The sequence below is a fragment of the Pseudoflavonifractor sp. MCC625 genome, from assembly GCF_018784545.1.
Lineage (GTDB): Bacteria > Bacillota > Clostridia > Oscillospirales > Oscillospiraceae > Pseudoflavonifractor_A > Pseudoflavonifractor_A gallinarum.
Genome location: NZ_WQOJ01000043.1, coordinates 1 through 49,652, shown reverse-complemented (window position 1 = coordinate 49,652; position 49,652 = coordinate 1). Strand labels below are relative to the sequence as shown.

At 54.1% G+C, this 49,652-nt stretch carries 56 protein-coding genes, 1 tRNA gene and 3 pseudogenes; 57 read left to right on the top strand and 3 right to left on the bottom strand.

Annotation, left to right across the window (positions count from 1 at the left end; translation table 11 throughout):
* The 8 genes and pseudogenes from GPK94_RS13920 to GPK94_RS13885 all read left to right on the top strand — a co-directional run.
* Positions 1-942 (top strand): annotated as a pseudogene (locus tag GPK94_RS13920) (helicase); the annotation flags it as partial.
* A 1-nt stretch (position 943) separates the two neighbouring features.
* Positions 944-1,762: a DUF3849 domain-containing protein gene (locus GPK94_RS13915; RefSeq protein WP_050005928.1), complete on the top strand. Its 819-nt coding sequence runs from the start codon at positions 944-946 to the stop codon at positions 1,760-1,762.
* A gap of 2 nt (positions 1,763-1,764) precedes the next feature.
* Positions 1,765-2,103 (top strand): plasmid mobilization relaxosome protein MobC, encoded by a 339-nt coding sequence (mobC, locus tag GPK94_RS13910; protein WP_006773030.1) that lies wholly within the window; start codon positions 1,765-1,767, stop codon positions 2,101-2,103.
* Positions 2,104-2,258: 155 nt separating this feature from the next.
* Positions 2,259-2,558: a CD1845 family protein gene (locus GPK94_RS13905; protein ID WP_071698956.1), complete on the top strand. Its 300-nt coding sequence runs from the start codon at positions 2,259-2,261 to the stop codon at positions 2,556-2,558.
* Between the two features lie 121 nt (positions 2,559-2,679).
* On the top strand, positions 2,680-3,276 hold the full coding sequence (locus tag GPK94_RS13900) for a type IV toxin-antitoxin system AbiEi family antitoxin domain-containing protein (protein ID WP_002595843.1): 597 nt from the start codon (positions 2,680-2,682) through the stop codon (positions 3,274-3,276).
* Positions 3,273-4,127 (top strand): nucleotidyl transferase AbiEii/AbiGii toxin family protein, encoded by an 855-nt coding sequence (locus GPK94_RS13895; protein ID WP_002595844.1) that lies wholly within the window; start codon positions 3,273-3,275, stop codon positions 4,125-4,127. Before GPK94_RS13900 ends, GPK94_RS13895 begins: the two co-directional genes overlap by 4 nt.
* Positions 4,124-4,450 carry a hypothetical protein gene (locus GPK94_RS13890; RefSeq protein ID WP_006059593.1) on the top strand — a complete coding sequence of 109 codons (327 nt, stop codon included), beginning with the start codon at positions 4,124-4,126 and terminating at the stop codon, positions 4,448-4,450. Before GPK94_RS13895 ends, GPK94_RS13890 begins: the two co-directional genes overlap by 4 nt.
* A 54-nt stretch (positions 4,451-4,504) precedes the next feature.
* Positions 4,505-5,917: a relaxase/mobilization nuclease domain-containing protein gene (locus tag GPK94_RS13885; RefSeq protein ID WP_117504936.1), complete on the top strand. Its 1,413-nt coding sequence runs from the start codon at positions 4,505-4,507 to the stop codon at positions 5,915-5,917.
* Between the two features lie 188 nt (positions 5,918-6,105).
* Here the strand turns inward: GPK94_RS13885 and GPK94_RS13880 are convergent, their stop codons facing one another.
* Entirely contained in the window at positions 6,106-6,420 is a 315-nt protein-coding gene (locus GPK94_RS13880) for a helix-turn-helix transcriptional regulator (RefSeq protein WP_002576937.1), read from the bottom strand.
* A 157-nt stretch (positions 6,421-6,577) separates the two neighbouring features.
* Between GPK94_RS13880 and GPK94_RS13875 the strand changes: the two are divergent.
* From GPK94_RS13875 to GPK94_RS13730, 30 genes and pseudogenes are all read left to right on the top strand, one after another.
* Positions 6,578-7,120: pseudogene (locus tag GPK94_RS13875) on the top strand (SLOG family protein).
* A 107-nt stretch (positions 7,121-7,227) separates the two neighbouring features.
* A complete protein-coding gene (locus tag GPK94_RS13870; protein ID WP_215656093.1) occupies positions 7,228-7,398 on the top strand; it encodes a hypothetical protein in 171 nt (56 codons plus the stop codon).
* 16 nt (positions 7,399-7,414) lie between these two features.
* Positions 7,415-8,797, top strand: a complete 1,383-nt coding sequence (locus GPK94_RS13865; RefSeq protein WP_117548301.1) for a DUF6138 family protein — start codon at positions 7,415-7,417, stop codon at positions 8,795-8,797.
* Positions 8,798-8,809: 12 nt separating this feature from the next.
* Positions 8,810-9,088 (top strand): hypothetical protein, encoded by a 279-nt coding sequence (locus tag GPK94_RS13860; protein WP_008816751.1) that lies wholly within the window; start codon positions 8,810-8,812, stop codon positions 9,086-9,088.
* Between the two features lie 21 nt (positions 9,089-9,109).
* A complete protein-coding gene (locus GPK94_RS13855; RefSeq protein ID WP_117548300.1) occupies positions 9,110-9,619 on the top strand; it encodes a hypothetical protein in 510 nt (169 codons plus the stop codon).
* Entirely contained in the window at positions 9,616-9,849 is a 234-nt protein-coding gene (locus GPK94_RS13850; RefSeq protein ID WP_015563522.1) for an immunity 17 family protein, read from the top strand. Before GPK94_RS13855 ends, GPK94_RS13850 begins: the two co-directional genes overlap by 4 nt.
* An 11-nt stretch (positions 9,850-9,860) precedes the next feature.
* Complete coding sequence (locus GPK94_RS13845) at positions 9,861-10,364, top strand: DUF2004 domain-containing protein (protein WP_002588985.1); 504 nt, start codon at positions 9,861-9,863, stop codon at positions 10,362-10,364.
* A 36-nt stretch (positions 10,365-10,400) separates the two neighbouring features.
* Positions 10,401-10,727, top strand: coding sequence for a DUF5713 family protein (locus GPK94_RS13840; protein WP_002588986.1), 327 nt, complete (start codon positions 10,401-10,403; stop codon positions 10,725-10,727).
* A gap of 5 nt (positions 10,728-10,732) precedes the next feature.
* Positions 10,733-11,679 (top strand): annotated as a pseudogene (locus GPK94_RS13830) (DUF4241 domain-containing protein).
* A 27-nt stretch (positions 11,680-11,706) separates the two neighbouring features.
* Complete coding sequence (locus tag GPK94_RS13825) at positions 11,707-12,147, top strand: Imm51 family immunity protein (protein ID WP_006773011.1); 441 nt, start codon at positions 11,707-11,709, stop codon at positions 12,145-12,147.
* On the top strand, positions 12,144-12,407 hold the full coding sequence (locus GPK94_RS13820) for a hypothetical protein (protein ID WP_006773010.1): 264 nt from the start codon (positions 12,144-12,146) through the stop codon (positions 12,405-12,407). Before GPK94_RS13825 ends, GPK94_RS13820 begins: the two co-directional genes overlap by 4 nt.
* A gap of 10 nt (positions 12,408-12,417) precedes the next feature.
* Positions 12,418-12,717, top strand: coding sequence for a hypothetical protein (locus tag GPK94_RS13815; protein ID WP_006773009.1), 300 nt, complete (start codon positions 12,418-12,420; stop codon positions 12,715-12,717).
* 15 nt (positions 12,718-12,732) lie between these two features.
* Positions 12,733-13,683, top strand: a complete 951-nt coding sequence (locus GPK94_RS13810) for a hypothetical protein (protein ID WP_215630487.1) — start codon at positions 12,733-12,735, stop codon at positions 13,681-13,683.
* Positions 13,680-14,090 (top strand): hypothetical protein, encoded by a 411-nt coding sequence (locus GPK94_RS13805; RefSeq protein ID WP_158361362.1) that lies wholly within the window; start codon positions 13,680-13,682, stop codon positions 14,088-14,090. The genes GPK94_RS13810 and GPK94_RS13805 overlap by 4 nt, the downstream gene beginning before the upstream one ends.
* Positions 14,091-14,101: 11 nt before the next feature.
* Positions 14,102-15,079, top strand: coding sequence for a hypothetical protein (locus GPK94_RS13800; RefSeq protein ID WP_158361364.1), 978 nt, complete (start codon positions 14,102-14,104; stop codon positions 15,077-15,079).
* Positions 15,080-15,121: 42 nt separating this feature from the next.
* Positions 15,122-15,592, top strand: coding sequence for a DUF4259 domain-containing protein (locus GPK94_RS16180; RefSeq protein ID WP_003524816.1), 471 nt, complete (start codon positions 15,122-15,124; stop codon positions 15,590-15,592).
* 3 nt (positions 15,593-15,595) lie between these two features.
* Positions 15,596-21,778, top strand: a complete 6,183-nt coding sequence (locus GPK94_RS13795) for a DUF2185 domain-containing protein (RefSeq protein WP_215697066.1) — start codon at positions 15,596-15,598, stop codon at positions 21,776-21,778.
* 15 nt (positions 21,779-21,793) lie between these two features.
* Positions 21,794-22,657 carry a CbrC family protein gene (locus GPK94_RS13790; protein ID WP_003524820.1) on the top strand — a complete coding sequence of 288 codons (864 nt, stop codon included), beginning with the start codon at positions 21,794-21,796 and terminating at the stop codon, positions 22,655-22,657.
* Between the two features lie 15 nt (positions 22,658-22,672).
* Entirely contained in the window at positions 22,673-23,452 is a 780-nt protein-coding gene (locus GPK94_RS13785; protein ID WP_024724967.1) for a hypothetical protein, read from the top strand.
* A 12-nt stretch (positions 23,453-23,464) separates the two neighbouring features.
* On the top strand, positions 23,465-24,343 hold the full coding sequence (locus GPK94_RS13780) for a DUF4261 domain-containing protein (RefSeq protein WP_008723407.1): 879 nt from the start codon (positions 23,465-23,467) through the stop codon (positions 24,341-24,343).
* A complete protein-coding gene (locus GPK94_RS13775) occupies positions 24,344-24,484 on the top strand; it encodes a hypothetical protein (protein ID WP_006059618.1) in 141 nt (46 codons plus the stop codon).
* Positions 24,485-24,512: 28 nt separating this feature from the next.
* Positions 24,513-25,475 (top strand): WYL domain-containing protein, encoded by a 963-nt coding sequence (locus GPK94_RS13770; RefSeq protein WP_006773000.1) that lies wholly within the window; start codon positions 24,513-24,515, stop codon positions 25,473-25,475.
* 131 nt (positions 25,476-25,606) lie between these two features.
* Positions 25,607-25,975 (top strand): helix-turn-helix transcriptional regulator, encoded by a 369-nt coding sequence (locus tag GPK94_RS13765; RefSeq protein ID WP_002569119.1) that lies wholly within the window; start codon positions 25,607-25,609, stop codon positions 25,973-25,975.
* Positions 25,976-25,986: 11 nt separating this feature from the next.
* Positions 25,987-26,601 (top strand): ImmA/IrrE family metallo-endopeptidase, encoded by a 615-nt coding sequence (locus tag GPK94_RS13760; RefSeq protein ID WP_002592912.1) that lies wholly within the window; start codon positions 25,987-25,989, stop codon positions 26,599-26,601.
* A 104-nt stretch (positions 26,602-26,705) separates the two neighbouring features.
* Positions 26,706-27,242 (top strand): hypothetical protein, encoded by a 537-nt coding sequence (locus GPK94_RS13755; RefSeq protein WP_002592913.1) that lies wholly within the window; start codon positions 26,706-26,708, stop codon positions 27,240-27,242.
* A 300-nt stretch (positions 27,243-27,542) separates the two neighbouring features.
* On the top strand, positions 27,543-28,091 hold the full coding sequence (locus GPK94_RS13750) for a sigma-70 family RNA polymerase sigma factor (RefSeq protein ID WP_006059623.1): 549 nt from the start codon (positions 27,543-27,545) through the stop codon (positions 28,089-28,091).
* A 487-nt stretch (positions 28,092-28,578) separates the two neighbouring features.
* Positions 28,579-28,959, top strand: a complete 381-nt coding sequence (locus tag GPK94_RS13745) for a type II toxin-antitoxin system PemK/MazF family toxin (RefSeq protein WP_002569115.1) — start codon at positions 28,579-28,581, stop codon at positions 28,957-28,959.
* A 30-nt stretch (positions 28,960-28,989) separates the two neighbouring features.
* Positions 28,990-29,217, top strand: coding sequence for a helix-turn-helix domain-containing protein (locus GPK94_RS13740; RefSeq protein ID WP_002569114.1), 228 nt, complete (start codon positions 28,990-28,992; stop codon positions 29,215-29,217).
* 104 nt (positions 29,218-29,321) lie between these two features.
* Positions 29,322-29,759 carry a helix-turn-helix domain-containing protein gene (locus tag GPK94_RS13735; RefSeq protein ID WP_158361367.1) on the top strand — a complete coding sequence of 146 codons (438 nt, stop codon included), beginning with the start codon at positions 29,322-29,324 and terminating at the stop codon, positions 29,757-29,759.
* Complete coding sequence (locus GPK94_RS13730) at positions 29,737-31,128, top strand: tyrosine-type recombinase/integrase (RefSeq protein WP_007862346.1); 1,392 nt, start codon at positions 29,737-29,739, stop codon at positions 31,126-31,128. The genes GPK94_RS13735 and GPK94_RS13730 overlap by 23 nt, the downstream gene beginning before the upstream one ends.
* Before the next feature lie 348 nt (positions 31,129-31,476).
* On the opposite strand, the gene GPK94_RS13725 is transcribed toward GPK94_RS13730, so the two are convergent.
* Positions 31,477-31,553, bottom strand: a tRNA-Arg gene (locus GPK94_RS13725).
* Between the two features lie 525 nt (positions 31,554-32,078).
* Here GPK94_RS13725 and typA point away from each other — a divergent pair.
* From typA to GPK94_RS13650, 15 genes are all read left to right on the top strand, one after another.
* Positions 32,079-33,902, top strand: coding sequence for a translational GTPase TypA (gene typA, locus GPK94_RS13720; RefSeq protein WP_101692319.1), 1,824 nt, complete (start codon positions 32,079-32,081; stop codon positions 33,900-33,902).
* A gap of 100 nt (positions 33,903-34,002) precedes the next feature.
* Positions 34,003-34,491, top strand: coding sequence for a GNAT family N-acetyltransferase (locus GPK94_RS13715; RefSeq protein ID WP_215656092.1), 489 nt, complete (start codon positions 34,003-34,005; stop codon positions 34,489-34,491).
* 195 nt (positions 34,492-34,686) lie between these two features.
* A complete protein-coding gene (gene acpP, locus GPK94_RS13710) occupies positions 34,687-34,911 on the top strand; it encodes an acyl carrier protein (protein WP_101692317.1) in 225 nt (74 codons plus the stop codon).
* A 3-nt stretch (positions 34,912-34,914) separates the two neighbouring features.
* On the top strand, positions 34,915-35,361 hold the full coding sequence (accB, locus tag GPK94_RS13705) for an acetyl-CoA carboxylase biotin carboxyl carrier protein (RefSeq protein ID WP_215656091.1): 447 nt from the start codon (positions 34,915-34,917) through the stop codon (positions 35,359-35,361).
* A 10-nt stretch (positions 35,362-35,371) separates the two neighbouring features.
* Complete coding sequence (gene accC, locus GPK94_RS13700) at positions 35,372-36,748, top strand: acetyl-CoA carboxylase biotin carboxylase subunit (protein ID WP_195279507.1); 1,377 nt, start codon at positions 35,372-35,374, stop codon at positions 36,746-36,748.
* Positions 36,749-36,770: 22 nt separating this feature from the next.
* Positions 36,771-37,652, top strand: coding sequence for an acetyl-CoA carboxylase, carboxyltransferase subunit beta (gene accD / locus GPK94_RS13695; protein WP_235964118.1), 882 nt, complete (start codon positions 36,771-36,773; stop codon positions 37,650-37,652).
* The gene (locus tag GPK94_RS13690) at positions 37,645-38,586 is read left to right on the top strand and encodes an acetyl-CoA carboxylase carboxyltransferase subunit alpha (RefSeq protein ID WP_215656090.1); all 942 of its coding nucleotides are present in this window, start codon (positions 37,645-37,647) and stop codon (positions 38,584-38,586) included. The genes accD and GPK94_RS13690 overlap by 8 nt, the downstream gene beginning before the upstream one ends.
* Positions 38,583-39,521, top strand: a complete 939-nt coding sequence (locus GPK94_RS13685; RefSeq protein ID WP_215656089.1) for a beta-ketoacyl-ACP synthase III — start codon at positions 38,583-38,585, stop codon at positions 39,519-39,521. The genes GPK94_RS13690 and GPK94_RS13685 overlap by 4 nt, the downstream gene beginning before the upstream one ends.
* Positions 39,522-39,555: 34 nt before the next feature.
* The gene (locus GPK94_RS13680; RefSeq protein ID WP_101692312.1) at positions 39,556-40,488 is read left to right on the top strand and encodes a nitronate monooxygenase; all 933 of its coding nucleotides are present in this window, start codon (positions 39,556-39,558) and stop codon (positions 40,486-40,488) included.
* Positions 40,489-40,531: 43 nt separating this feature from the next.
* The gene (gene fabD, locus GPK94_RS13675) at positions 40,532-41,461 is read left to right on the top strand and encodes an ACP S-malonyltransferase (RefSeq protein ID WP_215656088.1); all 930 of its coding nucleotides are present in this window, start codon (positions 40,532-40,534) and stop codon (positions 41,459-41,461) included.
* 2 nt (positions 41,462-41,463) lie between these two features.
* A complete protein-coding gene (fabG, locus tag GPK94_RS13670; protein WP_215656087.1) occupies positions 41,464-42,207 on the top strand; it encodes a 3-oxoacyl-[acyl-carrier-protein] reductase in 744 nt (247 codons plus the stop codon).
* 23 nt (positions 42,208-42,230) lie between these two features.
* Complete coding sequence (gene fabF, locus GPK94_RS13665; RefSeq protein ID WP_215656086.1) at positions 42,231-43,472, top strand: beta-ketoacyl-ACP synthase II; 1,242 nt, start codon at positions 42,231-42,233, stop codon at positions 43,470-43,472.
* Between the two features lie 3 nt (positions 43,473-43,475).
* The gene (gene fabZ / locus GPK94_RS13660) at positions 43,476-43,901 is read left to right on the top strand and encodes a 3-hydroxyacyl-ACP dehydratase FabZ (RefSeq protein ID WP_101692308.1); all 426 of its coding nucleotides are present in this window, start codon (positions 43,476-43,478) and stop codon (positions 43,899-43,901) included.
* A 73-nt stretch (positions 43,902-43,974) separates the two neighbouring features.
* Complete coding sequence (locus GPK94_RS13655; RefSeq protein WP_186963096.1) at positions 43,975-44,433, top strand: MarR family transcriptional regulator; 459 nt, start codon at positions 43,975-43,977, stop codon at positions 44,431-44,433.
* A gap of 119 nt (positions 44,434-44,552) precedes the next feature.
* Positions 44,553-45,638 carry a hypothetical protein gene (locus GPK94_RS13650; protein WP_252192658.1) on the top strand — a complete coding sequence of 362 codons (1,086 nt, stop codon included), beginning with the start codon at positions 44,553-44,555 and terminating at the stop codon, positions 45,636-45,638.
* A 46-nt stretch (positions 45,639-45,684) separates the two neighbouring features.
* Here GPK94_RS13650 and GPK94_RS13645 read toward each other — a convergent pair whose 3' ends face one another.
* Positions 45,685-46,785: a metallophosphoesterase gene (locus GPK94_RS13645; protein WP_215656085.1), complete on the bottom strand. Its 1,101-nt coding sequence runs from the start codon at positions 46,783-46,785 to the stop codon at positions 45,685-45,687.
* Positions 46,786-46,992: 207 nt separating this feature from the next.
* Here GPK94_RS13645 and GPK94_RS13640 point away from each other — a divergent pair, with 207 nt between their 5' ends.
* From GPK94_RS13640 to GPK94_RS13625, 4 genes are all read left to right on the top strand, one after another.
* Positions 46,993-47,538 carry an RNA polymerase sigma factor gene (locus GPK94_RS13640; protein ID WP_193535931.1) on the top strand — a complete coding sequence of 182 codons (546 nt, stop codon included), beginning with the start codon at positions 46,993-46,995 and terminating at the stop codon, positions 47,536-47,538.
* Entirely contained in the window at positions 47,522-48,232 is a 711-nt protein-coding gene (locus GPK94_RS13635) for a DUF4367 domain-containing protein (RefSeq protein ID WP_215656084.1), read from the top strand. Before GPK94_RS13640 ends, GPK94_RS13635 begins: the two co-directional genes overlap by 17 nt.
* Before the next feature lie 308 nt (positions 48,233-48,540).
* On the top strand, positions 48,541-48,939 hold the full coding sequence (locus GPK94_RS13630) for a hypothetical protein (RefSeq protein WP_215656083.1): 399 nt from the start codon (positions 48,541-48,543) through the stop codon (positions 48,937-48,939).
* A 24-nt stretch (positions 48,940-48,963) separates the two neighbouring features.
* On the top strand, positions 48,964-49,587 hold the full coding sequence (locus GPK94_RS13625) for a hypothetical protein (protein ID WP_215656082.1): 624 nt from the start codon (positions 48,964-48,966) through the stop codon (positions 49,585-49,587).
* Positions 49,588-49,652 lie beyond the last annotated feature (65 nt).

The following is a 49,652-nucleotide window of genomic DNA, read 5'->3' as shown; positions in this document are numbered from 1 at the left end:
AATCCTCTTGTCCATGTGTACCGCTATGTGACCGAAGGAACCTTTGACGCATACCTCTGGCAGACGGTGGAGAATAAGCAAAAATTCATTAGTCAGATCATGACTTCTAAATCGCCGGTACGCTCCTGCGATGATGTGGATGAAACCGCCCTCAGTTTTGCAGAGATCAAGGCTCTGTGTGCCGGAGATCCCCGCATCAAGGAGCGCATGGATTTGGATGTGGAGGTATCCCGCCTGAAGCTGATGAAAGCCGACCACCAGAGCAAGCAATATCGTCTGGAGGACCAGCTGCTCAAATACTTCCCGGAGGAGATTGAAAAGCACAAGGGCTTTATCAAGGGCTTTGAATCCGATCTGGAGGTTTTGGCAGCGCACCCGCACCCGGAGGACGGTTTTGCTGGTATGGAAATCCGTGGCGATCTGCTGACCGATAAGGAGAACGCCGGCGCAGCCCTTTTGGATGCCTGCAAGGAGGTTAAAACCTCCGATCCGGTGCAGATCGGCAACTACCGGGGGTATGCCATGTCCGTGGAATTTTCCGCTTGGAAACAGGAGTATACGCTCCTGCTGAAAGGACAGATGACCCACCGGGCAACCCTTGGTACAGACCCTCGCGGAAATCTTACCCGTATCGACAATGCCCTTGCTCAGATGCCCCAGCGTCTGGAGTCGGCAAAGGCACAGCTGGATAACCTCTGTCAGCAGCAAGCTGCGGCAAAGGAGGAAGTCGGAAAGCCATTCCTTTATGAAGAAGAACTGAGATGCAAAAACGCCCGTCTGGTGGAGCTGGATACCCTGCTCAACATCGACGGAAAGGGACAGGCACACACCGAGTCTGTTGTTGCCAAAAGTACACGGCCTTCGGTGCTGGATAACCTAAAACGCCCGGTGCAACCCCGCAGTACAGACAAGAAACCAAAACAGCTTGAGGAGGTGCGATAACATGAATACTAACGATCTGAATACAGCCCTTTATGAAAAGATGGCTGCCGAACAGGACAAGTTCCGGGACTGGCTGAAAAGACAGCCCCCGGAAGAAATCCTGCACCACACCTATGAGTACACGGTTCGTGAGGACATTGTGATGGCGATGGAGGAACTGGAGCTGACTGATGCCCAGGCTCAGGCACTTTTGGAATCTCCCTCTCCGCTGGCGGATGTGTACCGCTATTTTGAAAAGTTGGAGACCGGTTATATGGATGTGATCCGGGACAGCATTGAGAACCGTGCCGATGATGTGTGCAGAGCCAAAGAGGAACTGCGAACAACACCGGTCTATCCCCATTCTGCCGCCTATGCGAGAGAACATGGGGAGTTGGAGCAGTACCGGGCTTCCAACAATGCAAATCTCCAATGCAAGGAGTCCATTGAAGCGGCGGTGCGGGAACACTTCGACGGAATGTATCTCAGTCACGATGCGGCAAAGGGTGTGATCGAGATCTATGGCATGGAGCGTGTGGCTATGGTTCTGGCTAACACCGTCCAGCTTCAGGACTGGGATGGGCGCTACTCCCGACGCAACAAAGAATGGGCTAAGACCATTCCCAACGATAATCCCGAAACTGTCCGTTGTGGTTATGCCTTAAACAGCCACCCTGCTGTGCTGGATGGCTTTATTGATCTGGTGCGTGTAGAACAGCAGCGCAGCCGTACTCAGGGAGAAAAACTGCAACCGTCCCGCCCCTCAGTACGGGATAAGCTCAAACAGGAGCTGCCTGCCCATAAGCCTGCCGCCCCGAAGAAACGGGAGCCGGAGCGATAACTATGGCAAAGCGTAAGCGGGATATGCAATTAAACTTTAGAGTTTCAGCGGAGGAGCTTGCTGTGATTGAGCAAAAAATGTCTCAGTTTGGAACCTCCAACCGTGAAGCCTATCTAAGAAAAATGGCGCTGGATGGGTATGTAGTCAAGCTGGAGCTGCCGGAGTTGAAGGAGCTTGTTTCCCTGATGCGCCGAAGCAGCAACAACTTAAACCAGCTGACCCGTAAAGTGCATGAGACTGGACGGGTTTATGATGCTGACTTGGAGGATATATCCCAGCGGCAGGAACAGTTATGGGAGGGCGTAGAGGAAATTCTTACCCAGCTTTCCAAACTTTTATAACAGGGATAGATACTCCATTTGCGGAGGGAGGAACGGCATTACTTCGCTGCTCCTCTCTCCGCTTTTTCTTTTTATCGGTATCCTTGTCTTTTGCCTGCCCATGCCGGATAATATGATTAGAAAAGATACCAAGAACGCTGCAAGGAGGAAATAACATGAAGATTTTGAAAGGGCTTTTGATGATTATAACTGCACCGGTCACTTTGGTGCTGACGCTTTTTGTCTGGCTCTGCACGGGGCTGATCTACATATCCGGTCTGGTGCTTGGTCTGCTCAGCACTGTAATTGCTCTGCTTGGCGTGGCTGTGCTTATTACCTATTCCCCGCAGAATGGTGTGATTTTGCTGGTTATGGCATTTTTGATTAGCCCGATGGGGCTGCCACTGGCTGCAATCTGGCTACTGGGCAAGGTGCAGAGTTTGAAATTTGCAATTCAGGAGTTGGTTTATGGATAAAAATACGCAAAACCATAAAAATGCCAGACACCGTCTGTTAAATTTGGGAAAAGGAATTTTATATCCACGACTTTACTTTTGAACTAATATTGAATATAATATTAGTACGAAAGGAAGTGACATGATGGGACAATTTGAACAGCTGGATCAGATGCTAACAGCACAAGAAGGAATGCTGCGAACATCGCAGGTCGTATCTTCGGGAATTTCAAAGCCGGTATTTTATGATTATGTGCGTTCACGAGATTTGGATAGAGTCGCACATGGGATTTATCTGTCCAAAGATTCCTGGGTGGATGCCATGTATCTGCTTCATTTGCGATTTGAACAAGCAGTATTTTCACATGAAACAGCTTTATTTTTTCACGATCTGACAGACCGTGAACCAATAGAATATACAGTTACGGTCAAAACTGGATGCAATCCAAGCAAAATGAAAGCAGAAGGCATTCAAGTTTTTACGATTAAAGCAGACTTACATGATGTAGGACTTACAACAGCGAAAACTCCGTTCGGGCATACTGTGCCGGTTTATGATATGGAGCGAACGATCTGTGATTTGCTCAGAAGCCGTAGCAGAATTGAAATTCAGACCTTTCAGGGAGCACTGAAAGCGTATGCCCGTAGAAAAGATAAGAACCTGCGAGCTTTAATGCAATATGCTGGGATGTTCAAGGTGGAAAAAATTTTACGACAGTATTTGGAGGTACTTTTATGATAAAAACAGCAAGGCAGCTTAAAGATTTAATACGAAACCTTTCCAGAGAAAAATCCGCAGATGCTCAGATTTTAATGAGGAACTACATGATGGAGCGTTTTTTGGAGCGTATTTCTCTTTCTGAGTATCGTGATAAGTTTATCTTGAAGGGTGGTATGTTGGTAGCGGCTATGGTTGGATTGGATGCCCGCTCTACGATGGATTTGGATGCAACCATAAAAGGAGCTAATGTTAATGTGGAGGATATTGAGAATCTAATTTCATCAATCGTAACTGTTCCGATTGATGATGGTGTTAAATTTCAGCTGAAAAGTATTTCGGAGATTATGGATGAAGCAGAGTATCCGGGGATTCGTGTCAGCATGAGTACAACATTCGATGGTGTAGTGACCCCTTTGAAAATTGATATTTCTACGGGAGATGCAATCACTCCAAGAGAGGTTCGGTATTCATTCAAACTTATGCTGGAAGATCGCTCCATTGATATTTGGGCTTATAATTTAGAAACTGTGCTGGCAGAAAAACTGGAAACCATTATTACCAGAACCACAACCAATACCCGCATGAGAGATTTCTACGATATTTACATTTTAGAACAGCTGCATGGAACCACGCTGAACCCGAAAATTTTACATGATGCGCTTCTGGCAACTGCTCATAAACGGGGATCGGAGAAGTATCTTAACCAGGCTGAAGAAGTTTTTGACGAAGTGGAAAATGATTCGGTTATGCAAAAACTTTGGGAGGCATACCGTAAAAAGTTTTCTTATGCTTCTGATTTGGAATGGGATGTGATTATGAAAGCAATTCGCAGGTTATATGTTCTTTGCGAGAAGGGCATCAGCTTATGAAAAAGCATGGACACTATTGTAAAGTTTGTGGTGAATACAAAGCCAACGAAAAATTTTCAGGCAAAGGTCATGCATCCCACATTTGTAAATCCTGTGCTTCGCTACCAGCAGAAACGCAGGCTGAACTGATGACACTGAATCGTCTTTTGAATCTTCCATGGAGGCTATCGAAAGAGCAGTTGTCCTGGCTGAAAAATCGACTAAAGGATAGGCGGCCTGATGTCCGTGCATTGGCGCAAGAGCAATATGAAATGAGATTTCCACCAAGACACTTAGAAGATGATGAGTTCAATTTTTTCGATGAAGAAAGTTTTATAGAATAGTGAAAGCGGTCTGCTATGGCAGGCCGTTTTCTTTTCGGGAAGGAGGTCTGACCTATGGCAACCACGAGAATCATGCCGCTTCATGTCGGCAAGGGCCGCACAGAAAGTCGGGCGATCAGTGACATCATCGACTATGTGGCCAACCCAAAGAAAACAGATGACGGCAGACTCATTACCGGCTATGCGTGTGACAGCCGGACTGTGGATGCGGAGTTCCTTCTGGCAAAGCGGCAGTACATTGCCGCTACCGGACGAGTGCGCGGCGCGGATGATGTGATCGCCTATCATGTGCGCCAGTCGTTCCGCCCCGGTGAGATCACTCCGGAAGAAGCGAACCGGCTGGGTGTGGAATTTGCCAAGCGTTTTACCAAGGGCAATCATGCCTTTGTGGTCTGCACTCATATAGACAAATCGCACATTCATAATCACATTATCTGGTCATCGGTCAGCTTAGAATATGACCGGAAATTCCGAAACTTTTGGGGCAGCACCAAGGCAGTCCGACAGTTAAGTGACACCATCTGCATCGAAAACGGACTGTCCATTGTGGAGAATCCGAAACCTCACGGAAAGAGCTATAACAAATGGCTGGGCGATCAGGCAAAGCCCTCTCACCGAGAGCTGCTGCGTGTAGCGATTGACAACGCATTATCACAAAGTCCTGCTAATTTTGAGGAGCTGCTGAGGCTGCTGCAAGAGTCCGGCTGTGAGGTATCAAAGCGCGGGAAATCGTATCGCCTGAAGCTCCCCGGTTGGGAGAAAGCCGCCCGAATGGACAGCCTGGGCGAAGGATATGGATTAGATGATTTGCAGGCGGTTCTCTCCGGGAAGAAAGCGCATACCCCACGAAAGAAAATAGTTACACAGGCAGAGACGCAGAAGGTCAATCTGCTGGTGGACATTCAGGCAAAATTGCAGGCAGGAAAAGGTGCTGGCTATGCGCGATGGGCTAAAGTTTTCAATCTGAAGCAAATGGCGCAGACCATGAACTACCTATCAGAGCATAACCTGCTGGAGTATGCGGTTTTGGAAGAAAAGGCTGCGGCTGCCACGGCACATCACAATGAGCTTTCGGCACAGATCAAAGCAGCTGAAAAGCGCATGGCAGAGATTGCTGTTCTGCGTACTCACATCGTAAATTATGCCAAGACCCGTGAGGTCTATGTGGACTACCGCAAGGCCGGCTACTCTAAGAAATTCCGGGAGGAACATGAGGAAGAAATTCTGCTCCACCAGGCTGCTAAGAATGCCTTTGATGAGATGGGCGTCAAGAAGCTGCCCAAGGTCAAAGAGTTGCAGACGGAGTACGCGAAATTGCTGGAAGAAAAGAAAAAGACCTATGCCGAGTACCGGCGTTCCCGTGAAGAAATGCGGGAGCTTTTAACGGCAAAGGCTAATGTAGACCGAGTGCTGAAAATGGAGGTAGAACAGGATGTTGAAAAAGAAAAAGACCACGGCCAGCGGTAAGCTGGTCCTGGTCAAAAGCGTTCGCAGAACGCGCAGCCACAGAATGAAATTCTGTGTTCAAAGGGGCTTGGGGGCGCTGCCCTCAACAAGCAGCTTGTGGCGAAATGGATAGCCACAAGCATTGCTTGCCACAATATGCTGCGCATAAAATGAAAAACTAACGACGGGACGCTTACTGCCTCCTATCGTTAGTTTTCTGTGTTTAAGCGACTTATAAAACCAATCAGCATAATCAAATCGTCATCTGACATCTTTCTCATTCCGTCCAAAGCCTTCTTGATAAGCTGAGGGTTATTTTCCTGTGCATCAAAAAATTGAAGCGGTGTGATTTCAAAATACTCACAGATGTTGAGGAACTGCTTCATAGACGGCATAGAACGCCCAGAGGAAATCGCCTGAATATAGCTTCTGTTCTGCCCTAACTCCATGCTCATCTGATATTCTGAAACACCTTTTTTCAATCGCAATTCTGTGATCCGATTGCGGATAAATTCTTCGTCCATACGCTCACCTCTCTGCACTTTTAGCATAGCAGAAAGCAATTCTTGATACTTCGTATGTATTGTGTTATAATTTTATAATACAACCTTTATACGCATTATTATTTGCGTTATTTTTGCTTTATATGCGTAATCAAGGCAGTTATCAAGGGTGATTTATATGAATCAGTATGCCTGCGCCATTACCGGCCACCGACCAACAAGATTTTGCTTTTGATATAATGAGGAAGATCCCCTATGCCAAAAATTAAAAGAATGTCTCCTGGAGCAGTTTCGGATACTTCATGACGAGAAATTTGTCCGTACTTTTTTTGTCGGCGGTGCTCTTGGTGTGGATATGTGGGCTGGAGAACAGCTGCTGACATTGAGGGCACAAACGGGATACGAAGATATTAAAATTGTCGTTGTAGTTCCCTTCATCGGTTATGACTCTAAATGGCCGGATCAGAGTAGACATAGATTGAAAAAGCTGATCCAAAACGCAAACGATTCCATTGTTATTTCACATTCTGCGGATGTTTCCAGTTATAAAAAAAGGAATTACTATATGGTCGATCATGCAGAGTACCTTATCGGTGTGTTTGATAATCAGAAAAAGCTGCGCTCAGGTACAGCACAGACAGTCAACTATGCCTTGCATCAGGGAAAAGTAATCACTCTGATCCATCCAGACACTATGGAGATAACAGCCCCTGCGCCTTAACAAATTCACAAAAATTTTTCATTAGCATTTCCAACAAAATATTTTCATTGAAGGGGTGCTGTGATATAATAAGATATAAAACTACGCTCAGAACAAATGGTGCCGCTATGAACAAATATATTGGACAGCAATTTGCTGCTTTAAGATACGAAAAAAATATTTTGGTTGTTGAAGAAACTACATCTGCTGGTGGATGCGGCTCCTTCAACGCGGCTTCTTCATGTCCTGCGTCAGACTGTCTTTATGACAGTGCGGCGTGGGGCTTTTTTATTGTCTGAAAAGAGGTGATCAAGCATGAGTTTGCCAAAACGCGACGGCATAAAAGACCGCTACTATCTGATTCATAAACCGGACACTTCTCCAGAGGTGCTGGCGGAAGCGGATATCTGTATTCAGGATGTGCTGAACGGCACCGCCCGTGAAAATCACTCCGCCTACCCGACCGTGGTGCGAAACCATAATGGAACGCCCTTCCTTCCGGATCAGCTGCTGGAACGCTATCTGATCAGTCTGCCACTGAAGGGATTTCCCAACGAGGATGCTGTTTTTCTCTGCGATGCCATGCGGCGGCTGGTGGGCTGGCAAGAGATCTGCTATGAGTTGGAGAAGTACATAGAAAAACAGGTGCAGGAACGCTATTTCCTTGTGGGAGAGCGTGAAGATGGCTTTACAGTCTTTCCGCCCTGCACGGTGTTGCCGGAATTGCGCCCGGAGGATGTGGACGAAGGTCTGTTGCGCTTTGCCTGCTATGTGGCGATCTGCCATACGGTGTATGGGCAGAGTTTTGAATCCCTCACCACTGAACACATCCTTGGCCTGGTTTCCCAGATTCGTCCTGACATGGTAAAGGAACTGAAAACCAATGGCAGCGGCAAATTGCCGCCTAATATCCAAAAGCGGAAAACAAAGCACCTGACCGCCTCGGCTAACGACGCTTTCGCCACCATCCGCATTACCGCCAGAGACTGCGGCGAGGGGGCCTGTGAGGAGGCTCTCAGCTATCTGATTGAGATTTTGGAGCAGCCGGAGTTCCCCCGCAGCTACTCCATCGAGTTTCGCGGACCGGAGAAGATCTACCTGCCCATCCCCGGCCTGCCCAAGAAGGGTGTCCATCAGCTTTTTGCCTGTGCGGTGCGGTATCCCCGTCTCCATGTCCGGATGGAGAATTATGCTCGGCTGGCCATGCAGGAGGACGAGTGGTACAACAACCTCTCTGATGAGTCCTGCGCCATGCCTGGCACCTTTGCCGTGTTTGCCCTGGGACTGGAAGGGCCGAAGTGGTGGCGGCTGGTGTGCGATTACCTGGATCGCTGTGATGACGAGCACTCCTCTTTGCAAGAAAAGTTTATTCACACCTTTTTTAAGAAGTACGGGTTTACTGCTCAGTCCCTGCCGGTGCTGGTCCACGGTGTCCAGTCCATGCAGAATCTGAAGCCCGCAAAGGAGTTCCGCACCCTGATTGCCAATGAGGAGAGCTTGGATGCTCTGATGGAGATCAAAGGGCATCTGGAATATTACCTGCCGGAAGAATCCGGCAATGACAAAAGGGCGCTGGCCTACCTGTGGCGTGATGTGCTCTGGGCCATCTGGGGCACAGCCTCTGAAAACGGCGGCAGCAAGGTCATCAAGACGGCGCCCAAGGAACTGAAAGAGAAATACCAGCAAGTATTTGCGTAAGGAGGGCTCTGTATGTGCGAGCACTGCCGAAACATTCAAACATGGAGAAAATTTGACGCCCCAAAGGACTATCTGGCCTGTATTGCTTACATTCAGCAGTTGGTGTCGGAGGGGGAATTTGAACTGATGCAAGAGGAATCCACCTGCCCACTGGAGAAGGTAAAGACAGAGGATGGCTGGGCGGATGAAATCATGGCCCACATGATCCGGTGCAAGCACTGCGGCCAGATCTTCACCTGTGTGGTCAACACCTGGCGAGGCAGCGGACACTTCAAAAAAGGCAAAGAATGACACGGAAAAGGCGGTGAAATGATGAATCAGGCAGAAAAAGCAGAGCTGCTGGAGCAGCTTGAGCAATGGAATAAGAAGGACGAGTATTCCCGGTGTATCCGGGCCATCGAAGCCATCCCGGAACAGGAGCGGGGCTATCTGCTGACCGTCAAGCTGAGTCGGGCTTACAGCAATCTGGCGGTGCTGGGAGATCATGGAGAGCATGGGACCGACGGTGAAGTGGACGGGGATCTCATCCGACACGCCATTGAGCTGCTGGAGTCCGTCCGCGCCCAGGGTGAGAACGATCCCTACTGGAACGCCCGGATGGGCTATTCCTGCCTGATGGCATACCGTTCCGCCGCCTCCGCCTATGAATACGCCAAGCACTGGCTGGCCCTGGTCCCGGATGACCCAGCCGCCCAAAAGCTGGTTCGGGACTGCGAGGAATATCTTGAGGAGGAAAAAGCCTTGGAAATAGATTTGAAAGAACGGGAGGAATTTATTCGGCGGGAAACTCCCGATGATGAAAAGGGGGTTATATATAAATGAACAGCGAACAGATCACAGTATTTTTGCAAGAGCATTGGTATATTGCCTCGGTGCTCATCGGGGCCGTGATTTTAATTGGAGCGACCCGCAACTGGAACTGGCTCTGCGACCCCACTGGTACGCGGGATGCCCACCGCCACAGCAGAGGATACCGGCGGGTGGTGTTCTTTCTGTTGGGTGTTCTCCTGATTGTGGTGAGTATCTGGGGATTTGTGCTGAAATTGAAATAAGAGGTATATCTATGAAACTGAATTGTAAACGCATTGATTTTACATATACACCCGGTGAGGAAATCTTCAACTTTCCCGAGGAATCGGGACTACCCTTTATCTTCGATGTAGAGGAAGAACTGACCGGCGATCCTGCTGTCATGGATGCGGTGGGAGAAATGCTGGATGAGGCGGAGAAATTGGCGGAGAAGGCCAAAGCCGCCATCAAAGCGGCGCTGGCAGACGAGGACAGCCGCTACCATAGCGTTGTGACATTTTTCATGGAGTTCCATCGGGACGATGTAGGCCCGGATATTGTGGCGGAACTTTTTCCGGGAACCGACCCAGCCAAACTGTCCTTTGCTGAGATGGTTGACTTTTTGAAGCTCAAGCGGTTCGGCAGTCTGGTGGATAGCGAGATGAACCAGCAAGTTTTCATTCTGGATCTGTCCTTTAACCCGGAGATTACCGACGAACTGATGGTAATCTACTTTGATTTGAACAAGGAGATTTTCTGTATCACACATGAGAGCTGAGCGTGACTGACATACACGAGGAAAGGAGCAATCCCTATGAAAGCATTTGACCCCAATTACAAGCTGCTGGACGAGATGTATCAGGACGATTACTATCCTGCTTTTCTGGTGGACAAGGTAAAGGACGAGCTTCAGAAGGTCATCGCCCTGCTGGAGAGTGGCGAAACCGACACCGAAGTGGTGCAGGAAACGCTGGACGAGGCGGTCTGCGGCATCAATGATCTCCAGGAGGAGTTTGACGAGAACGACAGCGAGATCGAAACGGTGGCGCGGGAATGTATTGCGGCAACCGTGGCCTACATTCTGGAGTGGTTTGGCATCCCCATTGACACCGAGGAGGCCATCCGGGAACGGGACTGGTGAACCCTATGGCAGAAAAAGAACTGGCCCTTTGTGATGAGTGCGGAAGCCTGTTTTTCAAAGGCTCCTCACAGATGATGGGGCTGTGCCAGAATGTGCCCATGTTCTCTATGGCTACCCGAATTGTGACCATCATTTTCAGGATGGCCGGTGTGTGAACTGCTATTGGGACGGCTCAAAGAGTGTGTACATCAAGAAACAGAATCAACAGGAGGAAACTGATATGCCTACAACTGAATGGCTGAACAAATACGAAGCAATCAAGGATAAATTGACCTGTAAAGATGACTTGGAGGCCCATTTCACAGAGAAAGTGATTGGGAACATGGCGGTGGATGTGCTGGACATCGGCACCGTCCATTTCCCCAGCGGGCAGATTTTCGCCTGTGATCCGCTGGTGGAACTGGAGGACACTCTGCCGTTCCTTCAAACGATCCCCGCCGGAACTTATCCCGTAAAAATCTGCGTGGTGCCCAGCGAACAATACGGCGACCGCTATGCCTGCGTCAAGGTGGAGGTTTCTCAGGAAAAGCCTGTCCGCTATGAGCTGGGCATGGTGGGCAACGAGGATCTGGACGAGGAACTGGGAGAGGACGAGTATTTTGGCTTTGGCGTAGACGCCGGGATGGGCTGTGTCGCGGACATCCAGACCCAGGCGGCCTTCAAGGCATACTGGGCCAAGCGTTTAGAAGAAGACCCGGACATCGACCCCTACAACGACCTGTTCTGCGATCTTCTGGAAGAAAACGCCAAAGCCTACCCCAAATATCAGGGGGACTGCGGCGACTGGCTCAACTGGACAGTGCCGGGCACGGACTGCAACCTGCCCATCTTTGCCTCCGGCTGGGGGGATGGTTACTATCCTGTCTACTTCGGGTATGACGCCAAGGGCAAAATCTGCGCCGTGTATGTGCGGTTCATTGACATTGAAGCCAGTTATCGAGAGCAGGATTAAAAATGTGACAGAACAAAGGAGAACACTATGAAAGACCTTTGCCAATACGGAAACCGGCCGGAGGACGAATGGGAAATCTTGCCTTGGATACCTGACCCGCGTCCGCCCTTCAAAATCTGGGTGAAGCCGGAGCAGATTGCGCCATTCTTTCTCATTCCCCACCACCCCTATGCGCTCTCCCTTCTGCTGAAAATCAACAATGGATTCCGGACGGAAGTATTCCGTCGGCTGGGACTGACTGGAAGCAGCGGAGACTGGGAGCGGCTGGTCCGGGGCGTGATCCAGGAGTTCGAGGAAAATAACAGCGGCGTGGATCTGTTTCACTTCGACTCTGACGAGGATGTGTTCTGCGTGTACTCCCAATACATCGACGATTTGATGCTGCTGTCCAAAATGATCCGGGCGGCCTGTGACAATGAAAAAACGATGGGGATGTATCTGAACATGAGCGAGGTTGCGAAAGCATGAAAGATTTGACTACTCAAACAGGGATTATAGTAAAATGCAGTAAAACGGCCATTGAATTTTTCCAAAATGCTCAATCAGTGGATTTCTTCTCTGCACTGGAAATTCCGAAGGAATTCCAAGACATAGCGGTTGAGTTTTATGATTTGATTATGGAAAACGATCATCTCGCGGCCTTGCTGGGCTGTCGCGGCAATTATGATATTGCAATACAGATAGATGAGGTAACCGGCACCATGACGGGGTGGCATTGGTTCAAATGAGGGAAATGGAATGATGGAGTACATCAAGCTTTTTTGGGAGGACGCACCGGAGGGAGAACCGTCGGTGATCCTCTATGAAGTGGATACAGAAAATGAGCGGCTGGCCCTCCACTCCATTGACATCTTTGCAGATGGCCGCACCCGCAATATCCCTGACCTTTACGACGGCGCCATCGAGATCACGCCGATCCCCACCGTGGAGGAATTGAACGCCCATGTCTGGGGTGAGGAGTTCCACGCCTGCGTCATAGAGCAGGCGGAATTTGAGGCCGCCTGGGAAAGCCACACCTATGATGGAGCGTTAAAGTAGCCAGGAGGAGACACTATGAACAAACCTATAAAAGCCAAAAATCTGCCGTTGTTCTCCATCATTGACCTGGACCAGCTGCGCCGGGAAAAACATCTGGAGGGCACAGAAGTGACAGACTTTTTCACGGCAAGGGATGGAAAAGTCTATCTTCTCATGGAACAGCCGTCCGAAACACAGGGTAAGGACTGGCTCAGCACTCCTTCCACCTATACCGCAGTGGAAATCCAGCTGGATTGGGCGGAACAGCGGGTGCTGGAAACGACGCTGTTTCCTCTTGGCCTCTTGAAGTTCCAGTTTCATTATTTGCGGCCCGCAGGTGATCACTTCCTCCTGCTGGGGGCAAGATGCGCCTATCGGGAAAACGGCCCCGACCAGAACGCCTGGATCGTCAGCCGGGACGGAGCTGTGCTGTCCCGTTTCTGCCTGGGGGATGGCATTCAAGACTGTGTGGTAAAAAAAGATGGCACCATCATTACCAGCTACTTTGACGAAGGTGTATTTGGTAATTACGGTTGGGATGAACCTCTGGGTGCTTGCGGCCTGATTGCATGGACATCGGAGGGAACTCCTCTCTGGAAGAATGAGAACTATTCCATCTATGACTGCTACGCCATCAGCCTGGACGAAGAAGAAAACCTGTGGTTTTATTATTACGATGAATTCCGGCTGGTGCGGACGAACTTCAAAGAGGACTTTGTATTTGAACTGCCAATCGAAGGAAGCGGAGCTTTTTCTGTTGCCCCGCCCGGCAATACCTTCCTGTTTCAAGGCGGATACCAGCAACGGGATAAATTCTACTTCCTTACCGCTCATGGTGATCACCTTGGGAAAAAACAGGAGGCTATTCCCACCTGTGACGGAAACAAGGTCGCTGTGGAGCAGTGCAGCCTGCTTCGCAGCCGGATGTTGTTCCTTGGAAAAGATGGTGTGCTTTATGGAGGTATTTGGGGGAGCGATGGCCAATGAAACAGTCTGATATTTATACCGAGGCTCTGACCTGTCTGCGCTCCATCCTTCTGGCAGACCATCCAGAGTTCCAAAACTGGATCGGCTGGCTGGAGCGGGACATTCAGGACTGGAACCAGCAGCGGGAGGTTGCCCACCATCTTCGGGCATACGGAGGTATGGGCTCGTTCAACGACCTGCCCAGTATGCGTGGAAATCACGACTATATTTTCGGCTTTCTCAAGTCCGTGTGCTATGCCTTCGGCCATCTTTATGGCAAACGGGAAGGCATTTCTCCGGAGGCATTGATGGAGGAGTGCCTGCACGATGTAGAGCAGGCAGCCTATCACCCCCATAAGGCACTGAACCAAGCCATTGCCCAGCACTTGATGCAGGGCGATTTACAGGAAAACCTGGATAGGCTGTAGGAGGACTTGTTATGAACGAAAGACTATTCCGCACCCAATTCAATCAAATGGATACAACCGAGAAGCAGACGCTGATGGAAAGCCTGGCTGCCCGTTATGATATGACCTTTCTCGGTCTACATACTTTTGACCGCTGGGGCCAGAGCTGCACCACCGGCATATTCGAAAAAGATGGCCGGAAGTTTGTCTTTGTTCCCGGCGATACCGTCACCCTGGGCTGGGAGCAGTTTGCCGTGGGACTGAATCAGGAGAGCCGGGAGGAATTGGAGTATCTGTTCCGGGAATGGGAAATGGAACCGCAGAACCCGGAGGAGATGATCCGGGAAAGCATGGCTCCCGTCCGGCAAGCGGCCATTGGCCCCATGCTGGTGGGCCGGGAGCTGGAGGAACTCTGCTGGGAGTCAGTCAAGATGGACGATCCCAGGCTGACCGCCCACCCTGACTGGCTGAAGGAGTTCCGTGACTTTGCCTGGAGTGACAGCAGCAGTCTTACCTTGCACCAGTCGGCCCGCATAGAACGGACGGAAGATGGATTTCAGACCTGGATCTATAACCGCACAGACTACGATGAACTTCTTACCGGGCTGGAAAAGCAGGGGCTTTCGCTGCCCACAGCAGATGAGTGGGCCTACCTGTGCGGCGGTGGTTGCCAAACCTTGTTCCCCTGGGGAGATGGGCTGGACTACTCCATGCGCCTGCGCTGGTTTGAGGACATGGATGAGGACGAGAACAGGTCCTACGACATGGAGGAACCCAATTTCTTCGGCCTGTCCATCGCCTATGATCCCTATATGCGGGAAGTGGTGCAGGCTGATAGACTTACCACCTGCGGCGGTGACGGCGGATGCAATATCTGCGGTGGGCTGGGCCCATTTCTCGGTTTCCTACCCTGTTCGCCCCACTGTAAGCCGGAAGTGCAGGAGGACAATGAACTAAACGGAGATTATGACTTTTATCGGCCTATCATTCGGCTGGAGAACTATGATTGACAATAGAAGCTTGATACAAAATAAAGAAAGAGAGGTGCCGACATGGGAGCATGGGGCATAAAAGCATTAGAGCGTGACGAAGGGCTGGATGTACTGGACATCCTCAAAAATGAATATGTACCGGAGCATCCGGTAATGGATCTGGGCGAGATGATCGAACTGATGAAAGAGGAAGTCATGCTGGGATCTGACTTCTCACAAATCGACTTCCTCTTTGACAATACTGCGATGGCTCTGGCGGAGCTGTATTTCCAATGGAAGGATAACGGCAAGCTGGACTACGATCATGAAGAAGCTGTATGGGATAAAGTCACCGGTTTCACAGCATCCAAAGAAGCACTTGCTTTCCTGCTGCGGCAGCTCACCGACATCAAAAACGAGGTGCCGGACGAGGACGGCATCCGTGAGATTGTGGATCTTTGGAAGAACGAGGACAGCGGTGAGATCGCTCCTGCGTGGTTGGAACACTTGAATCAGCTCATTGATCGACTGGATTCAGAACAGGAGGCGTGACAGATGTATATCAAAAAATATTGGGGCAACTTTATTGGCGGTTCAGATGACAGTCTGAACCTTGTGGCATTTTTAGAGGATCAGAAAAAGGAGGAGATCCCCCTCAGCGAGATTTTCGCCAAGATCGGTCTGGACAAGCAGAACTGGGACTTTCGCCAAACCGTGGAGTACCTGGAGTTTACACATTCCGATGGCGTGGAAATGGACTTCCACTTCGCCATTGATGTGGTCACCGACCTGGCCGCCATCCTGCTGGAGTGCAGCGTCAGTGGCAGTGTAAACCTTCAGGATCTGGACGAGTACAACACCCCCGATCGTCGTGTCCGCATCACTGCTACGCCAGAGGAGCACGAGGCCATGGACAAGGCCCTGGCGGACTTTGCCCATGCCCCGCTGGAATACGACATCAGCGAGATGATGGGCGAGGATGAGATCACGGATATGGCTTATCAGGTGGAGATGCTGCGGAAAGAGCTGTACGAAGCCTCCGGCCGTAATCGGAACTACCATGTAAAGGCGGAAGATGTAAAACATCTGCTCCCTGACTGGGCCGGCGCCGATGGCTGTATCGCCACCAACCGTATCACGGTGGAGGACTGCAAGATTGGCTACTGCTACCGGGAGAAGGCGGACGGCGGCTGGGACAGTGGCTGGCGCTTTACCGCCGGTGACGAGAGCGAGGCGTACATGGACGACCCCAACAATGCCGGGATCTACAAGCTGAATACGATCTGCAACGACGATCCCGACATCATTCCTCTGCTGAACACCCCCGCCCCCTGCGCCTTTGCCCGGGACGAAAACGGCGTGTTTCAGCCGGAAGTATTGGAGCCAGAAGAAATGGAGGAACCGGATATGGATATTTTAGAGCAGTGCCAGAAGTGGCATGAAAAAGGCAAATACCAAAAAATCATTGACGCGCTGGAGGCCATCCCCGCCGAGGAGCGTACCCCTGAGATGGACAGCGAGTTGGCCCGCGCCTACAACAACCTGGCTGTTCCAGAGGATCGGGAACTGTATCAGAAGGCGATTTCCTTGCTGAAACCCCATGCAGACTACTTTGCAGAAGACTACCGTTGGAACTTCCGTATGGGCTATTCCTATTACTATCTGGATCAGGAGGGCCGGGCATTGCCCTATTTCCGCAAGGCGTTGGAGAAACTTCCTGGTGATGAAGATACCCAAAAGCTCATTGATGCCTGTGAGAGTCTTATTGCCTTGCCGCAATTCTCGGAGTGCTTCCGGGAGCGGACAGAGAACTGGTGGGAAACCTTTGCCGAGATGGAAGCAGAATTGCGCCAGATGATGGATGAGGACAAAGATCACACCCGCGGCGCAGAACTCGTGGCCCAAATGGAGGAAACTCTGAATCTGGTTTTTGATGAGATCTCTTTCGAGATGGGCTTCAACGGCAAAAAGCATGAGCTGATCCTCACCCCGGAGGGTGACAAGGTCAAGCTGTTTGAGCTGGTCTACTTCCAAAAGCACGCCCCTAAGGAGGTGCTGGAGCACTGGAACATCCTGGTGGGCCGTCAGCCAATCCGAAACATCGGCCTGCGTACTGAGGATGGCTGGGACATCTCCGGGGAGGATGTGCAGATCTGGCTGGAGGAGCAGGGTGAAAACAGCTTCGCCATCTCTGCCTACTGCGAAAAGCTGCTGCCTATGCTCCGGGAGGAGGAAGGCCGGGTCTGGTGGATGCTCACCACCCTCACCGACCAGGTGCTGGGAGAGATCCCCCACATGAGATACATAGATAGCTTTGATGTGCTGGAGGAACCCAAGACAGAGCCGTCCTTCCTCCTGTCCCAGCTTCCCGACGCTCTGAAGGAGCGGGGCCTGGAACTCTCCACCGACCCGGAAGCCTATCTGGAGAGCTATCTTGGCTACAAAATGGAACCCAATGAAGATCCCGACGCCGATTGGCGGCTGGATGTAATGGCCGGTTCCACCTGCTGTGTGCCGCTCATCAACGGCTACTTGAACGCCGACAATGACTTTATGGACGATCTTCATGCCGACGGCGCGGTAGCGGGCTTCTTCTGCTATCCTCTGGATACTCTGCGGGAGGAGGAAGGAACGGATAAGATTTTCGACTTCCGGGACAAGCTGGAAGAAGTGTTCACCACCGGCGACGGCCCGGAGGTTCTCACCCTCACCGGCGGAGCCACCGGCCTCTACTGCGGCTATGTGGACTTCATCGCCTGGGACATCCGAGAGGCGCTGAACATGGCGAAAGAGTTCTTTGAAGGCACGGACATCCCATGGGCCATCTTCCACACCTTCCGCCGTGAAGCAGGTTCTGTACCCCTAAAGCAACAAGATGATGGGACAGAAACTGAGAATCAGGATGACGAGTTGGACGAAACGCTGACGGGCATGGACTATATTCCTTACACCCAACAGAACGCCGAAGCATTCTTCGCTCAGCTGGAGCAGTGGAACGACGAAGACGAGTACACCCGCTGTATCCAGGCACTGAATGCCATCCCGGAGAACTGGAGGAACTACCGCACCGCCTACGCCCTGGCCCGTGCACTGGAGAACTACGCCATCATCGGGGACCATGACGAAGGTACTTTGAAATCCAAGGGAGACAAAGCCCTTCTGAGGGCCATTGAGGTGCTGGAGTCCGTCCGGGAGGAAGGCCAGGACAAGGCGGAGTGGAATATGCGGATGGCCTATGGCTATCAGTATCTCTACGGCCAGGAGGAAAAGGCCATTCCCTACGCCCAGCGGTGGGCAGAGCTGGACCCAGAGGATGAAAATGCCCCGGCGGTAATTCGGGAGTGTAAGGCGGAGATCCGGAAACGCCAGTGCAGCCGGAAAAAGAAGGCCAAATTCGTGCCTGGTGATACTCCATTTGAGGGCTTCGACCTCACCAACTTCTGGGATGATAATTGGTATGCACTGAAAGAATATGTCAGTGATCCGCCTTCCGATGAGCTGATTGCCAGCGTGGAGGAGGAACTGGGCTACAAGCTGCCCGCCGCCTACATCTGGCTGATGAAGCAGCACAACGGCGGCATTCCGGTGAATACCTGCTATCCCTGTGATGAGCCCACCTGTTGGGCAGAGGACCATGTGGCCATCACCGGCATTTTCGGCATCGGACGAGAAAAGAGCTGCTCCCTCTGTGGAGAGCTGGGCAGTCAGTTTATGATCGATGAGTGGGAGTATCCTGCCATCGGTGTGGCCATCTGTGACTGTCCAAGCGCCGGACACGATATGATTTTCCTGGACTACCGGGATTGCGGTCCCCAGGGAGAGCCTGCGGTAGTCCATGTGGATCAGGAAAACGACTATAAGATCACCCATCTGGCAGACAGCTTTGAGGAGTTCATCCGCGGACTGGAGCATGAATCCTTGTATGATCCGGATGAAGACGTAGAGGATCTTGAGGATGACGCCGACGAGGAGGAAACCGACCATAAGGGTTCCTTTGCCGGATCTGTGCTCCTCTCCAAAGCAGAGTGGGACAAGGAGCAGTTGATCCGAGATCTGCGGGAAGAATGGGGCATCGTAGATGAGGAGCCGGATGAGGGCGACGAAGATGTTGAGAACAGCGATGACGCTGTGGTAATGCGGGTCGGCAATATGATGCTGATCGTGACACTCTTCCACGGTCACATCCCGGACAATGAAGCGGAGATCAACGCCGAAAACAACTATATGTGGCCAGAGGCCGTAGAAGTGGCCAAAGCACACAAGGCCCATATCATGGTGGCTGTGTTAGGCGAGGAGGAAAAACTGCTGGAACGAGGTAAGCTGTTCACCAAGGCGATGGCAGTGTGCTGCAAGCAGAAATACGCCACCGGTGTCTATACCAGCGGTGTGGTATTTGAGCCTCGTTTCTATGAGGGCCTTGCATATATGATAAAAGAGGACGAACTGCCCATCTTCAACTGGATCTGGTTCGGCCTGTACCGGAGCGAGGGTGGCCTGAACGGCTACACCTACGGCATGGATGTGTTTGGCAAGGAGGAAATGGAAGTGCTGAACACCGACGCCGAGCCGGAGGAACTGCGAGACTTTTTGGCAAGCCTTGCCTCCTATGTGCTGGCGTGTGATGTGACGCTGCAAGACGGCGAGACTATCGGCTTTTCTGCGGACGATAAGCACACGATCACCCGCAGCCCCGGCGTCTCTCTGCCAGAAGAACAGATGACCCTGAAGATCGGTTACGAGCCTATAAAGGGAGATCCGGAGGATGACAGTTGCGACCACTCAGACAATGAGGACACGCAGGATGAGGAAGAATTCAGTAATCCCGAAGTCTACACCGAGGAGGAGATGGAGGCCGTCGAGGGACACATCCAGCAGTATTTCGGCAAGTTTGAGAATGTATTCCACGAGATCGTTTCCCCGGACATCCATGTGGACATCTGCATGGTGCCGCCCACTGAGGAGCGGGACTATTACACCTTGGTCACCATGGGCATGGGCGCCCACCGGATGAATGTGCCAAAGGAACTGGCGGAGTACAAGCTGGAGCGGGCAGAGCTGGCCATTGCCCTGCCTGCGGACTGGAAGCTGGATCAGGAGTCCATGAAAGACGAAAAGTGGTACTGGCCCATCCGCCTGCTGAAATCCTTGGCTCGTCTGCCCATTGCCAGTGATACCTGGCTGGGCTTCGGTCATACCATGGACAATGAGGAGGACTTTGCAGAAAACACGAAGCTGTGCGCCGCCATTCTGACCGGCCCCCAGGGTACGAAGGACGGCAGCGAGGTCTGCACTCTGCCGGGCGGCGAGGAGGTCAACTTCTATCAGGTCATTCCGCTTTATGAGGACGAGTTGGACTATAAACTGGAACATGATGTAGACGCTCTGCTGGACAAGATGGCGGGGATCAGCTTTGTGGTGAACCCCACCCGCCAGGATGCAATCACCCGTGGCACCCTTTCCAATGATGATTTTGACGGTGAGATGGACGATGCTTCCTATCATATCGAGAGCATTGAGGAGAAGGAACTGCCTATTGACCCCATCAATGCTTATAACCACATGGCCATCTACCTGCGCTGGTGTATGGAGCACGACCTGATGAGCGAGGACTTCTTGAAAGAATACAGCGAAGTGACCAAACAGGTCAAAGCTGATCCTGCCAATGTGGATCTGAGGGAGTTTATCCGGGATGAGCTGGACGGCTGTCTGTTCTCTGTGCTGTTCAATCAGCAAGGCCGTGCCTTTGCAGGCTATTACTACGGAGAGGGCGACAGCCCCTACTATCCTGCCGATGTTGACGACAACGCCCTCCGCTTCTTCGGCCCGGAGCGGTATCACTCTGATGAGTTCCAGGATGAAGCCTACCTGTTCATCCCCTTTGACGAGGACTACTATCAGGCTATGGCAGAGGTGATCGAAGAACGCTTTGAAAACTGGCAGGGACAGGACTTCGACGAGGACACGCTGGAGCCTTCCGAGGTGGCTCATGCCATCATGGAGTATCTGGACTGCGAGTGTACCTATTTCCCGTCCATGGCAGATGATGACCCCATCATGTCAGCATACAGCTACGCCCAGCGGCTGGGGGTACGGGAAGGCTTTGTTCCCGTGCTTATCCAGGCGGATGATGAAACGCTGTTGGAGTGTCTGGTAATGAACGCCGATCCGGAGCATGATGCGGACTTCTATGAATTTGACCTCAAAACGGTAACGGAGTATCGGAAGAAGATGCTCTCCGCTCCCGTCAAAGATGGAAAGGCGGTTTTGGAGGAATTGACCGGCCAGCGTAAGGAAGAAGCCGAGGACGATGATCTGGACTGGGAGGAGGAAGTCCTGGGCGAGATGGAGGGCGGAGAACCCAACGACCGCTTCGCAAACTATTGGAACGATGATACCGGAATGACATATCCGCTCATTCTGGCTAAAATTCCGGTAAAGAACCCCTGGGAGATCTTCGCCTACCTGCCCTTTGGAAATTGGAATGAGTGTCCCGACACACCGGACCTGATGGCAGTGGCGAAATACTGGTTCGAGCAACATGGTGCCATCCCTGCCGCCATGAGCCACGATGAATTGGAGTTTGAACTTCCAACTCCGATTTCCAAGGAAAGAGCTATGGAGGTGGCTGTGGAGCAATATGGTTTCTGCCCAGATCTGGATCAGAATGAGGATGGAAGCATTGGCTCCTTGGCAGCTGTCCTGTGGCAGTCCACCGTCTGGTATTTCTGGTGGGATTGATGGGAGGTGCGACCAATGACAGAATATCAAAAAACCTATATCGAACTAAAAAAACAGTTTGTTGCGACCAATGAAGGTCCGGACAGTGTCCGCGCTCTATATACCTTCAAGGAAGAACTTGAGCAGAGTGAGGATCAGCAGGCCAAAGAAGTGCTGGTGGATGTGTATGATCTACTGGACTTCAAAAAGGATGCCTATGAACTGCTCTGCCAAATCGGAAATCGTTCCGATAAAAAGACCCTCAAGCGGCTGGGCACGCTGAAGGACTATGCGGACAACTGGGGCAATCATTATGCTCTCCCCAAGCCCAAAACGCCGGAGGAAAAGCAGAAAGAGAAGGAACGGCAGGCCCAGCTGGGCCTGCCCGCCTTCCGGTATCACCCAAACCCTCTGGAAACTGGGGCTTTTGAGGAATCCGCAGACGGCGTTGTCTGCGACTGCTGTGGCAAGACGACCCATATTTTCTATACCAATCCGTTCTTTTCAGTGGAGGATATTGCATATCTGTGCCCAGAGTGCATCGCCAACGGCGAAGCAGCCCGGAAATATGACGGTAGTTTTCAAGATGATTTCTCTGTGGACGATGGTGTAGACGATCCGGAGAAGCTGGACGAGTTGATCCACCGCACCCCCGGCTACTCCGGCTGGCAGCAGGAATACTGGCGCGCCCATTGTGGTGACTATTGCGCCTATTTGGGTAATGTGGGAGCCAGAGAACTGCGGGCACTGGGTGTGCTGGAGGAGGTGCTGGACGACCCCATGTGGGACGAGGAGCAGAAGGGAATGATCCGGGAATCCGTCAATGGCGGGCATCTGCAATGCTATCTGTTCCAGTGCCTCCACTGCGGAAAACACCTGGTCTGGATGGATTTTGATTGAAAAGGAGACATTACTATGGGACTTGACATCTACGCCGGGACGCTGACCCGGTACTATTCTCACAACTGGAAAACTGTTGTGCAGCAGTGGGCGGAGGAAAACGGATACTCTTTCAACCGCATCACCCCGGATGGAGAACCCGCCGACAACGAGGAGGAGCTGTCCTCGGCCGAGGTTCAGGCGGCGGTGGAGAACTGGCGGGATCAGATCTTAGCCGCCATTTCCCAGCCGAACCAACCGCCCTACACTCCATGGCCGGAGGACAACGAGCGGCCCTATTACACCGATAAGCCGGATTGGGATGCCTTTGGCGCTATGCTGCTGGTGGCCGCCTGTCGTACATACGAGGAACCGGTGCCTTCCACCGTGGAGAAGGACTGGATCTTCGGGGAGCATCCTCTGGTCGCCCGCCTTGCATCAGATGAGGAGCGGGTGTGGTCCCTGTTTCGTGGGGCTACCTGGTGGCTCCCTCTTTCTGACAGCTTTCTGTTCCAAGGGTCCTTGCCTACCGATGACACCGCCGCTATCGCCACCTTGGGCGGACTGCGGAAGGAGCTGGAAAAGCTGAACCAGCTGGCATGGCAGGCCGATGAGGACACCATCCTTGGCTGGGCAGACACGGAGGGATACCCGGTAGATGGAACCGTAGACTCAGATGGACAGTACAGCAAGGCAGACATCCCGGAACACACCCAGTATGACACCCAATCCCTGGCCAAGTTCGCCTTCTCCATGTTCTGGCGGGCCATGCGGTTTGCCGAGGAACAGCAGGTGCCTATCCTGCTTGATTATTAAGGAGGAAACCAAATGAGCAATAAAGCTTTCCAGCAAAATCTGGACGACAAAAAAGGCCCCCAGCCCGGAGGTCCCTATCTCATTCAGATGCTGTTCAAAGAGCCGGTAGAAATGCCGGATAAAGAAAAAATGACTGCCATAATGGAGAAGCACATCGGATCAACAGAGTGCTTCTGTTATGATAAGAAAATGGCCGGCTTTGCCGCCCTGGATCATGTCGCGGAATTTCAGGACGGCAAGTGCCCGGTACAGCTGATGGTGATGAAATGCGACAAGTTCAAGGGCAAAGGCTTTGATGCCTTTCTGATGAGCCAGATGTGGGACTGCCAGGAGGACCGTGACCGGATCTTCCGGGAGTGCAAATATCAGGTGGTGGCCACCGATATGCTGACTGCGGCGCTTCCAGCGCTGGAGCGTGCCAACCTGGATGCCGACTTTCTGGAGGCTCTGGCAGAGCTGTACCCCACCTGTGAGGCGTTCTATTTCCAGAACTGCGGTAAGCTGTTTCTGGCAGAGGATGTGCGCTCCCATCAGATTGAGGGGCCGGATCGGTTCATCCGCTTTGGCGTCAATGTCCGTTTCTTCAACATCGAGGGCACGGAGGATATGCTCATCGACACGGTGGGCATGAGCACCCTGTTTTTGCCGGATCTCCAGTACCACTTCCACGGCATGGACCCCAACTGGGTGGTAAACCACGCCTATAATGCAGCGTCCTATATTCTGGAGCATGATAACCCCATTGAGGATGGGGAAACCATAGACGGCGTGGCGGATGGCCAGATGTGCCGGGAGATCCAGTGGAAGTGCCAATATGAAGATGCCTTGATCCAGCCGCCCAGAGGGGTGCTGGACATCAACATGGGAAACTATGCTTCGGGAGGACGCTGAATGAATGGCGTTGTGCTCCTGGTAGGCGGACTTCTGCTTGTGGCGGTGATCAAGCTGATTATAGATCGAAATTGGATCGGCCTGCTTCTCTGTGCTGTCGCCCTGCTTCTGGTCTTTGGGGCTGGACACCATACAAAATAGGCCATTTTAAGAATCGAGGAGGTGAAGTATGCAGAATTCAACAAATATGCGGATACTGGAATTACTCCGGTTTCTCTATGAGCGGACCGATGAAAACCATCCCGCCACAGTATCTGACATCATTGCCCATCTGAATGGAAAAGGAATTCAGGCAGTGCGGCAGACTGTTTACGCAGATACCAATGCGCTGATCGATGCGGGGATTGATATTGTGGTGGTTAAGAGTACCCAAAACCAATATTTTATGGGAAACCGCCTGTTTGAGTATCCAGAACTGAAAATGCTGACAGACGCAGTAGCATCCTCGAAGATCATTTCTGCCAAGAAGTCTGAGGAGCTGGTGCAGAAATTATGCCGTCTGACCAGTCTACATCAGGCAAAGCAGCTTCAAAAATTTGCTGCTTTATCCAGCCGTGTCAAACCGCATAATGAAAAGGTTTACTACATCATTGACAATATCCAAACAGCGATTGGAAACCATCAGCAAATTCGGTTCCAATACTATGAATATACTCAAGAAAAAAAGAAAATCTTAAAGCATGATGGATATTATTATGTCGTAAATCCTTATGCGCTTGAATGGAAAAATGACCATTACTATTTGATTGGATTTTCTCTGAAGCATCAGAAAATTGCTCACTTCCGTGTAGATCGGCTAACAAGTGTAGAAAATCTGGAAACTTACTTTATGCCGATAGAGGGATTTGATGTAGCCTCCTATACAAATAAAATGGTTGATATGTTTACATCGGAGTCATCGAAGGAAGTAACCCTTCTATGTGAAAACGAATTGATGAGAGTAATCATAGATCATTATGGAGAAGATGCTGCTGTTGATAGGTATGATGATACACACTTCACAGCCAAAATTGAAGTGAACCCCAGTGGAACTTTTTATGGCTGGATATTCAAATTCAAAGGGAAAATAAAAATTCTCTCTCCCAAAGAGTGCATTACGGAAATGCAGCAAATCGCTCAGGAATTTATATAGCGCAAAAGAGGTGTTATTGATTTTTAACACCTCTTTTCAAATGAAATTTTTATCCTTGAAGTGAACAGATGTTCGATATACAATATAAGCAAGATGTTCGCAGTTCGTCGAACAAATGAGAGGTGAATGCTGTGGGCAATATAACTTTTGGATCATTTATAGCCGAGAAACGCAAGGCGCACAAATTCAATTTACGCGATACAGCCAAGCATTTGAATATTGCTTACGGTTATCTGTGTGATATTGAGCAAAGCCGCCGTCCTGCACCCAATGGAGATTTTGTGGAACGCATCTCTGCCTTTCTGAATTTGGATAAATCAGAACATGAGTTGCTTTTGGATCTGGCTGCAAAATCACGCAATACAGTATCTGCTGATTTGCCAGACTATATCATGGAAAAAGATATTGTTCGGGCAGCCTTGCGTGTGGCAAAAGAAGTAGATGCTACCGATGAAGAATGGCAGACATTTATGAAAATGCTAAAGGAGCGTAAACGATAGGGGGGAGAGCTTTGTCAATTCCACAAATCCGTACAGAAGCAATCGAGGCAGTAGGGCGAAAAATCCTGATGGAATATGATCCCTCTCTGCTATCCGGGCAACCATGTCCTGTGCCAATCGAAACCATTATCGAGACAAAGTTTGATCTAATCCTGGAGTTTCATACACTAAGAAAAAACCCCAAGATATTAGGGGAAACAATTTTCGATGACGGTGCTGTTGTCTTATATGACCAGATACAGAGACAGTATCGAATGATTGCAGTAAGAGCCGGTACAATCTTAATTGATGAACGGCTTTGTGATCCGTCAAAATTAGGGCGGCTCCGTTTTACCTGTGCCCATGAGCTGGCTCATTGGGTACTACATAAGAAGTTGTACTCTGGTACTGGAGATGTTGCTGCTTATAACGGAAATGTTTCTTCCGACGAAAGTCATGGCATAATTGAGCGTCAGGCGGATACTCTGGCTTCTGCTCTGCTGATGCCTTTACCGCAGATCAAAAAATGTTTTTACCGGCTTAAAATAGGCCGGACAGATGAACAGCTCATTGCTGAAATGGCAAATATTTTTGAGGTTTCCAAGCAAGCAATGCAGATTCGTCTAAAATCCAGAAACCTGATATAACCAAATGGGGGAATAGAGAGAGGCACTGCCCTCTCTCACGCTCCTCTGCTATGCTATTTTGTACCTAATATGTTCGCAATATTGCGAACAAGGAGGGATGTTCTATGAGAAAAGAAAGCACAACAATCCAAAAATGTAACAGCAGGCTAACAGCTTTGGGGCTTAACAGCGACGCTGCGTTTCATAGAAGTAAGCTGATTCTAAAGATTTACCGTGATGTAGTCTGGGTTCTGAGTGAACGGGCAGAAGAATTACAAGAAACTGCTTGGATTATGGGAGAACAAGATATAGAGTCTGGCCTCTGCTATCTTGAAAATTTTGCACCAGATATTGAACTGCAAGCCTTTGAAGAAAAAGTTTGCTGCCTTGTTCAAAATCAAATGCTGGTCAATATTATTGACCGTGCACTCCTTCGTCTGAAACGGTATCCGGATCGAGGAGAACTTTACTATGAAATTTTGACTAAGCAATTTATCTATCGGTTCAACAGTACAGAGAAAGAATTGCTGGAAGAACTAAATATAGAGCGCAGTGTCTTTTATGACCGAAAACGAGAAGCCATCTATTTATTTTCTGTTTGCTTGTTTGGATATTCTATTCCAGAAGTCCTGGAGGAGCTGCCCCGACTAAATCCCGACTAAATCCCGACAAATCCCCGACCTAATCCCTACTCCCTTCCGACTTCCGACCTGCTATACTTGTTATAGTGGCAGGAATGCGCTAAATTGAATACATTTCTACATAAGGCCCGGCATTAACCGGGCTTTTTTCATTCCTGCTGCAATATGGCGGCAGGAACATGGCTGGAGGTGAAAACACTTCCGGCCTTTTTCTTTGCCCGGTATTAGGAGGCCGGTATGCGCTGGGAGGCGTACATAGCAAAATATCCATGACACCGTTCAAATTCGCTGACTACCAAGAATTTGAACGGAGGAAAGGATATGACGAGAGTATTCATTTGGAAAAATAACAGCCCACAGGAATGGGAGGAAATCAGTTTTTCAGCGTTCAGTAAGGCACGCCGCAATGGTTGCTTTACTGGGCGCTTTTTTGTTGAAACAGTCAAAATGTTCCGTGATGAAGATGACCGCATTATCATGGAATGTTCTCGCAAAGATTTTGAAAAATACCAACAGGAGGACCGCCACAGCCGCTATCTCCAGGAACATGAGAAAAGTCGCTCTATATTCCCGGCTTCTCATGTGGGAGATCGTGACGGCACAGAGGAAGGTTATCAGGATACAGATTTGTTTGTGGATGAATCTGTTGATACTGCGGAACAAGCTATTCAGAATTTACTTCTTGAGGATTTACACCAAGCTCTATTGAAACTGAGTCCAGCAGAACGAGATTTTATATTGTCCTATTATGAAATGAAAATACCAAATGCAACTTGTTTAGCCCAACGATATGGTATTACTCGGCAAGCCGCAGATAAGCGATTGAAAAAAATTGAAGAAAAAATAAAAAAGTTGGTTGCGATTTTCTAAAAAAGTGGCAGTAGCAAGTGAGAGGGAAATCCTTTCACTTGCACCTTGACAACCTCATATACGAATCATTAAGTTTGATCCTCTTTGGGCGTAATAGCCGCTACATCAGCGGTATATTTTCTGAGAGCTGCCACTCGCATAACAGGCCAACCCATTTTTGCTGTATAGATGAGTTTTCGGTTTATCAGAAATATATCAGGCTGGAATACATCGGATGGCATCCGGTCATGGCATAACAAGGAGGAAAGCTCTCTTACAGCCATAGTCCGAGCGTGATAATAACCGTCGCAGGCCATGGGTAAGACCAAACGAAGTGGAGGTGAAACTCCTGAGAAGCAGGCCAGCCACCTGCGGCTTAATGATTACCCAAATCCCTGGGGTGTCGTGGACAAGTAAGGGATAAAACAGGCGCTAAATTGAAGGAGACTCTGTAATTTGCAGAGCCTCCTTCTTACATAATCAAATCTCAAAACATAGGAGGATGAACATGAAAGAAGATTGGATTTATAAGCGTGGGGATTTATATTATGCCAATTTGAACCCTTATTTTGGATCAGAGCAAGGCGGCACCCGTCCTGTCCTGGTTCTTCAAAACAATGTGGGGAATTTTTTCTGCCCCACTTTGATCGTAGCTCCACTCACCAGTAAATGGATTAAGAAAAAGGAGCTGCCCACACACTATGCACTGGAGAGCGTTCCAGAGCTTGGACTGAAATCTGTTGTTCTGCTGGAGCAAATTAAAACGATTGATAAAAGGCGTGTTTTATCGTACATTGGGCGCGTATCTCGCGAAGAAATGAGAGCGATTGATGATGCTCTGCAAGTTAGTTTAGATATTCATATTCCGGAGGAAATGGAGGCTCCGTAAGGCCACTTACCGGATAAAGGAGGCGTTTTTATGTTTGAAGCAAGAATTGCGGAATTGAACCGCTTTAATGAACAAAATCCTGTCAGCTATGACAAAAGAACCTATACGGTCGATGAGATTCAGGACATTCTGGGTATCAGTCGTCCCACAGCATATAATCTGGTAAAACAGGGTGTATTCCACAGCGTCAGAGTCGGCGGTCATATCCGCATTTCCAAAAAGAGCTTTGATGACTGGCTGGATCACGCAGATGAATGATTTGTCAAGGATGCCGATCTCCAAATCGACATCCTTAACTTTTTTTCTGCTTTCTCTTACAATGAGGCCATAGCAAGAAAAACTTTATAGAGGAGGCAAAAGCCATGCAAAAACAAAGAGTAAAGACCAGTATGTCTGTACCAGAGATGGGCAAAATGCTTGGGCTTGGTAAAGTAGAATCCTACTGGTTGGTTAAAAAGAACTATTTCAAAACAATTCAAGTGGCCGGACGAATGAGAGTTATGCTGGATAGCTTTGAAGATTGGTATGCCGGCCAGTTCCACTATAAAAAAGTGGATGGTACACCGCCCGGAGAGAAATGGAGGCATACTACGATGTCAGTTCCGGAAATGGCGGATCTTTTGGGGCTGAAATCTGGCACAGCTTATGACCTTGTTAAAAGGGGCTATTTTGAGACGACCTTGGTTGATCGAAGAATTCGTATCATTACCAGCAGTTTTGAAGCCTGGTATCAAAAGCAAACTCATTATGTGAAAATCTCAGAAAGGAGCAATGAAAATGGCATCTATCGTGAAGCGTAAAAGCAAATATTCTGTGGTGTATGATTACACAGATGAAAACGGAAAACGCAGACAGCGTTGGGAAACCTTCAGCACAAATGCAGAAGCAAAAAAACGAAAAAAGCAAATTGAGTATGAGCAGGACTCTGGAACCTTCTTTATTCCTACGGCAAAGACCCTGAACGATCTGCTCGATGAATATATGTCCATCTATGGTGTAAATACCTGGGCAATGTCAACATATGAAAGCCGCCGTGGTCTGGCGAGAAACTACATAACTCCTATTATCGGAGATATGTTACTATCCGACATCACTCCAAGGATGATGGATAAGTATTACCGTGATCTGCTCTCTGTGAAAACGGTAAGCGTCAACAACCGCAAACCCACAAGCGAATATCTGACCCCGCATACAGTAAGAGAAATTCACAAGCTACTTCGCAGTGCCTTTAATCAGGCGGTGCGTTGGGAACTAATCAGCCGTAACCCTGTCCTGAATGCGACACTTCCCAAAGAAGAACATAAAGAACGGGATATATGGACTGCCGAAACGCTGAGCAAGGCTATGGAAGTCTGTGATGATCCTATCCTCTCCCTTGCCTTAAATCTGGCGTTCTCCTGCTCTTTACGCATTGGTGAAATGCTGGGCCTTACCTGGGACTGCATTGATATTGCACCACAGAGCATAGAAAATGGTTCAGCTTATATATTCGTCAACAAAGAGCTGCAACGGGTTACACGAGGTGCATTGGACGATTTGAGCGACAAAGGTGTTATTAAGAAGTTTCCACCTTGCATAGCCAGTACCCATACTGCTCTGGTCCTGAAAGAGCCTAAAACCAAAACCAGTATTCGCCGCGTGTACCTGCCGAAAACAGTTGCCTATATGCTGGTAGAGAGAAAAAAAGAAATTGATGAGCTGATGGATCTGTTTGGAGATGAATACATCGACAATAACCTGGTCTTTTGCTCCAGCAATGGCCGTCCGATGGAAAGCCAGGTGATTAACCGTGCTTTCAATAAACTTATCAAAGAAAACGGACTGCCTCATGTTGTATTCCATTCTCTCCGTCACTCCAGTATCACCTACAAGCTGAAACTCAATGGTGGCGATATGAAATCCGTCCAGGGCGACTCTGGTCATGCTCAGGTAAAAATGGTTGCAGATGTCTACTCTCACATCATCGACGAGGATCGCTGCATAAACGCTCAGCGATTGGAGGAAGCATTTTACTCATCCAAGACCCCTGACCCTGTTGAAGATACAGAGCCTAAAACTGCGGATACTGCCGTCACTGAAAGTGATGAAAGTGATGCAGCGAAGATACTGGAACTGCTTAAAAATCCCGAAACTGCCGCACTGCTCAAGCAGCTGGCAAAAGCTTTATAAAGTCCCTCCCTCAGAAGAACGCCTCTCACTTTGTGAGAGGTTTTCTTCGTTTGAACCACTTTGCACAGTGACCAAACACTTTTTTTGTTAGCAAGGTTCTGAAAGCATTTTTGAGCGATGTTAGCAAATTCGCGATTTTGTTTGCAACTTCCTCTAATTTCTGCTAACAAATGTTTGCAAGTTCCTTTGGTAAAAATCGAACCTCTGACTTACCGCCTTTCTTAGCAAAAGGCCAAATCTCGTTAGCAAATGTTAGCAAACCAAGGTTTTTTGCAAAAAAGCCACAAAAGCCGCAGAAATAAGAAAAGCCGAAAACCCTGATAAATCAAAGGTTTTCGGCGTGTTTGCTGGCGTCCCTGGCGGGATTCGAACCCACGGCCTTTCGCTTAGGAGGCGAACGCTCTATCCTGCTGAGCTACAGAGACTTATATTAAATTGAGACTGGCAACGATCACTTTTCCCCGTAAGGCAGCTGGTAGAGCACAACCTTAGGAGGCGGACCCTCTATCCTGGTGAGGTACAGGGGCGAATCGATCGGGATCTACCGATCACGATTTGTATTTTAACCGAAACGTAGGGGCCTGTCAACGGCGAAGCGCCCCGCCGATTTGAGAGGGAATCCTGCTCCAGGACAAAAAGCGCACGTATGAACCCCAGGTTTTGACACACGCATTGGGAAAATAGCTGAAAGAGGGCTTTAAACGTAAAAAAAGTTGCTTTTCCACCGGGCATAGCCTATAATATTCTCTGCTGATTGGGCGGCAGTGCAGAGGAGACCGAAATGTGAGCGGTTGATCCGGCGCTGCCGCAGCCGCCGAACATGGCACGGCCGCAGGAGCTCCCTCCCTGCGGGACGCCGGACCATGTGCCGGAGCGGGCGATCCGGACCGGGCGGCGCTAGTTTTTCGAGGGAGAGGTCATAAACCAACTTGTTTTAAGAGGTGCTTACCGTGCAGAATACCAAACTGAGAAACGTAGCCATTATCGCGCACGTCGACCATGGCAAGACCACCCTGGTGGACGAGATGCTCAAGCAGGGCGGCATTTACCGTGAAAACCAGGCCACGGTGGACCGCGTCATGGACTCCGGCGACCTGGAGCGCGAGCGCGGCATTACCATCCTGGCCAAGAACACCGCCGTGCACTATAAAGATGTCAAGATCAACATCGTGGATACCCCGGGCCATGCCGACTTCGGCGGCGAGGTGGAGCGTATCCTGAAGATGGTCAACGGCGTCATCCTGCTGGTGGACGCCGCCGAGGGTCCCATGCCCCAGACCCGCTTCGTGCTCTCCAAGGCCCTGGAGCTGGGCCACAAGGTCATCGTGGTGGTCAACAAGATCGACCGCCCCGACCAGCGCATCCATGAGGTCATGGACGAGGTGCTGGAGCTGCTGCTGGACCTGAACGCCACCGACGAGCAGTTCGAGTCCCCCACCCTGTTCTGCTCCGGCCGTCAGGGCACCGCCTCCTACTCCCCCGATGTGCCCGGCACGGACCTCACTCCCCTCTTTGAGACCATCGTGGACTATATCCCCGCGCCCCAGGCCGATGTGGATGCTCCCTTCCAGATGCTGGTCTCCTCCATCGACTACAACGAGTTCGTGGGCCGCATCGCCATCGGCCGCATTGAGCGGGGCACCATCAAGCAGAACCAGGAGATCGCGGTGTGCAACTTCCACACCCCCGACGAGCCTGCCAAGAAGGCTAAGGCGGTTTCCCTCTACGAGTTTGACGGTCTGGGCAAGGTGCCGGTGACCGAGTCCTCCGCCGGCAACATCATTGCCATGAGCGGCATCGGCGACATCACCATCGGCGACACCATCTGTGCCCCCGACGCGGTGGAGCCCATGGAGTTCGTGCAGATCTCCGCCCCCACCATCGAGATGACTTTCTCGGTCAACGACTCCCCCTTCGCCGGCCGTGAGGGCAAGTTTGTCACCTCCCGCCAGCTGCGGGAGCGCCTCTTCCGGGAGACCCTGAAGGATGTCTCCCTCCGGGTCACCGAGACCGAGAACACCGACTCCTTCAACGTGGCCGGCCGCGGCGAGATGTCTCTGTCCATCCTGATCGAGACCATGCGCCGTGAGGGCTATGAGTTCCAGGTCTCTCCCCCCCGCGTGCTCTACCAGGAGATCGACGGCAAGAAGTGCGAGCCCATTGAGCGCCTGGTGGTGGATGTGCCTGCTGACTCCGTGGGCGCCGTTATGGAGAAGATCGGCTCCCGTAAGGGTGAGATCCTGGAGATGAACCCGGTGGGCGAGCGGATGAAGCTGGAGTTCCTGGTTCCCGCCCGTGGCCTGTTTGGCTACCGCAACGAGTTCCTCACCGACACCAAGGGCGAGGGCATCATGGCCTCGGTCTTTGAGTGCTACGCCCCCTACAAGGGCGACATCGCCCGCCGTGCCACTGGCTCCCTGGTGGCCTTCGAGACCGGCGAGGCGGTGACCTACGGCCTCTTCAACGCCCAGGAGCGCGGCTCCCTCTTCATCGGGCCCGGCACCCCGGTCTACGCCGGCATGGTGGTGGGCGAGACGCCCAAGCAGGAGGACATCTCGGTCAACATCTGCAAGAAGAAGCAGCTGACCAACATGCGCGCCTCCGGCTCGGATGAAGCCCTGCGTCTGACCACGCCCCGCCAGATGTCTCTGGAGCAGTGCCTGGAGTTCCTCAGCGACGACGAGCTGCTGGAGGTCACGCCTGAGAACCTGCGCCTGCGCAAGCGCATCCTCAGCCACGCCGACCGTATGAAGGCCCTGAAGGGAAATAAGTAAGACTCTGAAAGCTCCATCCGTCCTCCGGATGGAGCTTTTCTCTATCAACAGCGGAAATAAGCGCTGATCCCTTAGTCTGATCAGAAAGGTTGTATTTTATATGGAAATTGTCATCCGTACCGTGAAAAGTACCGACCTGGATGCGGTCTGTCAGGTGGAAAACGCCGGTTTTCCGCCGGCAGAGGCGGCCACCCGCGCGGCCTTCCAGTACCGGATCGCCGCCTTCCCGGAGTGGTTTTTGGTGGCCGAGGAACAGGGACGCGTGGTGGGACTGCTCAATGGTCCGGCCACCCGGGAACGCTTTATCTGCGATGCCATCTACGAGCCGGGCGGAGCGGACGGCGAGGGGGAGAGCTTGGCTATTCTGGGCCTGGCCGTCCTGCCGGAGTACCGCCGGAACGGGGTGGCCGCCCAACTGATGAAAGCCTATCTCGCCAAAGCCCGGCAGGCCGGAAAGCGCCGTGTGGTGCTCACCTGCAAGGAAAAATTGATCCACTACTATGAGCGATTCGGCTTTTCCAACTGCGGTGTGTCCCAGTCGGTCCACGGCGGCGCCGTATGGTATGATATGGAGTGTATCCTGGCCTGAACCGGCTCGGAGAGCACGAAAATGGAGCGTCCATCCCGGACGCTCCATTTTTTATACCCTGGATTCTAGTGAAAAATTTCCCTTGACATTTGGCCGTCCACTGTCTAAAATACGCTTAAATCATTTTAATTAAATTTTTTTAACTAAAATGCAAAAAACGACAACAGGCGACCTTGTCGCAGAAGGAGTTTCTTTATGTTTGAAAAAGTGCGTGATATCATCGTTGCCAACCTGAGCTGTGATCCCGAGAGCGTGACCATGGAGGCCAGCCTGACCGAGGACCTGGAGCTGGATTCCCTGGACGCGGTGGATCTGAACGCCGCTCTGGAGGAGGAGCTGGGTGTGGCCATGCCCGACGAGGTCCTCAAGGACGTGCAGACCGTGGGCGACATTGTCCGCTACCTGGAAGAGCACGCCTAAGCCATGGATTTCAAAGAGATTTGCGCGCTGATGGAGCGTTTTGAGGCCAGCTCCATTCAGCATTTCGAGCTGGAGCAGAAGGATTTCCGCCTGGCGCTGGATAAAGCCCTGCCTGCGGTGCCCGCGGTCATTCCCGCCCCTGTGCCGGGTGCGGTGATTCCGGCCGCTCCGGCCCCCGCTGCTCCTGCCCCGGCCGCCCCGGCCCCGGAAGCCGAGGGGAGCTTTATCAAGGCTCCTCTGGTGGGTACCTTCTACGCCGCCTCCTCCCCCGATGCCGCCCCCTTTGCCCCTGTGGGCACGGCGGTCAAGAAGGGGCAGACCGTGTGCATCCTGGAGGCCATGAAGATGATGAGCGAGGTCCCCGCCCCCGCCGACGGCATCATCGCCGAGGTGCTGGTGTCGGACGGAGAGCTGGTGGGCTTTGACCAGCCCCTCTTCCGCCTCAAGTAAGGAGAGAACCATGTTCAAGCGCGTTTTGATCGCCAACCGTGGCGAGATTGCGGTGCGGGTCATCCGCGCCTGTCAGGAGCTGGGCGTGGAGACCGTGGCGGTGTACTCCACCGCCGACGCCGATTCCCTCCACGTCCAGCTGGCCACCCGCGCGGTCTGCGTGGGACCGGCCCGGGCGGCGGAGAGCTATCTCAACCTCCCCGCCCTTCTCACCGCCGCCACCGAGAGCGGCTGCGACGCCGTGCATCCCGGATACGGCTTTCTGTCGGAGAACGCTGAGTTTGCCGACCTGTGCGCCAAGTGCGGCCTGACCTTCATCGGGCCCAGCGGCGACATCATCCGGCAGATGGGCAACAAGTCGGCGGCCCGGGCCCTTATGCAGGCCCACCAGGTTCCTGTGGTGCCCGGCTCGGACGGTCCCGTGCCCGATGCCCAGACTGCCCTGGACCTGGCTGGGACCATCGGCTATCCGGTCCTCCTCAAGGCCAGCGCCGGCGGCGGCGGCCGGGGAATGCGCCGGGTGGACGCTCCGGAGGACCTGGAGCGGCTCTTCCACGAGGCCAAAAGTGAGGCCGAGGCCTGCTTTGGCAACGGAGAGCTCTATCTGGAAAAGCTCATCCTCAACCCCCGCCACATTGAATTTCAGATCCTGGCCGATACCCAGGGCCATGTCATCCACCTGGGGGAGCGGGACTGCTCCATCCAGCGCAAGAACCAGAAGCTGGTGGAGGAATCTCCCTCCAAGGCCCTGACCCCGGAGCTCCGGGAGGCCATGGGCGCGGCTGCCGTGGCCGCGGCGAAAGCCGCCGGCTATGTGAATGCCGGCACCATCGAGTTCGTGCTGGATCAGGAGGGACACTTCTATTTCATCGAGATGAATACCCGCATCCAGGTGGAGCATCCGGTCACCGAGCTGGTCTCCGGCCTGGATCTGGTGAAGGAGCAGCTGCGCATTGCCGCGGGGCTCCCCCTCTCGGTGGAGCAGGACGAGGTGGTCCTCCGGGGCCACGCCATCGAGTGCCGCATCAACGCCGAGGATTTCCGCCACGGCTTCCGCCCCTGTCCGGGCCGGACCGGCTTCCTCCATCTGCCCGGAGGCCCCGGCGTGCGGGTGGACACCCTGCTCTATAACGGCTATGAGGTCAGTCCCTTCTATGACTCCCTGGTGGCCAAGCTCATTGTACACGCCCCCACCCGGCTGGAGGCCATCCGCCGGATGCGCCGGGCGCTGGCCGAGCTGGTCATCGAGGGCTATCCCACCACCGCCGACTTTGCCCACCTGCTGCTCCACCACCCCGATTTTGTCCGGGGCCAGTACGACACGGGATTTCTGGCCGGACACATGGACGAGATCCTCTCGTGGGACTGCGGCGGGGCATCCAACTAAGGTATAAGGAGGCGAGCAAGCCTTGAATCACCTCTTTCGTGCCCGCCGGGAGCGGCTCATGCAGCTCCAGCAGCAGCGGGGACTGCGGGAAAAGGCCGCAGTCAAGCGCCCGGAGGCCGCGGTCTTTGAGAAATGTCCCGCCTGCGGGGCGGCCATCTCCAAGCGGGACCTGGTCCGGGCCCTGTATGTGTGCCCCCAGTGCGGCCATCACCACAAAATCGGTGCCTATCTGCGCCTGTCCATGCTCCTGGACCCCCACACCTTCCAGGAGCTGGACGAGCGCTTTTCCATGCCCAATGTGCTGAACTTCCCCGGCTATGATGAGAAGCTGGCCCAGCTCCGGCGTACCACCGGCCTCACGGAGGGAGTGGTCACGGCCAAGGGCAAGGTCAACGGCCGCCCCATCATCGCCGCCGTGCTGGACAGCCAGTTCCTCATGGGAAGCATGGGGGTGGCCGTGGGCGAGAAGATCACCCGGGCAGTGGAACTGGCCCGGAAGCAGCGCCTTCCGCTGGTCATCTTCTCGGCCAGCGGCGGCGCCCGGATGCAGGAGGGCATTCTCTCCCTCATGCAGATGGCCAAGACCAGCGCTGCGCTGGAGAAGTTCTCCCAGTCCGGCGGACTCTACATCTCGGTCTTTACCCACCCCACCACCGGCGGGGTGACAGCCTCCTTTGCCTCGCTGGGAGACTATACCCTGGCCGAGCCGGGGGCCCTCATCGGCTTTGCGGGGCCCCGGGTCATTGAGCAGACCATCGGCCAGAAGCTCCCCGAGGGCTTCCAGCGGGCCGAATATCTGGAGGAGCACGGCTTTGTGGACCAGATCGTCCCCCGGGCCCAGATGCGGGAGACCATCTCCCTCCTCCTCACACTCCACGAGAAGGGAGGCAAGCTCCGTGATTAAAGAAGTGGAAGCCAAGATGGCGGTCATGGACCAGGAGCTCGCCGCCCTGGGAGATGCGGCGGACGCCGCCTCCCAGATCCGCCGTTCCCAGCTTCTCCGGGACAAGGAGGAGCTTCTCCAGGCCTGCCGGGACTGTACCCCTGAGGACCGGGTCTACCTGGCCCGCCACACCGGGCGTCCGGGGACCGCGGATTTCATCCAGGCCCTCTTTACCGACTTTTTTGAGTGCAAGGGGGACCGGCTGTGCCGGGAGGACCCCAGCATTCTGGGCGGCGTGGCCCTCTACCACGGCCTTCCGGTCACCGTCCTGGGCCACCGGAAGGGAAAAAATCTGGAGGAAAACATGGCCTGCAACTTCGGCATGCCCTCCCCGGAGGGCTACCGCAAGGCCCAGCGGCTCATGAAGCAGGCGGAAAAGTTCGGCCGTCCCATCATCACCTTTGTGGACACCCCCGGCGCCTACCCCGGACTGGAAGCCGAGGCCCACGGTCAGGGAGAGGCCATCGCCTCCAGCCTGGCCCTGATGTCCGCTCTGGAGGTGCCGGTGATCACTGTGGTCATCGGCGAGGGCGGGAGCGGCGGCGCCCTGGCGCTGGCCGTGGCCAACCGGGTGCTCATGCTGGAGAACGCGGTCTACTCCGTGCTCTCCCCTGAGGGCTTTGCCTCCATCCTCTGGAAGGACTCCAGCCGTGCAGGCGAGGCCGCCGGGATCATGAAGCTCACCGCCGCCGACCTCCATGGGCTGGGCGTGGCCGACGAGGTCATCCCCGAGCCCCTGGGCGGCGCCCATCTGGAGCCGGAGAGCGTCTACCGCGCGGTGGACCGGGCCATCCACACCCATCTGGTCCAGCTGCTCAAGCTGCGCTCTCCCGCTGCCCACCGCTATCAGAAATTCCGTGAAATGGGCCTCAACGCCCGAAAGGAGGCCCTATGAGAGGACTGCGTTTTGTATCCATCGCCCGGTATGTGCCGGAGAAGGTCGTGACCAACGACGATCTCAGCCGCATCGTGGATACCAACGACGAGTGGATCCGCACCCGCACCGGCATTGGCGAGCGGCATTTTTCCGAGGGGGAGACCGCAGTAGACCTCTGCGTCGGAGCGGCCCGTCTGGCCCTGGAGCGCGCCGGCATTGCGCCGGAGGAGCTGGCCGGGTGCATCGTGGCCACCTGCACCCCCGACCACGCCTCTCCCTCCAACGCCTGCCTGGTGCAGGCCGCGCTGGGACTGCCCGAGAACATCCCCTGTTATGACATCAGCGCCGGGTGTACCGGCTTCCTCTACGGTCTGGAGACCGTCCGGGGCATGCTGGCCCTGGAGGAGAAGAAAAAGTACGCCCTTCTCATTGGCTGTGACCAGCTCAGCCGGGTCATCGACATGACCGACCGGAGCACCTGCGTCCTCTTCGGAGACGGCGCGGGCGCGGCAGTGCTGGCGCTGGAGGACCGGCTTTGGCATGCCGACCTGGGCAGCCGGGGCAACGCCGAGGTGCTCTGGCTCAACGGTCCCGGCCCCGAGACCACCTATATCCACATGGACGGCCCAGGCGTCTACCGCTTCGCGGTGGATGCCCTGCCCTCCTGTGCCCGTACACTGCTGGACAAGAGCGGCCTGACCCTGGACGACATCGACTGGATTGTCCCCCACCAGGCCAACCGCCGCATCATTGAGACGGCGGCCAAGCGTCTCCACGCCCCGCTGGAGAAGTTTTATCAGAATATGGAGCGCTACGGCAATACCTCCGCCGCCTCCGTTCCCATCGCGCTGGACGAGATGGTGGAACAGGGACTGCTCAAGCGGGGACAGAAGGTGCTGGCCGTGGCCTTTGGCGCGGGCCTCACCTGGGGCGGCGCCCTGTTCGAGTGGTAAGGGCTGTCTCCCCCACTCCGAAAGGAAGGTTTACATGAAACTCAACGAGATCCTGGGGACCGAGTTCCCCTTTATCCAGGGCGGCATGGCCAACATCGCCACCGGCGGATTTGCCGCTGCCGTTTCCAACGCGGGCGCCCTGGGCCTCATCGGCGCGGGCGGCATGAGCCCGGAGTCCTTCCGGGAGAACATCCATCTGTGCCGCACCCTGACCGATAAGCCCTTCGGCGTGAACATCATGCTCATGCATCCCCAGGCCGACGAACTGGCCCGGATCGCCGCCGAGGAGAAGGTGGCGGTCATCACTACCGGCGCGGGCAGCCCCGGTCCCTATGTCTCCATGTGGAAGGAGTCGGGGGCCAAGGTCTTCCCCGTGGTCTCCGCGGTCTCTCTGGCCAAGATGATGGCCAAGGCCGGGGTGGACGGCGTCATTGCCGAGGGCACCGAGAGCGGCGGCCATGTGGGTGAGACCACCACCATGGCCCTGGTCCCCCAGGTGTGCGATGCGGTGGACATCCCCGTGATCGCCGCCGGCGGCATTGCCGACGGCCGTCAGCTGCTGGCCGCCTATGCCCTGGGCGCCTGCGGCGCACAGCTGGGCACCTGTCTGCTGGTGAGCGAGGAGTGCCCCATCCACGAGAACTACAAGCAGGCGGTCATTGCCGCCAAGGACCGCTCCACCGTGGTCACCGGCCGCTCGGTGGGCGCCCCGGTCCGGGTCATCAAGAACCAGATGACCAAGGACTACCTGGCCCGGGAGAAGGCCGGCGCCGACAAGATGGAGCTGGAGCACTTTACCCTGGGAAGCCTGCGACGGGCCGTCTTTGACGGCGATACCCGCACCGGCAGCCTCATGGCCGGACAGGTGGCCGGTATGGTCCACAGCATCCGTCCCCTGCGCGCCATCTTTGAGGAGCTCCAGGCCCAGTCTGAGGCCTGCCTGCGGGCGCTGAACCAGTCCAGATAACCGGGACGGTATCCGTCCCAGATCAATGAACGAGGAGCGCACTATGAAACTCGCCTTTTTATACGCCGGCCAGGGCGCCCAGCATGTAGGCATGGGCCGGGATTTCTACGAGCAGTTCCCCCTGTTCCGGGACGTGTTTGACGCCGCACCCGTGGACTTTGACCTGAAAAAGCTCTGCTTTGAGGGCCCGGAGGAGCAGCTCTCCGATACCCGATACACCCAGCCCTGCATGGTGGCCTTTGCCGCCGGCGTGACAGGGCTGCTCTACCAGGCGGGCATCCACCCCGCCATGGCCGCCGGACTGAGCCTGGGGGAGTACTCTGCCCTCACTGCCGCCGGCGTGTTCGACCCCAAGACCGCCATTGAGCTGGTGGCCTTCCGGGGCAAGGCCATGGCCGAGGCCGTCACCGGCCGCACCTGCGGCATGGCCGCGGTGCTTCATCTGGAGCGGGAAAAGCTCCAGGCCGCCTGTGACGCCGCCTCCGCGCTGGGGGTGGCCGAGATTGCCAACTACAACTGCCCCGGGCAGCTGGTCATTGCCGGGGACGCCGCGGCAGTGGAGAAAGCCGGGGAGCTGGCCAAGGAGGCGGGCGCCCGCCGGGTGGTCCCCCTGAAGGTGAGCGGTCCCTTCCACACCTCCCTCATGGCCCCCGCCGGGGATGCCCTGCGGGAGAAATTCCAGACCGTATCCTTCCACGCCATGTCCTTCCCCGTCCTCTTCAACTGCAAGGGAGATGTGCTGGGCGAGGGGGACACCATCCCGGGTCTGCTGGAGCGCCAGGTCCAGAGCAGCGTTTACCTGGAGGACACCATCCGCCGCATGGCCGAGCACGGGGTGGACACCTTCGTGGAGATCGGTCCGGGCAAGACTCTCTCGGGCTTTGTCCGCAAGACGGTCAAGGATGTGACCACCTATTCCATTGACACCGTGGAGGACCTGAACGGGGTCCTTGCCGCGCTGAAAGGAGCATAACGATGAATCTCACCGGAAAGAACGCCCTGGTCACCGGCGGCAGCCGTGGCATCGGCCGGGCCGTGTGCCTGGAGCTGGCCCGTCAGGGGGCCAATGTGGCGGTCAACTATGCCGGAAACGCCCAGGCCGCCGAGGAAGTGGCCGCCGCATGCCGCGCGCTGGGGGTGGAGTCCTTTGCCGTCCAGGCCGACGTGGCCGATGCCGCGGCGGTGGACGCCATGGTGAAGCAGGTCATCGAGACCTTTGGTTCCCTCCACATCCTGGTCAACAACGCGGGCATCACGAAAGACAAGCTGGCCCTCCAGATGAAGGAGGAGGAGTTTGACGCCGTGGTAGACACCAACCTGAAGGGCGCCTTCCTCTGCATGAAGGCGGCCTACCGGCCCATGATGAAGCAGCGCTACGGGCGCATCATCAACCTCTCCAGCGTGGTGGGCCTGCGGGGCAATCCCGGCCAGGCCAACTATGCCGCCAGCAAGGCCGGACTCATTGGCATGAGCAAGTCCATCGCCAAGGAGCTGGCCAGCCGAAACGTCACCGTAAATCTGGTGGCTCCCGGCTTTATCGACACTGATATGACTGCCGTGCTGCCCGAGGCCGCGCGGGAGGCTCTCCTGAAATCCATCCCCATGGGCCGCTTGGGACAGTGCGAGGACGTGGCTCGGGCCGTGGCTTTCTTTGCCGCCGAGGAGGCGGGATATATCACCGGCCAGGTCCTCTGTGTAGACGGCGGCATGGCGGTATAAGCTCTCCGAAAGGAAGGAACAGTATGGAAAAACGACGCGTTGTCATCACCGGCATGGGCGCCATCACACCCATCGGCAAGACAGCCGAGGAGTCCTGGACCGCCGCCAAGGCCGGTGTGTGCGGAATCGATACCATCCAGCAGTACGACACCTCCAAAATGAAGGTCAAGGTGGCCGGAGAGGTCAAGGATTTTCAGGCGGAGGACTATCTGGAGCGCCGGGAGGCCCGGCGTATGGACCGGTTTACCCAGTTTGCCATGGTGGCCGCCGCCCAGGCAATGGAGCAGAGCGGCCTTGACCTGGAGCAGGAGGACGCCGCCCGCTGCGGCGTGGCAGTCTCCAGCGGTATCGGCGGCATGACCACCATCCAGAACGAGTGCCTCAAGGGGGCGGAGAAGGGCTTTGACCGGGTCTCCCCCTTCTTTATCCCTATGATCATCCCCAACATCGCCGCGGGACAGATCGCCATCAAGTACGGCCTTCAGGGCATGTGCACCTGCCCTGTGGCCGCCTGCGCCGGCGGCAGCAACGCGGTGGGCGACGCCTTCCGCCATATCCGGGACGGCTATGCCGAGGTCATGGTCTGCGGCGGCGCCGAGTCCACCATCGCGGAGATCGGCATGGGCGGCTTTACCAGTCTCCACGCCGTCACCACCGTGTCCGATCCCGCCCGTGCCTCCATCCCCTTTGACGCCGAGCGCTCCGGCTTCGTCATGGGCGAGGGCGCCGGCATCCTGGTGCTGGAGGAGTACGAGCATGCCAAGGCCCGCGGTGCCAAGATCCTGGGCGAGATCGTGGGCTACGGCGTCAACTGTGACGCCCACCACATCACCGCTCCCTGCCCCGATGGCGCGGGTGCGGCCGCCTGCATGAAGCTGGCCCTTCAGGACGCGGGCATCGCCCCGGAGGAAGTGGACTACATCAACGCCCACGGCACCTCCACCCCCCTCAACGACTCCGGAGAGACCCAGGCCGTCAAGTCCGCCTTCGGTGAGCACGCCTACCAGCTGATGATGAGCTCCACCAAGTCCATGACCGGCCATCTGCTGGGCGCCAGCGGCGCGGTGGCCGCCATCTTCTCGGTGCTGGCCCTGCGGGATCAGTTTGCGCCCCCCACCATCCACTATCAGGTCCCCGATCCCGCCTGTGATCTGGACATTGTGCCCAATGAGGGCCGCAGCGCCACCATCCGGCACGCCATGGTCAACGCCTTTGGCTTCGGTGGACACAACGCCAGCCTCATCTTCAAGCGTCTGGAGGAGTAAGACATGGAACTGGACATCAAGGAGATCATGGAGATTCTGCCCCACCGTCCCCCCTTCCTGCTGGTGGACCGGATCGTGGAGTGCGAGCCCGGCAAGTCGGCCAAGGGCATCAAGTGCGTGAGCATGAACGAGCCCTTCTTCCCCGGCCACTTCCCCGGTCAGCCCATCATGCCCGGGGTGCTCATCCTGGAGGCCCTGGCCCAGACCGGCGCGGTGGCCGCGCTGAGCCTGCCCGAGAACCGGGGCAAGCTGGCCGTGTTCGGCGGGGTCAAGAACTGCCGCTTTAAAAAGCCGGTCACGCCCGGAGATGTGCTGGAGCTCTCCTGTGAGCTGGTGGAGCAGCGGGGCCCCATCGGCTACGGAAAGGCCGTGGCCCGGGTGGGCGGAAAGATCGCCGCCCAGGCTGAGCTGACCTTTGTGATCCAGTGACATCCGGTTGCCTCCGCGGCGGAAGTTTGGTAGAATAGAGACAATTATGGGAACGAGTGCGGAGGAAGGGTTTATGCTGGATCAGACATTCAACAGCGTGTATACCAAATTCAAGCTCCATTTTTATAAGGCGGTGTTTTCCCGCTTTCAGGACCGGGAGGCCAGTCTCACCACAGTGGAGACCTTCTGCATGGAGATCATCATGGCGCTGGGCCGGCCGACCATCAATGAGTTTGCCCGGTTTGTCAACATCTCGCCGCCCAATGCGGCCTATAAGGTCAACAGCCTGATTCAGAAGGGGTATGTCCGCAAGGAGCAGTCGCCGGAGGACAAGCGAGAGTATCACCTCACCGTGACCCAGAAGTACATCGACTACTACAACATCAGCTATGGCTATCTGACCACGGTGATGGAGCGCATCAAGCACCGCTTCCCCGCCGAGGATGCCAAGCGGCTGGAGGAAATGCTCCGCATTATCTCCTCCGAGCTGATGCCTGAGATCTCTCTCCCTGCCGAGTCCCCTGCCCCCTGACCGAATCCTTGCGCCCGGCCGCCGGAATCCCCGGCGGCCGGGCGTTTTTCACGCACCGCCCTCTCCCTCCCGGCATATGGTGAGTTGGAATGAATTTACCGAAACGGAGGGTCTTTTCTATGGGTGCAACGCCACGGATCCAATTTTATCTGGGAGCCAATTCCCCACAGGGGTTTTATTCCATCTATGACCAGCTGCTCGCCCCCGGGCCAGTAGAGGACTATTTTCTCCTCAAGGGCGGGCCGGGCTGTGGAAAATCCACCCTGATGCGGCGGGTGGGAAAGGCCATGGAGGAGCACGGCCTGGGCGTGGAGTATATCCAGTGCTCCGGCGATCCCGATTCTCTGGACGCCGTACATATCCCGGCACTCCACGCCGCGGTGGTGGACGCCACCGCGCCCCATGTCATCGAGCCCACCTGTCCCGGCGCGGTGGAGCGGTACGTGAACCTGGGTGAGTGCTATGATACTCCCGCCCTCAAAGCCATCCGGGAGGAGCTGACCGGGTGCATGGAGGGCTATCCGGAGTGCTACCGCCGGGCCTACCGCTGTCTGGCCGCCGCGGCCCAGATCGAGGCCGACCGCCGCGCCCTGCTCCTCACTTCAGCGGTAGAGGCCCGGATGGTCAAGCGGGCCAGGGGCATCCTCTCCCGGGAGTGCAAGCGGACCGGTAAGGAGCCCGGCCAGGCCAAATATCGCTTCCTGGACGCCATCTCTTGCAAGGGCGTGCAGTGCAACTTTGAAACAGCCGAGGGGCTGTGCCGCCGAATCTATGAGCTGTGCGACAGCTGGGGGCTTGCCCATCCCCTTTTGGCCTACCTGGCGGCGGGAGCCCGGGCAGCGGGGTACGACGTGATCCTCTGCCCCGATCCTATGGACCCGGAGCGGCTGCGCCATGTGCTTATCCCCGCGCTGTCGCTGGGGTTTGTGTCCAGCACCCCCACCCTGCCCTACCCGGGCAAGCGGCCCTACCGCCGCCTGCGCATCGACGCCATGGCGGACCAGGAGCAGCTGCGGCGGAACAAGGGCCGCCTGCGCTTCTCCCGCAAGATGTCGGCCGCCCTGGTGGACGAGGCGGTGGAGGCCATGGCCCAGGCCAAAGCCATGCACGACGCGCTGGAGGCCCTCTATAACCCCCATGTGGACTTTGACCGGGTCCACGCCCAGGCGGACGCCATCGCCGCGGAACTGCTGGAGCGGGCCTAAACGAAAAAAGACCGTACGGAGATGCTGCTCCGTACGGTCTTTTGTGTCAGGACTGGATGCGGCCGGCATACCAGCCGGTGACGCCGTCTTTCTTGGCTAGATAGCCCCGGGAGGTGGTGCGCACGATGGAGAGCACATCCCCCGGTTCCACCGGGAGGTGGTAGTCGGTGGAATCCTCACACCGGGTCACGCCCCCCTTTTCATAGAGATACTCGGTGAGGATGTCCAGTACCCGGCCGCTGGCCAGATGGCGGCAGCGGGAGAACTCCTCCCCCCGCTCCAGCACCTCCACCGGGTTTTCGTGCCAGCGGATGTTGATGGAGCCGGTGGAGGCCTCCTGACGGTCCAGAGCCACGGCGGTGGGAAAACCGTCATAGCTCTGCCAGGAGAAGTCCTCCGACTCCCCATCCGGGATGATGAGGGCGTTGAGCTGTCCGTCCCATTTGAGCTGACAGCCGCCGTCGATGCTGATGATGTGCCGCTCCGGCAGGATGATGGGGGCCGCCGAGGGGATACTGGGGTCATAGAGGGTGACCGGCCAGTGGCCCACCACCACCCAGCGGTGGAAGGACAGACCCAGGCTCAGGAAATTGTCATTTTTCATGCACCGCCAGGCGGTAAGCTGCTCCAGGCGGTCCTCCCGGTACACCCCGCCGTGGACAAAGAGGAAACGGTCACTCAGCAGGATGGTGGGCAGGGAGCGAAGAAAGGCCAGTTCCGGGGCGAAGCGCTCCTGGATGACGGCGCGCAGGCGGGGAAAGTCCGCCGGGCTCTCCAGCGGCACCCCCACCTCCCGGGCCATCTGGGTGAGGACACACTTCTCTCCCCAGCCAAAGACATAGCTGTTGTAAAACTCCGGCGGGATGTCGGGGGTCTGGTCCACAAAGTGGAAGGTCAGATTGTCGCAGTTGCCGCAGAGCATATGGACCTCATAGTGCTCACGCAGGGACATGACATAGCGCAGGGTGGCCAGACTGTCCACGCCCTTCTCCAGCACGTCCCCCAGGAGGATGAGGATGTCGTCCGCACAGAAGCCCACCTGCCGGAGCAGGGCCTTGAAAAAGGTGAGGTTGCCGTGTATATCGCTGATGACCAGTACCCGGCGCCCCGCCGGGAGCTGGATATGTTCTACCTTAGCCAGTTCCATGGTGTTTCCTCGTCTGATCGTTGAAATGAAAGCGTTTTATCTATTCTAGCACAGTTTTTTCCCGGTGCAAAGCGGGGGGCCTGGGTGGAAAAATGAAAAAAATAGAAAATGCTGTCTCAAAAAGGCAGGCTCATCCGTTATAATAGCAGGGAAAATATCTGCGTTCTACACTGAGAAGTTTAAAACGCGGAGTGAGGAGAGGATAACATGCTGTCCCTTTGTCTGTCGCTGCTGGAGAGCGACGGGGACCGGGCGCTTTTCCGGGAGTTCCACGGCCGGTATGAGCGCAGACTTTACGCCGTGGCCCTGGGTCTGCTGAGGGACCCACGGCGGGCGGAGGACGCCGTGCAGGAGGCTATGGTCCATATCGCCGGACACTTCGACCAGTTCAAAAAAATTTTTGAGGAAGATTGTCTCAAAATCGGTCCCTGGGCCGTTATCATAGTGAAACACGCCGCGCTGGATCTGCTGCGGCAGGAGGAACGGCTTGCTGCCCTGCCGGAACACTGGGAGGCCCAGGCCGCCGAGACCGCGGAGAGCGAGGACGGTTACCGCCGTCTGGTGGAGCTCATCCGCTCCATGCCGGACCGGGACCGGGAGGTGCTGGAGCTGCGCTTCGTGCGGGAGTGGGAGATCCGTGACATTGCCCGCCGCCTGTCCATCAGCGAGACCACCGCCCGCAAGCGGGTGGACCGGGCCCGCGCCCGGTTGGTGGCGGTACTGCGGAGGGAGGGATATGAGCATGGGAAGTGAGTGGGATGAGCGGCTGCGGGCTGCCCTTCTGGAGGCGGCCCGGCTGGACGGGGAGGCGGATTTTGCCGCCCTGTCTGGGGAGCCGGATTTTTCCCAGGACTACCTGCGGGAGCGCGAACGACTCCTGCGCGATCCGTTCCGCTATGCTAAGCGTCGATCCAAGTCCCGGCGTAAGGCCGTGCTGTGGTATGCGGCCTGTGCACTGGTGACTCTATGTCTGTCTGCCGCGCTGGTCCTGGCCACGAATCCGGCGGCCCGGGCCTGGGTGGTGCGGATGTGGAGCACCTGGCGCCCGGAATATACGGAGTATCAATTTCAGGGGGACGGAACAGAACCTGCTCCGCTGGGCGTCTGGCGGCCTACCTATGTGCCGGAGGGGTATGAGGAATGGGGGAAAGATGAAACAGGTTCTCTGCGTTCTATTGATTATGTTAATGATAAAGACTATTTTCTCTCTTTAACCTATATGCCGTTATCTAATGAAGGAAATATCCTGTTGGATAATGAACACAATGTATTCCATCGAGTTACCATTCATGGATTGCCCGCCGATCTATATACAGGAATTGAAGAAGATGACCCAAGCACAGTTATTTGGGCCGATGAGGAGGCGGGGATGGTTTTTTCCCTCAGAGGGGTTTTAAGTGAAGAGGAGCTGCTCTATATGGCGGAGAGCATTGCGCCTACGTCCTGAGCTTTGTTCCGGTCTCCCGATACGGGGGCCGGAACCTTTTTTAAAAATTTTTTGTAAAAACGAAAAAAGGGTGTCTCAAATCATGGGGCTGGTACGTTAATAGAGCAGAGAAGTGTACAAGGGGCTGGAGGCCAGATCAAAAGCTGGTATTCATGATGAGAAATGGATGCCTCTATAAAAGTGCGTATTTTTTAATAAAAATATAAAATTTTAAATAAAATAAAAGAAAAAAGTTGACAAATAGCAAAAAGAAGTTATAATGAATGATAGGAAGAATATCCTAAATTTTCAAGAAAAAGGCGATTCCAATGAAGATGATAAAACGCGTGTGCTCTCTGGCCCTGGCGCTGATGATGTTGTGTTCAGCGGGGGCGCTGGCGGCGGAAGAACGGTGGGACAGCCGGGCAAAGGTATATCCTGATTTGTTCCGTAGCGGGAGTACACTGACCTGCGAGCTTGATGTCAATGCTATGGACACATCGGATAAAATTTCCGCCAATATTTCTTTGGCCAAGCAGCGTCCCAACGGCAGCTGGGAGGTATTGGACTACTGGACCGGAGAAGAGGGCACCGGAGCGCTGAACTTCCGGGAGACCTATACAAGCTCCGAAGTGACCAGCGGCACCTACCGGCTGAGCTACACCGTCACCGTCACCAGTTCCAAGGGGAGCGACGTGATTGAAGGGGAGAAGGAAGTGAATCTTTAAAATATTTTGTGCAGGAGGAATATAATGAAAAAGAAAATTGCGGTTCCAATTTCTTTTATACTAGTTATATCATTACTGATTACTTCTGCAACGGCAATTAAGTTTGACTGGAAGAATGCATTCTTAATAGCAAAATGGCTTATTTATACTGCAGGAGACACATTGTATGAATGTGATCCGGAAACCCAGGAAGGAAGCACATGGTGTGCAAGTAGTTCTGGTACAATAAAATTTGGGAATAAAGAGGACGAAGCTAGACGTGTGAGGCGTGAAATTAACGTTGATGAAGATTACAACTTTTTGCATCTATTTGCAGAAACCAGCATTACCTCTATGTTAACTGCTAAAATTAATATTTTCTTAGAAAATAGCAATGGTGATGAAGTATATGGTGGAGTGGTTGGACATGAGCAATTTGTTGTAACAGATTATTTAGACTGGGATGATTATGAGGCGTACTTTGTAAGTAGCGATAAAAAATGGAATTGTTGGGTTTATCGGTATGATAATACTAATCAAGAAACCCAAAATATACAAATAAATCCTGAAGAAAATTATCCATTTATATTTGATATGCAAAATAGACGCGTTTATAGAATTCCTTCTCAAACATTTCAAAATATAGAAAAAAATAAAGTAAGTGCTTAATAATCACCCGTCCCTAAAACAACGGCGGGCCCGGGTTTAGGCCGGGCGTAAAATTTTGTGTAAGC

Excerpts from the sequence above, each read along its gene's own strand:
- GPK94_RS13890 (WP_006059593.1), top strand. The coding sequence starts at position 4,124 with ATGAAAAAGCATGGACACTATTGTAAAGTTTGTGGTGAATACAAAGCC.
- GPK94_RS13770 (WP_006773000.1), top strand. The coding sequence starts at position 24,513 with ATGCAGAATTCAACAAATATGCGGATACTGGAATTACTCCGGTTTCTC.
- GPK94_RS13625 (WP_215656082.1), top strand. The coding sequence starts at position 48,964 with ATGAAAAAGAAAATTGCGGTTCCAATTTCTTTTATACTAGTTATATCA.
- GPK94_RS16180 (WP_003524816.1), top strand. The coding sequence starts at position 15,122 with ATGGGAGCATGGGGCATAAAAGCATTAGAGCGTGACGAAGGGCTGGAT.
- GPK94_RS13780 (WP_008723407.1), top strand. The coding sequence starts at position 23,465 with ATGAGCAATAAAGCTTTCCAGCAAAATCTGGACGACAAAAAAGGCCCC.
- GPK94_RS13715 (WP_215656092.1), top strand. The coding sequence starts at position 34,003 with ATGGAAATTGTCATCCGTACCGTGAAAAGTACCGACCTGGATGCGGTC.
- GPK94_RS13855 (WP_117548300.1), top strand. The coding sequence starts at position 9,110 with ATGAATCAGGCAGAAAAAGCAGAGCTGCTGGAGCAGCTTGAGCAATGG.
- GPK94_RS13790 (WP_003524820.1), top strand. The coding sequence starts at position 21,794 with ATGACAGAATATCAAAAAACCTATATCGAACTAAAAAAACAGTTTGTT.
- acpP (WP_101692317.1), top strand. The coding sequence starts at position 34,687 with ATGTTTGAAAAAGTGCGTGATATCATCGTTGCCAACCTGAGCTGTGAT.
- GPK94_RS13900 (WP_002595843.1), top strand. The coding sequence starts at position 2,680 with ATGATGGGACAATTTGAACAGCTGGATCAGATGCTAACAGCACAAGAA.
- mobC (WP_006773030.1), top strand. The coding sequence starts at position 1,765 with ATGGCAAAGCGTAAGCGGGATATGCAATTAAACTTTAGAGTTTCAGCG.
- GPK94_RS13635 (WP_215656084.1), top strand. The coding sequence starts at position 47,522 with ATGAGCATGGGAAGTGAGTGGGATGAGCGGCTGCGGGCTGCCCTTCTG.
- GPK94_RS13810 (WP_215630487.1), top strand. The coding sequence starts at position 12,733 with ATGAACAAACCTATAAAAGCCAAAAATCTGCCGTTGTTCTCCATCATT.
- GPK94_RS13850 (WP_015563522.1), top strand. The coding sequence starts at position 9,616 with ATGAACAGCGAACAGATCACAGTATTTTTGCAAGAGCATTGGTATATT.
- GPK94_RS13895 (WP_002595844.1), top strand. The coding sequence starts at position 3,273 with ATGATAAAAACAGCAAGGCAGCTTAAAGATTTAATACGAAACCTTTCC.
- accC (WP_195279507.1), top strand. The coding sequence starts at position 35,372 with ATGTTCAAGCGCGTTTTGATCGCCAACCGTGGCGAGATTGCGGTGCGG.
- fabF (WP_215656086.1), top strand. The coding sequence starts at position 42,231 with ATGGAAAAACGACGCGTTGTCATCACCGGCATGGGCGCCATCACACCC.
- GPK94_RS13860 (WP_008816751.1), top strand. The coding sequence starts at position 8,810 with ATGTGCGAGCACTGCCGAAACATTCAAACATGGAGAAAATTTGACGCC.
- GPK94_RS13650 (WP_252192658.1), top strand. The coding sequence starts at position 44,553 with ATGGGTGCAACGCCACGGATCCAATTTTATCTGGGAGCCAATTCCCCA.
- GPK94_RS13820 (WP_006773010.1), top strand. The coding sequence starts at position 12,144 with ATGAAAGATTTGACTACTCAAACAGGGATTATAGTAAAATGCAGTAAA.
- fabG (WP_215656087.1), top strand. The coding sequence starts at position 41,464 with ATGAATCTCACCGGAAAGAACGCCCTGGTCACCGGCGGCAGCCGTGGC.
- GPK94_RS13815 (WP_006773009.1), top strand. The coding sequence starts at position 12,418 with ATGATGGAGTACATCAAGCTTTTTTGGGAGGACGCACCGGAGGGAGAA.
- GPK94_RS13740 (WP_002569114.1), top strand. The coding sequence starts at position 28,990 with ATGTTTGAAGCAAGAATTGCGGAATTGAACCGCTTTAATGAACAAAAT.
- GPK94_RS13775 (WP_006059618.1), top strand. The coding sequence starts at position 24,344 with ATGAATGGCGTTGTGCTCCTGGTAGGCGGACTTCTGCTTGTGGCGGTG.
- GPK94_RS13880 (WP_002576937.1), bottom strand. The coding sequence starts at position 6,420 with ATGGACGAAGAATTTATCCGCAATCGGATCACAGAATTGCGATTGAAA.
- GPK94_RS13805 (WP_158361362.1), top strand. The coding sequence starts at position 13,680 with ATGAAACAGTCTGATATTTATACCGAGGCTCTGACCTGTCTGCGCTCC.
- GPK94_RS13885 (WP_117504936.1), top strand. The coding sequence starts at position 4,505 with ATGGCAACCACGAGAATCATGCCGCTTCATGTCGGCAAGGGCCGCACA.
- GPK94_RS13730 (WP_007862346.1), top strand. The coding sequence starts at position 29,737 with ATGGCATCTATCGTGAAGCGTAAAAGCAAATATTCTGTGGTGTATGAT.
- GPK94_RS13655 (WP_186963096.1), top strand. The coding sequence starts at position 43,975 with ATGCTGGATCAGACATTCAACAGCGTGTATACCAAATTCAAGCTCCAT.
- GPK94_RS13645 (WP_215656085.1), bottom strand. The coding sequence starts at position 46,785 with ATGGAACTGGCTAAGGTAGAACATATCCAGCTCCCGGCGGGGCGCCGG.
- GPK94_RS13845 (WP_002588985.1), top strand. The coding sequence starts at position 9,861 with ATGAAACTGAATTGTAAACGCATTGATTTTACATATACACCCGGTGAG.
- fabD (WP_215656088.1), top strand. The coding sequence starts at position 40,532 with ATGAAACTCGCCTTTTTATACGCCGGCCAGGGCGCCCAGCATGTAGGC.
- GPK94_RS13640 (WP_193535931.1), top strand. The coding sequence starts at position 46,993 with ATGCTGTCCCTTTGTCTGTCGCTGCTGGAGAGCGACGGGGACCGGGCG.
- GPK94_RS13735 (WP_158361367.1), top strand. The coding sequence starts at position 29,322 with ATGCAAAAACAAAGAGTAAAGACCAGTATGTCTGTACCAGAGATGGGC.
- GPK94_RS13870 (WP_215656093.1), top strand. The coding sequence starts at position 7,228 with ATGAACAAATATATTGGACAGCAATTTGCTGCTTTAAGATACGAAAAA.
- GPK94_RS13680 (WP_101692312.1), top strand. The coding sequence starts at position 39,556 with ATGAAACTCAACGAGATCCTGGGGACCGAGTTCCCCTTTATCCAGGGC.
- GPK94_RS13915 (WP_050005928.1), top strand. The coding sequence starts at position 944 with ATGAATACTAACGATCTGAATACAGCCCTTTATGAAAAGATGGCTGCC.
- GPK94_RS13745 (WP_002569115.1), top strand. The coding sequence starts at position 28,579 with ATGAAAGAAGATTGGATTTATAAGCGTGGGGATTTATATTATGCCAAT.
- GPK94_RS13825 (WP_006773011.1), top strand. The coding sequence starts at position 11,707 with ATGAAAGACCTTTGCCAATACGGAAACCGGCCGGAGGACGAATGGGAA.
- GPK94_RS13685 (WP_215656089.1), top strand. The coding sequence starts at position 38,583 with ATGAGAGGACTGCGTTTTGTATCCATCGCCCGGTATGTGCCGGAGAAG.
- GPK94_RS13750 (WP_006059623.1), top strand. The coding sequence starts at position 27,543 with ATGACGAGAGTATTCATTTGGAAAAATAACAGCCCACAGGAATGGGAG.
- GPK94_RS13795 (WP_215697066.1), top strand. The coding sequence starts at position 15,596 with ATGTATATCAAAAAATATTGGGGCAACTTTATTGGCGGTTCAGATGAC.
- GPK94_RS13785 (WP_024724967.1), top strand. The coding sequence starts at position 22,673 with ATGGGACTTGACATCTACGCCGGGACGCTGACCCGGTACTATTCTCAC.
- GPK94_RS13800 (WP_158361364.1), top strand. The coding sequence starts at position 14,102 with ATGAACGAAAGACTATTCCGCACCCAATTCAATCAAATGGATACAACC.
- GPK94_RS13755 (WP_002592913.1), top strand. The coding sequence starts at position 26,706 with ATGAGAAAAGAAAGCACAACAATCCAAAAATGTAACAGCAGGCTAACA.
- accB (WP_215656091.1), top strand. The coding sequence starts at position 34,915 with ATGGATTTCAAAGAGATTTGCGCGCTGATGGAGCGTTTTGAGGCCAGC.
- GPK94_RS13630 (WP_215656083.1), top strand. The coding sequence starts at position 48,541 with ATGAAGATGATAAAACGCGTGTGCTCTCTGGCCCTGGCGCTGATGATG.
- GPK94_RS13865 (WP_117548301.1), top strand. The coding sequence starts at position 7,415 with ATGAGTTTGCCAAAACGCGACGGCATAAAAGACCGCTACTATCTGATT.
- GPK94_RS13905 (WP_071698956.1), top strand. The coding sequence starts at position 2,259 with ATGAAGATTTTGAAAGGGCTTTTGATGATTATAACTGCACCGGTCACT.
- GPK94_RS13840 (WP_002588986.1), top strand. The coding sequence starts at position 10,401 with ATGAAAGCATTTGACCCCAATTACAAGCTGCTGGACGAGATGTATCAG.
- fabZ (WP_101692308.1), top strand. The coding sequence starts at position 43,476 with ATGGAACTGGACATCAAGGAGATCATGGAGATTCTGCCCCACCGTCCC.